Here is a 57,671-nt window from a genome sequence, read left to right as displayed (position 1 = left end):
GCTCTTGCGCCGCAATCTCCAACGGGTTCAGCGGCAACCAGCCCTGTAGCCGCAGGATCAGATAGCCCAGCAACATCATCGCCGCATTGCTCAGCACCAGGGCCACGGCATAGCGCTGCCAGCCCATGCGCTCTTGAGGATTGACGCCCAGGGCGCCATACGTCAGCCGTTCCAGCCAGGTGTGATGCTCGCTGGTAAAACAGCGTGCCAGCCATTGGCCCATGACCACGGCGAGCAGTGTCATGACCGTGAGGACCACGGCAAATTCCATCCAGGGTAACCACATGATGACGCCCCCTTCAGATACGCACCAAGGCGCGTACAAAGCCCAGCAGGGCCACGAAGCAGACAACCGTGAGGCTGACAAAGATCAGGTCTTGTAGTGCATGCATGACAGTCCCCTCAGAAGTTCTCGGGGCGCAGCAGCGCATAGCCCAAATAGGCAAACAGCCCCAGCGCCACAATGGCGGCCAGGGCTTCAATCCAGCTAGTAGTCATTTATTTCCTCCCGCAAGCCCTTTGCTGGGCTGAGTTGCGATGGAGAAAATGTAGAAATTAACCCGTCAAGAGCGGATAGAGATTGCCAGGCGCGGTATCAAGACCGCATCAAGATGCGGGGGGCTCCGGGACGGCCTGCTTGCCCAGCCATTGCAGGCGCAGCACCAGGGCGACCACCAGGGCCAGCACCAGCAGCGCCACCTGCCCCACGCCAGTCCAGCCCCAGCGCGACCAGAACCAGCCCGCGCCGGCACCCAGCACGCTGGAGCCCATGTAATAGCCCCAGAGATACAGCGAGGAAGCATGGCCTTTGGCCTGGGTGGCAAGACGCCCTACCCAGCTGCTGGCCACGGAGTGCGAGACAAAAAAACCGGCGGTGAGCAGCACAATGCCCAGCACGATGACGGCCAGAGGCTGGAACATGGTCAACACCACGCCGGCGGCCATGATCAGGGTGCCGGCAATCAGCACCGGGCCGCGCCCCAGCTTGTCGGCCAGTCCGCCCGCAATCGGCGATGCCACCATGCCGAACAGATAGGCATAGAACACATAGCTGATCTGCAGCTGGTTCAGGCCATAGGGTGGAGCACTGAGAAAAAAGCCGGCGTAGTTGTAAATGCTGACAAACACCCCCATCAGACCAAAAGCTATCAAAAACAGCAGCGGCAAGCCCTGGTGCTGCAGATGCCTGCCCCAGGCCTGCAGATGGTGGCGGGCTCCCAGACCGCTTTTTTTGACAAAGTTGCGCGAGTTGGGCAGCAGCAAGACAAAGCCCAGCGCCGCCAGCAGATCCAGCACCGAGAGCGCGGCGAGCGCATGGCGCCAGCCCCAGAACTCCGTCATGGCGCTCATGCCCACGCGGCCCAGCATGCCACCCAGCGCCGTGCCGCCCACATACAGGCCCATGGCAAAACCCAGGCCCTTGGGATCGATTTCCTCAGACAGATAAGCCATAGCCACGGCCGGCACGCCGCCCAGCAAGATGCCCTCCAGCGCGCGGGCCGCCAGCAGCGCATGCCAATGCGGCAGATAGGAGGCCACCAGATTGCACACGGCGGCCAGCGCCATGGAGATGAACATCAGCTTGCGCCGCCCCAGACCTTCGGACAGCGCACCGGCCAGCACGATAGAAACCGCCAGGCAGGCCGTGGAAACCGACAGCGCCAGCGCACTCTGGGCAGGGCTCACGGCAAAGGTCTGGGCCAGTGCCGGCAACAGAGGCTGCACGCAGTACAGCAGCGAGAAGGTGGCGAAACCCGCCAGGAACAAGGCCAGGCTGACGCGCAGATATTCGCGCGTTCCGCGCTCAATCCATACAGCAGCAGGCGCGGCCTGAAACTCTGGAGCGGAGGAAGGATTCACATCCTGCGTGGCGCGATTCATGGCGGGCAATACGATCCTGGAAATACGGTCTTGGGGTTTAGCGCTGCATTGTGCGCCGCATACCCGCTCTCTGCCCGTCACCGACGGTTCTGTACCGGGCACTAACCTGCCTGCGGCCAAAGAATTGGCTGGCCTATAAAATGGCGTCCTTCGAGGAATTCCATCACCGCCTGCGACCAGAGACAGCAGGCCTTGGCTGGCAAACCTTGCGCGGTCGGCCCCCTTGCCTGCCACCCCTCTTTCAGCATGACAGCCGCTGCCGCAGGCTGTCCACTTTGCATTCAATACCGTGTCATACGCCCCAGAAACCCGGCGCCGTCGTACGTTCGCCATCATCTCCCACCCGGATGCGGGTAAGACCACGCTGACCGAAAAGCTGCTGCTGTTCTCGGGCGCGATCCAGATTGCCGGCGCGGTGAAGGGGCGCAAGGCCAGCCGCCACGCCACCTCCGACTGGATGGAAATTGAAAAGCAACGTGGTATCTCGGTGGCCTCCTCGGTCATGCAGATGAGCTACCGCGACCATGTGATCAACCTGCTCGACACGCCCGGCCACAAGGACTTCTCGGAAGACACCTACCGCGTGCTGACGGCAGTGGATTCGGCACTGATGGTGATTGACGCGGCCAACGGCGTGGAATCGCAGACCCGCCGCCTGATCGAAGTTTGCCGCCAGCGCAACACGCCCATCATCACCTTCGTCAACAAGTTTGACCGTGAAGTGCGCGACCCGCTGGACATCATGGACGAAGTGGAGCGCGAGCTAGGCATGCCCTGCTGCCCCATCACCTGGCCTGTGGGCCAGGGCAAGAGCTTTGGCGGCATCATCAATCTGCGCACGCAGAGCATGACGGTGTTCACCCCCGGCAGCGACCGCGGCCCCAAGGACTTCGAAGTCATTCCTCTGAGCGAGGCCGACAAGCTGCGCGCGCGCTTCGGCCAGGCTTTTGACGATGCGCTGGAATCCATGGAGCTGGCCGTTGGCGCCTCGGCCGAGTGGGACCACGAAGCCTTTCTGGCCGGCAAGCTGACGCCCGTGTTCTTCGGCTCGGGTGTGAACAACTTCGGTGTGATGGAAGTGCTGGATGCCGTGGTCGACATGTCGCCCCCGCCCGGCCCGCGCGTGGCCTTCACGGAAGTGAACCGCAACCGCGAAGAGAAAATCGTTCGCCCCGAGGATAAGAGCTTCTCCGGCGTGGTGTTCAAGGTCCAGGCCAATATGGACAGCAACCACCGCGACCGTATCGCCTTTGTGCGCGTGGCCTCGGGCAAGTACACCCCGGGCATGAAGATGAAGGTGCAGCGCACCGGCAAGGAACTGCGTCCCACCTCGGTGGTGACCTTTATGTCCCAGCGCCGCGAGGCCGTGGACGAAGCTTACGCCGGCGACATCATCGGTTTCACCATCCACGGCGGCGTGCAGCTGGGCGACTCCATCACCGACGGCCCCAGCCTGCAGTTCACCGGACTGCCCTTCTTCGCACCCGAAATGTTCATGACCGTGGTGCTCAAGAACCCGCTGCGCACCAAGCAGCTGCAGCAAGGTCTGATGCAGCTGGGCGAAGAAGGTGCGATCCAGGTGTTCAAGCCCGATGTGGGCGGCAACATGTTGCTGGGCGCCGTGGGTCAGCTGCAGTTCGAAGTGGTGCAACACCGCCTGAAGACCGAGTACGACTGCGATGTGCGCCTGGAAGGCTGCCAGTACACAGGCGCACGCTGGATCACGGCCGACTCGCCCGCCGAACTGCGCGAGTTTGAAAACGCCTACCCCATGCGCCTGGCGCACGATGCGGCCGACACCCTGGCCTATCTGTGCACCAGCCCCTATGACGTGCGCCTGGCACAGGAGCGTTTCCCCAAGATTCACTTCCATCCGCTGCGCGAGCACGCTGGCCTGAGCTTAGGCTCAGCGAACTGAGCCTCTCCCCCTGAGGCGCTGCGCGCCTTCCCCCTCTCTCGATGCCTTGCAGCGGGAGGGGGACGACATCCTCGCTGCGGGGGCGGCCCTTGCTCGATGTCTCTGAGCAAGGGCCGCTCTGTTTCAGCAGCGTGAAACTGAGAAAGTTTTTTGTGAGCAACGAATTTCTGCGCCCCTTGTCTGAACTGACGGTTCCGTCGAACCTGCTGGGCGTGCTGACCGATATCGACGACACCCTGACCACCGACGGCGTGGTGCCCGAGCACGTGGTGGCCGCCATTGCACGCCTGAAGGCTGCGGGTCTCAAGGTCGTGCCCATCACCGGCCGTCCCGTGGGCTGGAGCGTGCCTTTTGCCAGCGCCTGGCCCGTGGATGCCATCGTGGCCGAAAACGGCGCCGTGGCCTTGCGCCCCAATGGCACAGGCGGACTGGACAAGCTCTACCAACAAGACAGCGAGGAACGCGCCAGCAACTTTACCAAGATGCAGCAAGTGCTGGAGCAGATCGAAGCCACGGTGCCCGGCGCCAGCCGCGCCACCGACTCGGCCGGCCGCGAATGCGATATTGCGGTGGACCACAGCGAGTTCACCCATATGCCCCAGGCCCAGATCGATGCCTGCGTGGCCATCATGAAGGCGGCAGGCATGAATGCCACTGTCAGCTCCATCCACATCAACGGCTGGTTTGGCGAGCACAACAAGCTCGAAGGCGCACGCTGGATTGTGGATGCGCTGTTCGGCATCAACCTCGACGCCACGCTGGACCAGTGGATCTACATCGGCGACTCCACCAATGACCAGCTGATGTTCCAGAGCATGCCCCTGTCCGTGGGCGTGGCCAATATCGAGCGCTTTGTGCCCCAGCTGCAGCATCTGCCACGCCATATGACCCAAGCCGAACGCGGCGAGGGCTTTGTGCAGCTGGCAGACCACATTCTGGCTACTCAAAAATAAGAGCTAATAGCGCTTGCAGATCATTGATTTCAGATATTTTTAATGCTGAAATCAATCAAATAAAAGCGCCCGCAGCTCTCAAATTAAAAAAGCCCGCAGCCATTGGCTAACGGGCTTTTGCTATGGGCGTGAAGAATCAAGCGCCGACGATGGCGGACACGTCCAGCACATACATCTGGCGCTGGTTCTCGTGTACCGAGTCTATGCACACCTGCTTGCCGTCGCGGCTCCAGCGCGGGTGCAAATCGCAGCGGTTTTCCTTGCTCAGACCGGGGCTGGCAAAGAAGCTGCCCAGATTGCGGCGCTCGCCAGTCTGCATGTCGAACAGGAACAGAAAGCGCTCATGCGTCTTGTCGTCAGGATAGGTGTCGCTGAGCATCCAGCGCGTGCTCACCGGCGAGAAGGTCATATGACCGTTTTCCACCAGCACGTCACGGCCTATCACCTGCACTTCGCCACCCTCTACATCGTGATAGAGGTGGTAGTGGATCTCACCGGCGTGCGGCCCCCAGACGATGATGTGCGCGTCGTCCTGCCACAGCGGGTGCGAGATCTGGTATTCGGACTTTTCATAGTCGAAAGTACCCACGGCAGCGGGATCGAAATCATCGGCCAGCTGCGGCAACGGATGGTCCGAGCACTCTAGCAGACGCATGTCCGAGCCGTCGGGATTCATGGTGATCAAACGGTGCAGAAAGCAGGTCTCGTCCTTGACACGCTCGGTCCAGCGGTGCAGGAACAGAATGCGCGAGGAGGCGGGATTGATCTCGATGTGGCTGACCCAGTGGATGGCCTTGTCCATCGACGCCTTGTGATGAAAAGCCTTGAGCTCGCCGTAGCTGACCAGCAACTGCGCTGCGCCGCTGGCGATGTCCATGCGCCAGATACCGTCGTCTGCAGGGGCCAGAGTCAGCTCGAACGGGCCGCCCGCTTCGCTGTAGCCAATGGTCTCGTGCGTCACATACAGGCGGCGATAGTTGACCGACAGTGCCCAGGCGCTGCTGGGCGCCACCACATACACGGGCATGGGCAGCACGCGGCGCTCCTGCGTATCCACATCCACCACCACGGCGCCAAAGCCGGGGTAGCGGGCACTCATGTCGCCGGTGCGGTCGTTGTAGATCAGCTTGCGGCCCTGGGCGCCATCCAGCCATTGCAGCTGACTGCCCATCTGCCAGTTCCAGGCGCCGGTTTCGCCCACGGCATGAAAGCGGTCGCCGTTCTCGGTATCGAAATAGCCGATCGTGGCCTTGACTTCGGGCGTCAGATACTGGTCCATCCAGGGCGTGCGCTGGCCAGTGATCAGGCGATTGGTCTTGTCCCAGTTGGACTTGTTGTAGTAGCCGAAAAAGTGGTGCTGGCTGCCGTCACCCACGCGGCGGCAGGGTACGAACTGGTCAGGGGCAGATGTCGTCATGGCAATGCTTGCAAGAATCAAAAATACGCAGCCGCAATCTCCAACAAATGGCTTGCGGCCGAAACACGCGGTTCATGCATGACGGTCGTGCTTGGTGCACGCCGTCAGCAGGAGGGCGCAAATCAGTTGGCCGTGATCTGGCCTTGGGCAATCACATGGTCCCAGCGCTTTTTTTCGCGGGCCACAAAGGCCTGGGCATCGGGCAAGGAGTTGGCAACGGCGCTCATGCCCTGATCCTGCAATCCCTTGCGGAACTCGGGCGTGTTGATCACCTTGCGCACATCGGCGCTGATTTTTTGCACCACCGCTTCCGGCACCTTGGAAGAGACCGCCACCGTGGTCCAGGAGGTGGCCACATAGTCCTTCATGCCGGCTTCGGGCGCGGTGGGTACATCCGGCAACGCGGCCAGGCGCTCCTTGCTGGTCACGGCCAGGGCCTTGAGCTTGCCGCCCTTGATATGGGCCAGCACCGTGGGCGGGTTCTCGAACATCAGCTGGATCTGACCGCCCAGCAAATCATTGAGCGCTGCCGAGCTGCCGCGATACGGCACGTGAACAATCGGTGCACCGGACTGCATCTTGTACAGCTCGCCCATCATGTGCACCGATGAGCCGACACCGGCCGAACCGAAGTTGATGCTGCCAGCCTCCTTCTTGGCCATGGCCGTCAGCTCCTGCAGATTCTTCACCGGCAGGCCGGGCGTGGCCACCACCACATGGGGCATCTCTGCCAGCACGGTGACCACGCGCAATTCCTTGGCCGGGTCGTAAGGCAGTTTTTTGTACACGCCGTAAGCCGCGTGCAGACCGATGGAACCCACCATCAGCGTATAGCCGTCAGCGGGCTGGTCGGCCACGTATTTGCCGCCCAGGTGGCCGCCGGCGCCCGGCTTGTTTTCCACCACCACCGGCTGGCCCCACATGCGACCCAGCTTGTCGGCCAGCATGCGTGCCTGCACATCGGAGCTGCCGCCGGCGGTAAAGGGCACGATGATGCGCACCTGGCGCGAGGGGTTGGGGTAGGCGCCGTCGTCTGCCCAGGCGGTTGCAGAGCCTGCCAGCAAGAGAGCGGCCACGGCAGCCAGGCCCAGTTGGCGGCGGCTTGTAGAGCGGTTCATAGTCAAACTCCTTGGATCGAGGTGCCTGTCTCGCGAAACCGATGACAAGCGCCTGCTTTTTTTGTGAATGAACTGCAGTGTAGAAATTCGCGCCTACTCGGAAAAATTCATTTTTAAGCGGCAGCTATACAAGATTGGTATACCTTTGAGCCGTGTGTTCTCCATGCAGCGGTAGCTGCCCCGCCTATGTCCCGTCCTTTGAACTTTCGTGAAATCGAAGCCTTTCGCGCCGTCATGCAAACCGGCACGACCACGGCTGCCGCTCAGCTGCTGCACACCACGCAACCCTCCATCAGCCGCCTGCTGACCCAGATGCAGGCCGGTGCCGGCCTGAAGCTGTTTGACATGCACAAAGGCCGCTTGCGCCCCACAGCCGAAGCCATAGAACTGTTTGCCACCGTGCAGCAACACTTTGTGGGCCTGGATCGCATAGAGCGCGACCTGCAAGGCCTGCGCCAGTCCGGTGCGGGCGCTCTGCGTATAGGCTGCACCCCGGCGCTAGGCCTGTCGGTATTGCCGGCCGTGGTCCACCGCTTTCTGCAGCGCTATCCCGGCACCCATGTGAGTCTGCAGACCCTGGGTACCACACATCTGCGCGAAGGCCTGCTGCTGGGACGATTCGATCTGGTGGTCAGCACCATGGCCATCGCCTCGCCGGAATTCAATGCCAGCGTTCTGCACGGCACGCAGGCGGTTTGCGTCATGCGCCCCGATCACCCTCTGGCCCAGCGCGAAAGCCTGCATGTCAAGGATCTGCATGACCAGCCGCTGCTGACCCTGAACGCCGACGACAACATCTTTTTGCAGCTGCAGCACACCATGCAGGCCCACGGTGTGCTGCCGCGCTCGACCATAGAGACCACCTACTCCGCCACCATCTGCTGCCTGGCCGCGCAGGGCGCCGGCCTGGGCGTGGTCAATCCCTATGTGGCGGCCACCTTTGCCCAGGGCCTGTGCATACGCCCTTTTCTGCCGCGCTGCACGGTGGACGTGGTGCTGGCCCTGCCCAATCATCAGGCGCCGTCGGAGCGCGCCGAGTATGTAATCGCACTGCTGCGCGAGCAATCGGCAGCCATGCTCAAGCCGGTCTGAAAGCCGGGCCGGACACCGCGACTGAGCGAGCTCCCATCGCCAACCGCGATGTCGCGCACCTTACATGACGCCCCCCTTGCAGGGGGGGGCCAAGGGCTTGGCCCTCACTACAATCTTTGGATTCATTTTGTCTAGAAGACACACAGGGAGAGAGCACTGCTATGCGCATGATTCGTCGCACTTTTGTTGCCACCGCCGTGGCTGCCACCGCAGCCATGTCCGCCGGTGCCGCTTTTGCCCAAGCCAAGGAAGTCAAGATCGGCTACGCCCTGGCAGTGAACTCCCACTACGGTGCAGCAGCCAACGCCTGGGCCGAAAGCGTGGAAAAAGGCACGAACGGCGCCTACAAGCTCAAGCAGTTCCCGGCCTCTGCACTGGGTGGCGAGCGCGAACTGATCGAAGGCCTGCAGCTGGGCACCGTGGAGGCGGCCATCGTCTCCACAGGCGCACTGAGCAACTTTGTGCCCGATGTGGGCGTGGTGGACATCCCCTTCCTGTTCCGCGACACCCAGCACGCCCGTGCGGTGATGGACGGCGCCTTCGGCCAGGACTTGCTGGCCAAATTCCAGAAGCGTGGCCTGGTGGCTCTGGCCTGGGGTGAGCAAGGCTTTCGCCACCTCTCCAACAACAAGCATGCCGTCAACGGCGTGCCCGACCTCAAGGGCCTGAAGATCCGCGTCACCGAGAACCCCGTGCACATCACGGCTTTCCGTACGCTGGGTGCATCGCCCACGCCCATGTCCTGGCCCGAAGTGATCGGCGCCTTGCAGCAAGGCACGATTGACGGTCAGGAGAACCCCATCTCGGTGCTGGTGTCCGCCAAGCTGTGGCAGGTGCAAAAGCATTTGACGCTGACTTCGCACGTCTACGCCCCCATGGCGCTGATCGTCTCGCCTTCGTTCTGGGGCTCGCTCAATGCGGCGCAGAAGACGGCCTTCACCGAAGGCGCCAAGAAGGGCGCGCTGGCCTCGCGCGGCTTTGTGGATGCCGTGGAAAAGAAGGGCGTTGAAGAAGCCAAGGCCAATGGCATGAAGGTGGTCGAGAAGGTCGATCAAACCGCCTTCCGCACGGCGCTGGAGCCCGCGTACAAGGAGTACGCCAAGAAGTTTGGCCAGAAGACTCTGGACTCGATTACCGCCACCAAGTAAGCGGGCCATGCAAAGCAAAGCCGGCACCATCGGTTGCCGGCTTTTTTGCTTGATGCCTGCCCTCCGCTGTTGCGGTCATTACGGATGGTTTTATTCAAGCCACGCCGCATGATGGCGCAGCCCTCATTTCCGTGACATTGGCCGGCACCTGCATGGCCAAACCATAGCCTCACGCACCCTCCTCCTATGCTTGATCGTATTGAACGCACGCTGGTGGCTTGCAACCGCTGGCTGCTGATTTTGCTGTTGCTGGCCATGGCCTGCATCGTGTTTGCCAACGTTATCTTGCGCTACACCACGGGCGACTCCATTGTCTGGGCCGAAGAAGTGGCCCGTCACATGATGATCTGGGTCACCTTCCTGGGCGCCGGCCTGGTGCTGCGATTTGGCGGCCATGTGGCGATTGACAATCTGCACCGCAGCGTGGGTACGCGCAGCGCGCAAATCATCCGCGCCATTGTGGTCGTGGGGCTGGGCGTGTTCTTCCTGGTGATGAGCGTGGCCTCGTCGCAGTACGTGTACGCCACACGCTTTCAGACCACGGCGGCAACCGACATCCCCATCTCCTATATCTACGCGGCCATGCCGGTGGGCTTTTTGCTGATGTTTGTCCATCTGCTCTTCATCGCCCGTGGCTATATCAAGGCAGGCGACTTTGCCGAGTCCGACGAAATGGACGCCGACGCAGCTGCCTCGATATGAAACACCCCCTGAGCAGCTTCGCCGCTTCCCCCTCTCTCGCTGCGCGGGACGGAGACGACACCTTCGGTGCGGGGCGGCCCTTCCTCGGTGTCTCTCGCCTGGAGCACGCCAGTTTCATGCAACACGTCATGAGCTATTGATCGACTGAAACATCATGGGTATCACTTTATTTGTAGCCATCATCGTCCTGCTGGTGCTGGGCTTTCCGGTGGCTTTTGCGCTGGCCATCTCGGCCGCACTGGCCGTGTTTGTCGGTGGGCGTTATCCACAGCTCATCGTCTTCAAGGAAATGTTCACCGGCATAGACAGCTTTCCGCTGATGGCCGTGCCCTTCTTCATCCTGGCCGCCGAGCTGATGTCGGGCGGTGCGCTCACCGCCGTGCTGCTGCGTTTTGCGGCCCAGTTCGTGGGCCATCTGCGTGGCGGCCTCGGCTATGCCAACGTCATGTCGCTGACGCTGTTTTCGGGCATCTCCGGCTCGGCCCTGGCCGATGCCGCCGGCCCCGGCTCCATGATGGTCAAGATGATGGACAAGGCCGGCTACAGCCGCCCCTATGCGGCAGCACTCACCGCCAGCACCGCCATCGTCGGCCCCATCATTCCTCCTTCCGTCAGCATGATCATCTATGCGCTGCAAGATGAGAATGTGTCGGTAGGCGGCCTGTTCATGGCCGGTTTCATTCCCGGCATCCTGATTGCGCTGGCCATGGCTGCCGTCAACTGGTGGGTGTGCAAAAAGCGCGACTACCGTTCGACCGATCCCCGCCCCTCGGCCCGTGAAATGTGGGTCAACAGCTTCAAGGCCATTCCGGCGCTGATGCTGATCGTGCTGATCGTGGTCGGCATCCGCTTTGGCATCTTCACGCCCACCGAAGCCTCGGTGGTTGCCGTGTTCTATGCGCTGATCTGCGGCAAATGGATTTACCGCACGCTGCAATGGTCGGCCCTGCCCGGCATTCTGGCGCGCTCGGCCATGCTCACGGCATCCGTGCTGCTGGTGATGGCCACCTCGGCCGCTTTCGCCTGGGTGCTGACGGTGGAAGGCATTCCCCAGTATCTGTCCGAGCTGATCGTCAGCTGGGAGCTTTCGCCCACCATGTTCCTGATCGCCGTGAACATCTTGCTGCTGGTCTTTGGCATCTTCATGGAGCCGCTGCCGGGCGTCATGATTCTGGTGCCGATACTGGCGCCCATTGCCTTCAACCTGGGCATAGATCCCACGCACTTTGCCATGGTGGTGATCGTCAACCTCACGCTGGGCATGATCACACCGCCCGTCGGCGGCCTGCTGTTCGTCACCTCGGTCGCCACCCGGGTTTCCATCACGGCGCTGACGCGCGAGATGCCGCTGTTCTTGCTGGCCCACTTCATCGTGCTGTGCCTGCTGACCTTTGTTCCAGCCCTGTCCACCTGGCTGCCGCACACGCTGGGCTTCCAGTAATCGCCGAACTCGTGCTTTTAAAGGCTGCCTCTGGCAGCCTTTATTTTTCATGAGGTGCGACGACAGCAGCCGACATGCAAATTTTCAAGCAAGGTCAGCCCTCCTGCTTGCCCATGGTTTGATGGTGAGCATCAAGCCTTTATGCCTGCAGGCTTGCGCCAGGCCACCGCCCCCGCATAGCCATGGGCCAACAACAGCGGCGCGCTGCCGATGCCTGCCAGCCGCATCTCCAGCGCCCCGCTCCACTCCACCAGGCCCAGGCCCGCGCATTTGAGGCGTGCTTCGTGCCGTGTCCAGGCATTCGCAAAAGCTTCTAAAAAATGAGCTTCTTGCGGAATATCGATCAAGGCTTGAGCCGCTTTCTGATCCAAGAACAGCCTGGCCACCGCAGCCAGCTCATGGCGCGGCGCGGTAGTGTTCAAGGCCTGAATATCCACACCGACCGGCCCCTGCCAATGCCTGGCCAGCAATGCCAGCCCCGGCGCATGGCTGATGGAACAATGCGGCAACGCCAAGGGCTTGCCGCGCCACAACAACTGCGGCGCCTGGTTGCGCAGATTGCTGATGCCCAGCTCGTCTTCGCTGCAATCGAGCTCCGGCACCAGGCAGGCGCACAGCGCGGCGCGGGCCTGCAGGCGGGCCTGCTCACGGTCGGCGGCATCCAGGCCCTGCGCCAGCCATACCCGTGGTGCATGGTCATCCGGTGCGCCAGCCAGGGCACAAGACTGGATCTGCATCAACCCTGCCCGGCTCGGTGCGGAACCGGTGCGGCGGGCGCACCCTCCCAGCGGGTGCGCGCGGGTAGGGTTTCGCCCTTCATCACCAGAGTCAGCGGGCCCAGTTGCACACCGTCGCCCACCCTGGCGCTATACAGCACGGTGCAGCGTGCGCCCATGGTCACACGGCTGCCGATGAGCACATGGTCGATCTTCATCACCCGGTCTTCGAAGAGATGGGTCTGCGGGCAGCAAAGCGCATTGAGCTCGCTGTGCGCGCCGACGGTGACGCAATCGTGCTCGGTGATATCGGTGGTGTCCAGCCAAGCGCTGGGGGCAATCTTGCTGCCCATCAGGTTCAGGGCCAGCGGCAGCCAGGGCGTTCCGCGCAGATAGCGCAGAAAGTTGGGCACGGCAATGCCCTCGTACATATTGGTCGTAGCCTCGGAGAGCCAGACAAAGGGCGTCCACATGGGCATGGCTTTTTTGCCGTAGCGCCCCACGAGCAGCCATTTGAACAGCGCCACCGCAAAGAAGGCGAGCATGCCAAAGATCACGCCAGCCACGGCCAGGTCCAGCACCACCGCACCCCAGCGCTCGTCTGACGCCAGCGGCATCGCGTCGAGCACGATGGCATAGCCTACGGCGATCACCAACGCGTGCGGCGCGGCGATGCGCACGGCCTCGACCAGACCTCGCCCCAGACGCCGCCAGGGCGAGGGCGCAAAGGTCAGGTAATCGGGGTAGCCCTGGGCCACTTCGCGCGCCGGCAGGTTGATGGCCGGTGCGCCCAGCCAGGTGTCGCCGCTTTGCATGTCGGCATTGCGCGGCACGGCGGTCATCACGCCTATGAGCACATTCTCGGGAATGGTCGAACCGTCGGGCACATAGGCGCCGTTGCCGATGAAGCTGCGGCGCGACACCACGGTGGGTTTGACCGTCATCCAGCCGCCATCGATGAGCTCGTCGCCCAGCATCACCGCGTCGGCCACAAAGCATTCGTCGCCCAGCGTCAACATATCGGGCACCACACCCAGCGCCGTGGAGAGTTCAGTCTGCTTGCCCACCTTGGCGCCCAGCAGCCGGTACCAGGTGGACGAGTACACCGTCGCGTAGATACCGTGCAGCGTGGCCAGACTGGCCTCCTGAATCTGGTTGACCAACCATTTGCCCAGGTAGCGGCCGCTGTGCACCGACCAGGTGCCGGCCCGGGTGCGTGGCAAAAACAGATAGCGCACCAGCGCCGCCACCAGCACCGTGCAAGCCACCAGCACCGCGCTGGCGGGAAGTGCCAGCCAGAAGAACTTGAAAAAGCGCAGGATAAAGGCGCCCAGCGCATTGACGGTGCCGTCCTCGATCAGCGGCCGCACCGAAATGGCGTCCACGTCGAGCACGTCGATCAACATGAAGGTGGGAAACACCGGCATGAAGAACAGCGTGGCAACCAGCAGAGTGCCCAGCAGAAAGACACACATCTCCCAGGCCCGGCGCACCCGGCCCACTGTCTTGCGCGGCTTCAGGCTGGCGGGATCGAACTCGCCCACAGCCCGCGCAGGCGAGCCGGCCCAGATGCTGCGCGCGGGCTGCACCATGCCGTCGGCCAGGGCCGACTGGCCTTCCAGGTGCGCCCAGTCGCCCAGACGGGTATTGCCCTCGATCACCACATACGAGCCTATGCAGGCCTCGTGACCGATCGCTATGTGCCCCAGCACCAGCTCGCCGCCTTCGACGCGGGCATTCTCCAGGCTGACGGCATTGCCGACGCTGACGCCATCGCCAATGCTCAGCAGCTCCGGCACACGCACCGTCATTGAGCCGAGGTTGGTTTCGCGCCCTACCTTCGCACCCAGCGCGCGCAGCCACAGCGGGTGCAGCGACGAGCCGCTGATCATGGAAACCGGCACCGCATCCACCAGCCGGTCGGCAAACCACCAACGGAAATACGTCAGCCCCCACAGCGGGTAACGCCCGGGCTTGAGGCGCCCGGCCACCAGCCATTTCCCAACCCAGGCAATGCCGAACTCAGCCAGCGTGGCGATCGCAAACGCCAGCACCGATATGGCCACGGCAAACGGCACCGAGTCGGTCTCGTCGCCGGTGAAGAAGTGGTAGGTGAAGAACGGCGCCAGCCACTGCGCCATCTTGATCAGCACCAGCAGCGGAATCGCCGCCGTCTGCGCCGCGCCACAGCGCCAGCGCCGCCATGCGGAATGGATGCGGAACGGCCGCTCCTGCACGGTGGCATCGCCAACCGACATGGCGGCTTGCAGTGCCTCGGCAATCGCGCCGATCTTGCGTTGCTGATAGATGGTGCTCACCGTGGCCTGGGCAAAACGCGCATCGGCGCGCAGCAGCGAGGTCAGCCGCGCGGCGAACAGCGAATGCCCGCCCAGGTCGCTGAAAAAATCCAGTGCCCGGCGCAGGGGCTGGCCCGGAAACAGCTGCGCCAGTGCGGCAAACAAGACTTCCTCGGCCGGGGTTTCGGGCGTTTCGGAGTCGCAGCTGTTCACCGCAGTGGACAGCTGCTGGGCCTTGAGCGCCTTGCGGTCGATCTTGCCCGAGGTCAGGCGCGGCATCTCGGCCAGCGCCTCGAAGCGCGCGGGCACCATATAGGGCGGCAAGCACTCGGCGAGGGCGCTGCGCAGCACAGCGTGGGCGGGCGGCGCCGCAAGCTCGACGGGCACGTAGAAAGCCACCAACTGGTCAATACCGTCATCCTTGCGCAGGAGCACGGCCGTGGTGCCCACGCCAGGCTGCTGCGCCAGCACGGCCTCGATCTCACCCAGTTCCACGCGAAAACCACGGATCTTGATCTGGTCGTCGGCCCGGCCCAGGCAGTGGATCTGGCCATGCTCGTCGATGCGCGCCAGATCGCCGGTACGGTACAAGCGCGTATCGTGCGGGCCGTTCGCCCAGGGATTGACCAAGAATTTTTCGGCCGTCAGCTCCGGGCGGCCCAAATAGCCGGCCGCCACGCCGGGGCCGGTGATGCACAGCTCACCGACCTCGCCCTGCGGCAGACCCACCAGCGTGGGCGCAGTGCCGGCGGGAAAGCTGTCGGCATCGATCACCTGCACCACCACCAGTGCGTAATTGGGCAGCGGCGTGCCTATGGTCACCGGCGCGCCGGCCTGGAGTTCGGCCAGGCTGGCCGATACCGTGGCCTCGGTGGGCCCGTAGGTGTTGAACATCTGACGCGAGCCGTTGGCCCAGCGCGCCACCAGCGATTCGGGGCACATCTCGCCACCGAGATTGATCAGGCGCAGATTCGGTACGTCCTGCGCGAACAGCGCCAGCAAGGTGGGCACGGCATGCAGCACCGTCACCTGCTGCGCTATCAGCGCGCGCGGCAGGGCCTCGGGGTCGCCGGCGATCTCGCGCGGCGCCAGCCACAGCGACGCGCCCACGAGGTAGCTGATCCAGATTTCCTCGAACGACATGTCGAAGGCCACCGAAAAGCCCTGGTAGACCTTGTCGCTCTGACGCACGCCCAGCCGCACATTCTCGCTGCGCAAAAAGTGGCAGATGCTGCCCTGGGTGACGGCAATGCCCTTGGGCTTGCCGGTGGAGCCGCTGGTGTAGATCACATAGGCCGGGTGACTGGGTAGCGCACCTTCGCGTCGGCGCGGCACAGTGCCTGTCGGCAACGGCGCCAGCAGAGCGGCGTCGATGAAAACCTGAGCCAAAATGCCTGCATGCGCTTGAATCGCATGCGATTGCCGCTCCGCTATCAATAGCGCCTTGGCCTGCGCATCCTCCAGGCAGGTGGCGATGCGTTCGGGAGGGGTTTCGGCATCGAAGGGGAGCCAGGCTGCCCCGGTCTTGGTGATCGCCAGCTGCAGGGTCAGCAGCTCAATACCGCGCGGCAGCCACAGACCAACCATGTCGCCGGGGCGCACGCCGGCCTGGATCAGCCGGTGCGCGGCACGGCTGGCATCGGCATCCAGCTGGGCATAGCTGCATTGCCGAAGCTGATCGCCCTGCCCCTCGATCAGAGCAATCTGCTCAGGATGAGCCGCAGCCGTTGCTTCAAAGATATCCGCCAGCACCTCGTGGCACAGCAGGTCTGGCCTTTCAGGCCCACGCAAGACAAGCGCTTCAGACATGGTCTCAGCGGTAACCCCCAGGTACAACCGTGCACCCGAACCTCATGGCACCGCTCTTTTCTGCCCTCCGATTATTCGGAGCAGCGTGGAGTTTCTGTGTAGCCGCTCAGTCACTCCACGCTATTTTTAACGTCATGACCGCGCCGGCACCTTGCCCGTGTGCGTGCCGGTCCTGCCCGGCATTCTGGCGCGTGCGGCCATGGTCACGGCATCCGCGCGCCGGTGACGGCCATCCCGGTCGCCACCCGCGTTTCCATCACTGCGCTGACGCGCGAGATGCCGCTGTTCTTGCTGGCCGCTTCATCGTGCTGTGCCTGCTGACCTTTGTTCCAGCCCTGTCCATCTGGCTGGCGCACATGCAGGGATTTCAGTAAGTTCCTCAATCAGCTTCTGAGTGGATCAGCCATGCAAAGGGCCGCCATCGAGGCGGCACTTTTTCTGCGCAAAGCGCTCCGTCCGGTCGGCGCTATGGCTAAAACAAAAGCTTGCCCATGCGCTGTGCAGCCGCCTGCAAGTGCGGCAAGCCGGTAAGCGCCTGTTCCAGAGACATGCGTGCCTGCGGTGCATGCACCGCCAGCGCAGCACGACACAGGCCTTTGTCATCCTTGATCGGCACGGCCACGGCAATCATTCCCAGCATAAACTCCTCGCGATCACAGGCATAGCCATGCTCTTGAATGTGCAGACACTGCTGGACCAGAGCGGCAGCCGACTGCAATGTGTGGGGCGTGCAAGGCGTCAGCACCAGGTTGTCCAACACCGCCATGCGGCGCTGGGGCTCCATATGTGCCAGGAAAAGCTTGCCACTGGCAGTCGCGTGCAAAGGCACCCGGGAGCCGGCTTCCAGCTGCATGCGCAGCGGCCAATGCGTCTCGACCCGGTCCAGATAGCGCACGCGCGTTCCATCCAGCACCGTGAGGTTGCAAGTTTCGCCAAGCGCCTGCACCAGCTGAGACAAGACCTCATGGCGCAAAGCATGGCGTGGATCGCATTGCAATGCTCTCACCGCCAGGCTGAGCAAACGCGGCCCAGGCGAAAAACTGCGGTCCCCCTCATGCCGCGTCAGCCACTGCCGCGACTCCAGAGCCGAGCACAAACGCGAAGCCGTGGCCTTGGGAAAGCTCAGCGCATTGGCAATCTCCATCAGCCCTGGAGGCTCGCTGCTTTGGGTCACGTAATCCAACACCGCAAGTGCACGGTCCGACATTGAACTGGGGTCTTCCAAAGATGTCGATGCGACATCAGAAGCACTTTGTGGAATAGCTACAGGCATGACGGGAATGATGGCACAGCTCGCGAATACGCCAGTTAAAGCCCAGGCGTCCTGGTACTTATACGAGCAAGGGAAAGCGCTGATTACAGCATTTGAGCTCACACATAGAGTTCCATCAAAAGGAACAAACAGTTCCTCTAGATAAAACAAAGGAGATCTTCTATGTCAAATGCAATCGAAAGCTATGACTACGTCATCGTCGGTGCCGGCTCTGCCGGCTGCGTTCTGGCTGCACGCCTGTCCGAAGATCCCCGCAACAAAGTCCTGCTGCTGGAAGCGGGGCCACCCGATCGCTCTCTCTGGATCCACCTGCCCATAGGCTATGGCAAGACCATGTGGAGCTCTCAATACAACTGGCGTTTCGAAACAGATCCCGACCCCAATATGAACGGACGGAAGATCTATTGGCCTCGAGGCAAGACCCTGGGCGGCAGCAGCTCCATCAACGGCCTAATCTATGTACGAGGCCAGGCGCAGGACTACGATCACTGGGCCGCCCTCGGCAACCCTGGCTGGTCTTATGAAGACGTGCTGCCCTACTTCATCAAATCCGAAGGCAATGAAAGAGGAGCGGTCGAGTCCCATGGCGGAACCGGTCCGCTCAAGGTCTCGGACATTGGCGCCAAGCATGAGCTGATTGAAGCCTTTATCGCTGGAGCCCAGCAGATCGGCGTGCCACGCACCAGCGACTTCAACGGGCGCCAGCAGGAAGGTGCCGGCTACTACCAGCTCACCACGAGCAAAGGCCTGCGCTGCAGCACTGCCAAGGGCTATCTGGGCCCGGCCCGCAACCGTCCCAATCTACATATTGAAACCGACGCCATGGCCACGGGCCTGGTCATGCGCGGCAAACGGGCCATAGGCGTGAACTTTCGCCAGAACGGCAATATGCGCAAGGCCCTGGCCAATGCCGAAGTCATATTGTCCGCAGGCGCCATACAGTCGCCCCAGCTCTTGCAGCTGTCAGGCATAGGGCCTCGCGCCCTGCTGCAAAGCCTGGACATTCCTGTCGTGCACGACCTGCCGGGCGTGGGTGAAAACCTGCAAGATCATTTGCAGATCCGTCTGAGCTACGAGTGCAGCAAACCTATCACAACCAACGATCAGCTGAACTCGTGGATAGGCACGACCAAGCTGGGGCTAGAGTGGCTTTTTCATCGCTCAGGCCCGCTGGCCGTCGGCATCAACCAGGGCGGCTGCTTCATGCGCGCCCTCAAGAATGCCGACGGGAGCGCTGCCGCCAGCACACCAGACATACAGTTTCATGTGTCCACACTTTCTGCGGACATGGCCGGCGGCAAGGTCCACCCTTACTCGGGCTTCACCATGTCGGTGTGTCAGCTGCGCCCAGAATCACGCGGCCATGTGCGTATCCGCTCCAGAGATCCTTTTGCACCGCCATCGATGCAGCCCAATTACTTGAGCACGGAACTCGATCAGCGTACCAATGTGGCGGCCATTCGAGCGGCCAGAGAGATCGCACAGTCGGCGGCCATGTCGCCTTATGTCAAGCGCGAAGTCAAGCCAGGCTCCCCTACGCAAAGCGATGAGGAATTGCTGGAGTTTTGCCGTAACAACGGCGCCACCATCTTTCACCCCAGCGGCACCTGCAGCATGGGGCCGAATCACGACCCCATGTCCGTAGTCGATGCCCGCTTGCGCGTGCACGGCATTCAAGGTTTGCGCGTGGTCGACTGCTCGGTCATGCCCACGCTGGTCTCCGGCAACACCAATGCACCCGTCGTCATGATTGCCGAAAAAGCCGCCGATCTGATCCAGGAAGACGCAAAGCAGTTTCAAGTCGCATGACTGCTCAAAGTTCAAACCACGCGACAAGACACCAGGAGACATCATGGCAAAAGACAGTGATCCCAAGGTAGTTCGTAAGGTAGTCACCTCAGCACTGATCGGGGCCACCATCGAGTGGTACGACTTCTTTCTTTACGGCGTGGTCGCCGGCATCGTTTTCAGCAAGCTCTACTTTCCAGGAGAAGACCCGCTGATTTCCGCCCTCCTGGCCTACACCACATTTGCGGTCGGCTTTGTGACCCGCCCGCTGGGCGGCATCATCTTTGGCCACTTTGGTGACAAAGTCGGTCGCAAAAGCATGCTGGTGATCACGCTCATGATCATGGGCGTTTCCACCTTCCTCATAGGCCTGACTCCGACCTTTGATCAAATCGGCATTGCCGCCCCCATCTTGCTGTTGCTGCTCAGAATTGCTCAAGGCATTGGCCTCGGCGGTGAATGGGGTGGCGCAGTGCTGATGGCCTATGAGTACGCACCCAAAAACAAGCGCGGCTTTTACGCTTCCCTGCCGCAAATTGGCCTGGCCATAGGCTTGTTTCTGGCTTCCGGCGTCGTGGCCCTGCTGTCTTGGTTGTGCACCGATGAACAATTCATGGCCTGGGGCTGGCGCATTGCCTTCCTGATTTCCGGCGTGATGGTGCTGGTTGGAATGTACATACGCATGCATGTACAGGAAACGCCTGAATTTGCGGCCGTCAAGGAACGCAATGCGGAAACCGCCATTCCCTTCCTGGACATGATGCGCCGCTACCCCGGCAACGTCTTGAAAGGCATGGGCGCGCGTTACATCGACGGTGTTTTCTTCAACATCTTCGGCGTTTTCTCCATCAGCTATCTGAATGACACGGTGAAGATATCCCGAACGGATGCATTGATAGGTGTGATGATGGCCGCCGTGGTCATGTGTTTCACCATCCCGTTCTTTGGCCGGGTTTCAGACCGCTTCGGGCGTCCTCGCATCTTCATGTGGGGGTCCATCGTCACCGCGATCTCAGCTTTTCCGGCCTTCTGGATCATGACTCATGCTGGCAGCAGCCCACTGCTTATCTGGGCCTCAGTCGTCATCCCGCTCGGCGTGCTCTATGCCGCCATCTATGGTCCGGAAGCCGCTCTGTTTTGCGACCTGTTTGACGCCAAGGTACGGTACACCGGCATCTCCTTCGTCTATCAATTCTCGGGGATCTTTGCCTCTGGCATCACTCCCATCATTGCAACCAGCCTGATCAAGGTCGGCGGCGGATCTCCCTGGCTCGTCTGCTTCTATGTGCTGTTTGCAGGTCTGGTATCGGCCCTGTGCGCCCGGTCGATAGGCAACAGCCCACAAGTGCATGAGCAGATTCAGGAAGAGACTGCATCGGGCTCCCGCCCCTCCAGAAAACTGAGCAATGCCTGAATCGCTTCACACAGGAGTCTGGAGATCCAATGCAAGCTGCCCATGGCTAAAAGAGTGCAGCGCACTGTTTGTAAGGTGGTTGCAGCCGGCATCCTCAGGCAAGCCTGACCATGCCGGCCTCACTTCCCACTGAGCGCCACCACCAAGCCCGATACGCCATGACGCCTGTCGCAACACCGTGCGGCAAACGTCATGGCAGCGGCCTCAGGTACGCGCCAGCACCGGCGCCAGCGCCTTGCCCGTGTGCGTACCGGCACGGACCAGATCTTCCGGCGTGCCTTCGGCCACGATGCGTCCGCCCTCCTTGCCGCCTTCGGGGCCCAGATCGATGATCCAGTCGGCCTCGGCAATCACGTCCAGATCGTGCTCGATGACGATCACGCTGTGGCCGCCGTCCACCAGGCGGTGCAGCACCTTGATCAGCTTGTCCACATCGGCCATGTGCAGGCCCACCGTGGGCTCGTCCAGCACATACAGCGTATGCGGTGCCTTCTGCCCCCGGCGGCCGATTTCGTCGCGCACCTTGGTCAGTTCGGTCACCAGCTTGATGCGCTGGGCTTCGCCGCCGCTCAGTGTGGGCGATGGCTGGCCCAGGGTCAGATAGCCCAGACCCACATCCTGCAAAAGCTGCAGCGGATGGGCAATGCTGGGCATGGAGGCAAAGAACTCCACCGCCTCGTCTACCTCCATCTGCAGCACATCGCCAATGCTCTTGCCGCGCCAGGTCACAGCCAGGGTTTCCGGGTTGAAGCGCGCACCATGGCAGACCTCGCAAGGCACTTTCACATCGGGCAGAAAGCTCATCTCTATGGTGCGCACGCCCTGGCCTTCGCAAGATGGGCAGCGCCCTTCGCCCGTATTGAACGAGAAGCGACCCGCCGCATAGCCGCGCGCCTTGGCTTCCAGCGTCTCGGCAAACAGCTTGCGAATCGTGTCCCAGAAACCGATATAGGTTGCGGGGCAGGAGCGCGGTGTCTTGCCAATCGGCGTCTGGTCCACTTCCAGCACCCGGTCGATGACTTCAAAACCCTTCAAGCCTTTGCAACCGATCAGCGCCGGAGACTTGCCTTCATCCATGGCATCGCGCCCGGCCTTCGTGGAGCGCTGCTGTACCCAGGCCGCCACATTGCTCAGCAGCACATCGCGCGCCAGCGTGGATTTGCCAGAGCCCGACACCCCCGTCACCGCCACCAGCCGCTCCAGCGGAACCCGCACATCCACGCTTTGCAGATTGTGCATATGCGCGCCCAACAGACTCAGCCAATGCAGAGCAAAAGACTGTGTGCCAACTTCAACTTCCGTAGCAGCTTGCGCTTTTGCTTTCTTGGACTTGGCTCGTTTTGGCTCTGCAAGTTTTACTTCTTCAGCGCTGGCAGCACGCAATTCGATAGCAGGCTTCGCCGCAGGCTGGGGCGGCTCGCCCTCGCCAATCCAGCGGCGCGGCTTGAACGGATGGCGCATGGCATGCAGCAGATAACGGCCGGTGACCGAATCCTTGGCGTCCATGATGTCCTGCACCGAGCCTTCGGCCACCAGGCGTCCACCGCGTATGCCGGCACTGGGGCCGATATCGATGATGTGATCGGCGCGGCGAATCGTGTCTTCGTCATGCTCCACAACCACCAGCGTGTTGCCCTTGTCGCCCAGCTTGTGCAAGGCGTTGAGCAGGATCTGGTTGTCGCGCGCATGCAGGCCAATCGTGGGCTCGTCCAGCACATAGCAAACGCCTTGCAAATTGCTGCCCAGCTGCGCTGCCAGACGTATGCGCTGGGCTTCGCCGCCGCTCAAGGTGGGCGCGCCGCGATCCAGCGTCAGATAGCCCAGACCCACTTCTTCGAGAAATTCCAGCCGGCTTTGAATCTCGGGAATCAGGTCGCGCGCAATATCGGCTTCACGACCCGACAGCGCCAGTGTTTGCGCCCAGGCGCGCACATCGCTCACCGAAAGCTCGGCAATATCCGTAATGCCCACGCCATGAAATTGCACGGCACGCGCCGTGGGGTTCAGACGCGTGCCATGGCATTTGCTGCACTCCACCTCGGCCAGGTCTTCGACCTCCTGGCCTTCGAACTTGACCTCACGGCCCCGGTTGTCTTCGGCCAGCAAGGTGTCGTCATACACCTTGCGCTGGTCCTTGGTCAACTTCACGCCCGTACCCACGCAATCCGGGCACCAGCCATGCTTGCTGTTGTAGGAGAACAGACGCGGGTCCAGTTCCGCATAGCTGGTGGCGCAGACCGGGCAGGCACGCTGGGTGGAGAACACCTGGAGCGCGCCTATGCCCGCCGTGCTCTGCCCACCGGCCATGGCTTCGGCCAGGTTCTCTATGCCGGAAAGCACATGCAGCACGCCCTTGCCTATCTCCAGCGTCTGCTTGAGATGACTGCGCAGCTCGGCCTCGTTGGCCGCCGTCACCGTCACGCTGGCGACAGGCAGCTCTATGGTGTGCTCCTTGAATCTATCGATGCGCGGGAAACCCGTGGTGGGCAAGAACTCGCCATCAACCCGCAAATGCGTATAGCCCTTGGGTCGTGCCCAATCGGCCAGCTCGGTATAGACGCCCTTGCGGTTGACCACCAGCGGGGCCAGCAAACCAATGGTCTGGCCGCGGAAGTTCGTCATCAGCTGTGCGGCAATGCTTTCCTCGGTCTGCGGCTGCACGACCGCATGGTCGTGAACGCAATGCTGCACCCCCAGCTTCACATACAACAGGCGCAGAAAGTGCCAGACCTCGGTGGTGGTTCCCACCGTGGATTTTCGCCCGCCGCGCGAGAGGCGCTGCTCGATGGCCACCGTGGGCGGAATGCCATAGACGGCATCGACCTCGGGCCGCCCTGCCGGCTGCACGATGGAGCGCGCATAGGCATTCAGCGATTCGAGATAACGGCGCTGGCCTTCGTTGAACAGAATGTCAAAGGCCAGCGTGGATTTGCCCGAGCCGGAAACACCGGTCACCACATTGAATTTTCCGCGCGGCACGTTCACGCTCAGGCTCTTCAAGTTGTGCTCCTTGGCATTGACGATTTCAATCGCGTCCTTGCCCGGAGTGGCTTGCACCGCCTTCGCCTTGCGCTCTGCTTTGTAGAGCATGGGGGCCACCTCGTGCACGGCTTCACCGCCCACGCCCATGGCCAGATCGTATTCGCGCAGCGCCTGTGCGGTGTGCGATCCGCTGACCTTGCGTACATCTTCGGGCGTGCCTTCGGCTACCACCAGGCCGCCGCCGTCGCCACCTTCCGGCCCCAGATCGATCAACCAGTCGCTGGCGCGAATCACATCCAGATTGTGCTCGATCACGATCAGCGAATGCCCGGCCTCCAGCAGCTTGCGCAGGGCGCGCATCAGCTTGGCAATGTCTTCGAAGTGCAAGCCTGTCGTAGGCTCGTCGAACATGAACAGCGTGCCCTTCTTGGCCAAAGACTGCTTGGATTTGGACTGGGCCTTGGCCGCCTCGGCCAGAAAGCCGGCCAGCTTCAGGCGCTGGGCCTCTCCCCCCGACAGCGTGGGCACGGGCTGGCCCAGCTTCACGTATTCCAGCCCGACATCCACGATGGGCTGCAGGGCGCGAATCACATCGCGATCCTGCGAGAACAGCAAGGCGGCCTCGGCCACCGTCAGCTCTAGCACGTCGGCCACGTTCAAAGGCTTGCCGCCACGTTCGATCTTGACTTCCAGAATCTCGGGGCGATAGCGCGAACCATTGCAATCGGGGCAGCGCAGATAGACGTCGGAGAGGAACTGCATCTCCACATGCTCAAAGCCCGAACCGCCGCAGGTGGGGCAGCGCCCATCCCCGCTGTTGAAGCTGAACTTGGACGCGGTATAGCCGCGATGACGCGACAGCGGCGCCACGGCAAACAGCTCGCGCAGCGTATCCCAGGCCCCCACATAGCTGACCGGATTGGAGCGCGCGGTCTTGCCTATGGGCGACTGATCGACAAACATCACATCAGCCAGATGATCGGCTCCCATCAGACGCTCAAACGCACCTGCGGCATCGGTCGGCTTGCCAAAGTGGCGCATCAAGGCGGGTACCAGCACATCCTGAATCAGCGTGGACTTGCCCGAGCCTGAAACACCGGTAATGGTCACCAGCCGCTGCAGCGGTAAATCCACGGTGACATCCCGCAGATTGTGTTCACGCGCGCCTTCCAGAATCAGGCGCGGCGTGGCTTCAGTCACCATGCGCTTGAGGCCGAAACCCACTTGCTTGCGTCCGCCCAGATAGGCACCGGTCAGCGTATCGGCCTTGCGCAGATCTTCGGGCGTGCCGTCAAACACGATCTGGCCACCGCGCGCACCCGGGCCCGGCCCCATGTCAATCATGCGATCGGCGGCAAACATCACGGCCGGGTCGTGCTCGACCACCACCAGCGTGTTGCCCGCATCGCGCAAGCGGTGCATGGCTTCGGTGATGCGCTCCATATCGCGCGGGTGCAGACCGATCGAGGGCTCGTCCAGCACAAACAAGGTGTTGACCAAGGAGGTGCCCAGGGCTGTGGTCAGGTTGATACGCTGCACCTCGCCGCCGCTGAGCGTGCGGCTCTGTCTATCCAGCGTCAGATAGCCAATGCCTACATCGCACAGATACTGCAGACGCGTCATGATTTCCTCATGCAGCATCTTGAGCGCCTGGAGTTCGCCATCGTTCTTGTCTGCATTGGCAGCCGGTGCCAGCTGCGCAAAAAAGTCCCGCAAACGCGTGATGGGCAAGCGCATCAGATCGTGCAGACACAGACCCGGCAAGCCATCGAGCTGCTCGCGGCTCCAGCCCACGCCCTGGGGAAGAAAACGCTGGTATTTGCCACCAGCATCGTGGGCCGGCAAGACCGCATCGGCGGCTTGCTTGCTGCCCACGCGCCACAGCAGGCTTTCGGTCTTCAGGCGCGCGCCGCCGCAAGTCGGACATTCGGTGTAGCTGCGGTACTTGGACAGCAGCACCCGGATATGCATTTTGTAGGCCTTGCTTTCCAGGTACTCGAAGTAGCGGCGTATGCCGTACCAGGTCTGCGTCCACTTGCCGTTCCAGTTCGGCGAACCTTCGATCACCCAGTCTTTTTGCGCCTGGGTCAGCTTGGCCCAGGAGGTATCGCGCGGAATGCCTTCGGCTTCCGAGTGGCGCATCAAGTCATCCTGGATTTCTTTCCAGGCAGGCGTTTGAATCGGTTTGATGGCCCCCGTGCGCAGCGTGAGCTTGTCGTTCGGTATCACCAGGCCCCAGTCCACGCCAATCACTCGGCCAAAGCCGCGGCAGGCCTCGCAGGCACCCACGGCGGAGTTGAAGGAGAACAGCGAAGGAATCGGCTCCTGGTAGGACAGATTGCTCTCCGGGCAATGCAGTCCCTGGGAAAATTTCCACAGCTCGGGCTCTGCACCTTCCACACCGCTTTCCGGCAGCAGATAGACCGTCAGCCGGCCGCTGCCGCGCTTGAGCCCGACTTCAATCGCCTCCATGACCCGCACACGCTCGGCCTTGCTGAGGCGAAAGCGGTCGGCAATTACATCCAGCACCTTGACCTTTTCAGGCACGGCCTGGGCCTTCTTTTTGCCCTTGTCTGCGTCCTTGCTGGCCTGCTGCGCGCGCTCCACTTCGCGCTCGGCCTGCACCTTGGTAAAACCGCTGGCAGACAGCCATTGCTCCACCTCCTCGGCCGAGGTATTGGCCGGCAGCTCCACCGGGAAGGTGATGGCGATGCGCGGATCGCCTGCGGCTTCGCAACGCTGGGCCAGTTCGGCGTAAATCGTGTCCGGCGTATCGTGGCGCACAGCCATGCCGGTTTCGCGGTCATACAGCTGGGAGGCTCGGGCGAACAGCAGTTTCAGATGATCGTTGATTTCGGTCATCGTGCCCACGGTAGAGCGCGAATTGCGCACCGGGTTGGTCTGATCGATGGCGATGGCCGGCGGCACGCCCTCGACCTTGTCTACCGCAGGCTTGTCCATGCGATCCAGAAACTGGCGCGCATAGGCAGAGAAGGTCTCCACATACCGACGCTGGCCTTCGGCATACAAGGTATCAAACACCAGACTGGACTTGCCCGAGCCGCTGGGGCCCGTCACCACGGTCAACTCACCCGTGCGGATGTCGATGTCCAGATTGCGAAGATTGTGCTGGCGAGCACCACGAATACGGATCAGGCCCTGCGTCATGTTCTGCTGTCTTTCCTATGGAGGCCAAACATTCTAGGCAGTCTGAGCATGCACTTGTGCCGGCTGGCCCTTTACGCCAGCGCAGCTAATCACCATCAACTAACAGCAAAGCCCCGACAAGCGGGGCTTTGCACGCAAACTCAGCAGCGCTGCTGCTTATTTTGATTCAGGCGCCGGAACGGTGACGGCATCGGCGCCGTGCTTTTCGCCACTCATATCCACGCTGTCGCCCGCCTTCATGATGGCGAAAAGCGATATCGCGGCAAACACCACAAAACCCACAGCCAATTTCCACATCGTTGTCTCCTGAGTCCTTGATTGAATGAAGCAGGCCGCTTGCAGCCATTCCCCAGCATGCTCGACACGCCTACCAAAGCATTGAAACCGCCTTGCATTGCATGCGGCTTACGTTGAAACGTTTCACCAAAGAAAAAAGCCCTGTGCTTTAGGCACAGGGCTAGAACTTGGAGTAATGGTCTGCATTATCAGCTGCAGCTGCTGTAGACACCGCTTACGCGGTGCACCAATTAGAAGTTGTGGCGAACGCCAACGGCAATAGAGCTGAAATCTTTGCCTGCAGGTGCGTTGTATGCAGCACCGCTGTCGTTGTTCACGCGGGTGTAGTAACCGTACACCTTGGAGCGCTTGCTCAAGTTGTAGTTGTAGCCCAGAGTCCACTGCGTGGCAGCGGAGTCGGCAACCTTGCTCCACTTGTTGGCGTGACCAACGTTTACGTGGAATTCGGAAGCGCCCAGAGCGTACATGCCCGACAGGCGGAAGTTGTTACGCGTACCGATCAGATCCTGGTCGCTGCGCTGATAGTAGGCGCCAACCGTGAATTGACCAAAGGTGTACAGACCGCGCAGAGCAGCTTGCCAGTTGTCGCCAACCTTGCTGTAGCCAGCGCCCAGGTGCAAAGGACCTGTGGCGTAGTTTGCGGCCAGATCGTAGCCGTTCTTGCGAGGACCCACAGTAGGATCCTTCTCATGCATGGACACCGAAGCATCCACCGTCAGGCCACCGATGCTGGGAGTGCGATAGCCGACCTTGTTCTTGGTGCTCAGACCACCAAACCAGACGGGATCGTAGTACAAGGCATCCGAAGACGAACCGGTGTCGTGGTTGTGCATGCTGATGTAGTCAGCCGTTGCATAGTAGGACTCGGGCACGAAGTTACCCAAGCGCACCATACCGAAACCGCCAGACAGATTCACTTCGCTCTGACGAGCAAACGACATGCCGGTGGTGGGGTGGGTCCAGGCGGAACCGGTGCCGGTATCGGAATTGAAGCCGGACTCCAGTGCGAAGCCAGCCTTCAGGCCGCCACCCAGATCTTCGGTACCGCGAATGCCCCAGCGAGAAGCATTGTTCTGCATGCCAGTGACAGTTTGATCACCAGTCTTTTGGCGTTCAACCGTGGTGTTGATACGACCATACAGCGTCACGCTGCTTTGAGCCATTGCGGTGGTTGCGCCCATCACTGCCAGTGCGGCCAGAGCGATGCGAGTCATCTTGGTCATGTGTTGCTCCTAAGGTTCCGTTTTCTGTTTTTCACCGCATCAGCTGAGGGATTTCATGAATCCCCTGGCGGCTGGTTTCAGATTCTAGGTGGGGGCTGGTAAAAAAATGTGTGACCCATCCCAAAAATATGCGCGGTGATGCATAAGTGCCACACTTGCGTCACATTCTTTAGACCTCAACGTTTTCCTCAATTGAAAAAGCCTGCGCCATACGAGAGGCACAGGCCTTGGAAAAGTTGATTCGCGCACCGTTCAGATGCGCGAATGCGTCCGTCAGTCTTCCGCGTAAATATCGCGATCCTTGGTTTCAGGCACGAACAAGGTACCGATCACGGCCGTCACACCGGCAATGATGATGGGATACCACAGGCCGTTATACATATTGCCGGTCTGCGCCACGATGGCAAAAGACATGGTGGGCAGCAAGCCGCCGAACCAGCCATTGCCGATGTGATAGGGCAAGCTCATCGAGGTATAGCGGATGCGGGTGGGGAACAGTTCCACCAGCATGGCGGCAATAGGGCCGTAGACCATGGTCACCAGCAAAACCAGGTACGCAAGGATGACGATCATCATGACCTTGTTCATCTTCGCGGGGTCTGCCTTGTCTGGATAGCCATCTTGCTTGAGCGTCGCAGTGACGGTCTTGTTGAAATCCGCAGCCTTGGCTTTCAGCTCATCCGGGCTCAAGCCAGCCATGGCGAAGCTGGGAATGGAGTGCTCGCCAATCTTGATGACGGCTGGCGTACCCGCTGGAGCGGTTTCGCTTTCGTAGCTTACCGAACGATTGGCCAGGGCCTGCTTGGCTACGTCACAAGAGCTGGTGAACTTCGCTGTGCCGGTAGGGTTGAACTGGAAGGAACATTCATTGGGATCCGCAATGATCACCACCTTGTTCTTGGCTTGTGCTGCGGCCAGATCAGGATTGGCGGCTTCGGTCAAGGCCTTGAAGGCAGGGAAGTAGGTGAGCACGGCCAGAACACAACCCAGCATGATGATGGGCTTGCGGCCGATCTTGTCGGACAAGGTTCCGAAGATCACAAAGAAAGGCGTGCCGATCAGCAGCGCGGCAGCAATCATCAGATTGGCCGTGACCGCATCAACCTTGAGCTGCTGCGTCAGGAAGAACAAGGCATAGAACTGACCCGTGTACCAGACCACGGCCTGACCGGCCGTCAAACCCACCAGCGCCAGGATCACGATCTTCAGGTTCTTCCACTGACCAAAGGATTCCGTCAGCGGTGCCTTGGACACCTTGCCTTCGGCCTTCATCTTCTGGAAGGCAGGCGACTCGGACAAAGTCATGCGAATCCATACCGAGATGGCCAGCAGCAGGATGGATACCAGGAAGGGAATACGCCAGCCCCAGTCGGCAAAAGCTTCTTCACCCACGGATGTGCGCACCCCCAGAATCACCAGCAGCGAGAGGAACAAACCCAGCGTGGCCGTGGTTTGAATCCAGGAGGTATAGGCACCTCGCTTGCCGTGCGGCGCATGCTCTGCCACATAGGTTGCAGCACCGCCGTACTCGCCGCCCAGGGCCAGGCCTTGCAGCATGCGCAGAACGATCAGGATGATGGGAGCTGCCACACCGATGCTGGCGTAGTTGGGCAAGATACCCACGATGAACGTGGACAGACCCATGAGCAAAATCGTCACCAGAAAGGTGTATTTTCGGCCGATCATGTCCCCCAGGCGGCCAAACACCAGCGCACCGAACGGACGCACGATAAAGCCGGCAGCAAAGGCCAGCAGCGCAAAGATGAAAGCCGATCCCGAGTCCAGCCCGCTGAAAAACTGCTTGGCAATGATGGCTGCCAAAGATCCGTATAGATAAAAGTCGTACCACTCGAAAACCGTCCCGAGTGAAGAAGCAAAAATCACTTTTCGCTCCTCGGGGCTCATGGGCCTGTCGGCCGGCTTCGCCCCCATATTGCTTGCTGCATTGATGGCCATGCTTGTCTCCTTGATTTTGAAAGATCAGGCGCAGCCAAAACGCCTGTATTTCCAATATCAAATCGGCAACTGACCGTTAACTTACAAAAATTCACTTTCAGAAAATTCCCGACAAGGCTTTACCCGACCCTCTAAGCGCAAACCCTTGGCTCGATTTTTTCGATATGAAAAACCAAGTGAAAACACTGATAACGTAAGTAAGGACGGGGTCAGACGGGCTTTCGAGAATGCAAGCGCCTGCAGGAGTTACGCGCCACAGCGGCCACTTCAAGCAGGCATGCATTCATAGGAGACAAGACTGTGAGAGACCCGGTGATTGAAAGAATCCAGAGCAATCCTGAATATCAGGCTTTGCGCAAAAAACGTAATCGACTGGGTCTGATGCTGACCTTGTTGATGTTGGCCGTCTATTACGGCTATATCGCACTCATTGCCTTTGACAAGGAATTCCTGGCCACGCCCCTGGGTGCTGGTGTCACCACACTCGGTATTCCCATCGGCATGGGCGTCATCATTTTTTCCGTGCTTATCACCGGCCTCTATGTACGTCGCGCCAATGGTGAATTCGACAAGCTGACCCGCGACATCCTCAAGGACGCCAAGCCATGAAGCAGCGCACATTCAATCAATGCCTGGCCGCGGCACTGGCGATCTGCGCCGTCGCTCCGGTGATGGCCGCCGGTGGCGACGTGGGCGTAGCCGCCAAACAGGCCACCAACTGGACGGCCATCATCCTGTTCACCAGCTTTGTGGTGGCCACACTCTGGATCACCAAATGGGCGGCCGGCCGCACCAAGTCGGCCGCAGATTTCTATACCGCAGGTGGCGGCATCACCGGCTTTCAAAACGGTCTGGCGATTGCGGGCGACTACATGTCTGCCGCCTCGTTCCTGGGCATTTCCGCCTCCGTCATGGCCAGCGGCTATGACGGTCTGATCTACTCCATCGGTTTTCTGGTCGGCTGGCCCATCCTGACCTTCCTGCTGGCCGAGCGCCTGCGCAATCTGGGCCGTTTCACTTTTGCCGACGTGGCCGGCTACCGTTTCGAGCAAAAGCCGTTCCGGATTTTTGCCTCCTGCGGCACGCTGGTGGTGGTGGCCTTTTATCTGATTGCCCAGATGGTGGGTGCCGGTCAGCTGATCAAGCTGCTGTTCGGCCTGGATTACTGGATTGCCGTGGTGCTGGTCGGCGGCCTGATGATGGTTTACGTGCTGTTTGGCGGCATGACGGCCACCACCTGGGTGCAGATCATCAAGGCCTGTCTGCTGCTGGCAGGCGTCACCTTCATGGGCTTCATGGTCTTGTCCAAGTACGGCTTCAGCCCCGAAGCCCTGTTTGCCGATGGCGTGCGCGTTCGCACCCAGATCGCAGCCAACGGCGGCGCCGAGCCGGCACTGGCTGAAAAGCTAGGCCTGGCCATCATGGGCCCTGGTGGCTTCATCAAGGACCCCATCTCCGCCATCAGCTTCGGCATGGCGCTGATGTTCGGCACGCTGGGCCTGCCCCACATCCTGATGCGCTTCTTCACGGTGCCTGACGCCAAGGAAGCGCGTAAAAGCGTGTTCTGGGCCACGACCTGGATCGGCTACTTTTATGTGCTGATCTTCATCATCGGCTTTGGCGCCATCACCCTGGTGCTGACCAATCCTGAAATGGCCGATACCGCCAAGGGCATCATTCATGGCGGTGCGGGCACGGCCAATATGGCGGCCGTGCTGGTGGCCAAGAGCGTGGGCGGCGATGTGTTCTACGGCTTTATCTCGGCCGTGGCCTTTGCCACCATCCTGGCCGTGGTGGCCGGTCTGACGCTGTCCGGCGCCTCCGCCGTCTCGCACGATCTGTACGCCACCGTCATCAAGAAGGGCAAGGCCGACAGCGCCTCCGAACTGCGGGTCTCGCGCATCACCACGCTGTGCCTGGGCTTTGTCGCCGTGATGCTGGGCATTGTGTTCGAGAAGCAAAACATTGCCTTCATGGTCTCGCTGGCCTTTGCGGTGGCGGCTTCGGCCAACTTCCCGCCCCTGCTGCTGTCCGTGCTGTGGAAAGACTGCACCACCAAGGGAGCCGTGATCGGCGGCTTCCTGGGCCTGGTTTCCTCCGTGGGTCTGACCATTGTGTCGCCCTCGGTTTGGGAAGGCACGCTGGGCAATCCAGCCGGCTCGGCATGGTTCCCATATGCCTCGCCGGCACTGTTCTCCATGGCCATCGGTTTCGGCGGCGTGTGGCTGTTCTCCGTGCTCGACAAGAGCGGACAAGCTGCCAAGGAACGTGCGGCCTTCGCTGCCCAGCAAGTACGCTCCGAAACCGGCCTGGGCGCCGCCGGCGCATCGGGTCACTGATGAGGGATGGCCCGACGCAATGCCGGGCCTCGCTACCGCAGCGCTGAGAACGTGTTGACGATTGCCTCGACTGGCCCGCATGAAACACGGCTGTTTCTGCGGGCTATTTTCATAGCGCGGCCAGCGCGTCGGCCTGCGCCAACTCGAACAGCAGCTCCCGCGCCCACTGGTGGCCTGGCGAGCGATGGGTGCGCTCATGCCAGGCCGCCGTCTTGGTGAAGCCGGGGATCTCCAACGGCGGCTCCAGCACCACCAGACCCGAATCCGGCCTGACCAGACGCCGCGGCACGACGGCAATCAGATCGCTGCTGCGCAGTATCTCGGGCAACACCAGAAAGCTGGTGACCGACACCGCCACGCGCCGCTGCCGCCCCAGGCGCTCCAGCGCCTCATCCGTCACGCCGCGAAAGCTGCCGCCGCCATAGGAAACCAGGGCATGGTCCAGGGCGCAAAAGCGCGCCAGCGACAAGCTGCGCCTGCGTGCATCGGGATGATCGGCCCGCATCACGCAGACATAGTGCTCATCGAACAGACGGCGTGCGTGCAGATCCGGCGCGGTGTTCTCCGGCGTGATCAGCGCCAGATCGATATCGCCGCGCTCCAGCCGCTCGTGCAGCGGCAGATGCTGGGCCGGCACCACAGCCACGCACAGACCGGGCGCACGCTGACGCAGCACGGCCAGAAACGGCAGCACCACGGCCTGCAACGCGTAATCGGTGGCAGCGATGCGCAGCGTCATCTTTGCCGTGGCCGGATCAAAAGCCTGGGGGCGCAGCAGCGCCTCGGCATTGCACAACAGCTCCTTGAGCGGCCCGGCCAGCGCCTGGGCGCGCAAGGTGGGGGCGATGCCGCGCTGCGTGCGCACAAACAGCGGATCGCCGAAGCTCTCACGCAGCCGCGTCAACATGCCGCTGACCGCAGGCTGGGTCAGCGACAAACGCTCGGCAGCGCGCGTCACGCTGCGCTCGTCCAGCAGCGCGTCAAGCGCTTTGAGCAGGTTCAGGTCCAGATTCTTGATATCAGACGGCACGATGTCATAAATCACAAATATCGATTGGATTTATTTCAACACAGCCCCGATGATTCATGCCTTCCCCGCACACAGAACCCCTGCATGCATTGCATTCATTGGCCCGCCGACCATGTGCGGGGCACGACAGAAAATTTCGCCTCCAACCAGACCGTCGCCCAGAGCCTGCGCATCTCAGCCGTTTCGGTCTGATTTTGGCCTTTCATTTTTTGATAGCAGCTACCGCTTGAAACACATCGTTTCAAGATGCATTTCATTCCACAAGCCAGGAATGACAAGCGCCAATCGCTATCAAGTTCTTAAACATGTCCGGCGACAACGCCAGGCCATTCCCCTCCCCCACCCGCAGCATTTTTCCATGTCCGCACTCTTTACTCCTTTCACTCTCAAAAGCCTGACCCTGCGCAACCGCATCGCCATCCCGCCCATGTGCCAGTACAGCGCCGTCGACGGCCTCAGCAATGACTGGCATCAGGTTCACTACGCATCCATGGCGCGCGGCGGTGCCGGACTGGTGATCGTCGAAGCCACCGGCGTCTCGCCCGAAGGCCGCATTTCGCCGGACTGCACCGGGCTGTGGAACGACGGCCAGATCGAAGGCATGTCCCGCATTGCCGCCGGCATCAAGGCCGCAGGCGCCGTGCCCGGCATCCAGATCGGCCATGCCGGACGCAAGGCCAGCGCCAACAATCCCTGGGAAGGCGACGATCACATTGCCGAAGGGGATGCGCGTGGCTGGCAGCCCATCGCGCCATCGGCCATTGCTTTTGGCGGCGGACTGCCGCGCGTGCCGCGCGCCATGACGCTGGAAGATATCGCCCGCGTGCAGGCCGACTTTGTAGCCGCAGCCCGTCGTGCGCTGGAGGCAGGCTTTGAATGGCTGGAGTTGCACTTTGCCCACGGCTATCTGGCGCAGAGCTTTTTCTCCGCTCACAGCAACCAGCGCAGCGATGCCTATGGCGGCAGCTATGACAACCGCGCCCGCTTTCTGCTGGAAACCGTGGCTGCCGTACGCCAAGTCTGGCCCGAACACCTGCCGCTGACGGCACGTTTCGGCGTCATCGAGTACGACGGCCGCGACGAGCAAACCCTGGAAGAATCCATCGCCGTCACCCGACAGATGCGCGAGCGCGGCCTGGACCTGCTCAACGTCAGCGTCAACTTCGTGATTCCCGATGTGAAGATTCCCTGGGGCACACCCGCTTTCCTGGCCCCCATCGCCCAGCGCGTGAGCCGCGAGGCCGGCCTGCCCGTGGCATCGAGCTGGGGCATGGATGATGCCCGCATTGCCGAGCGCGTGGTGGCCGACGGCCAGATCGATCTGGTCATGATAGGCCGCGCCCATCTGGCCAACCCGCATTACGTCTATCAGCTGGCCCAGACCCTGAGCACCGAGCGCCCCGACTGGACGCTGCCCGCCCCCTACGCCCACTGGCTGGAGCGCTATCGCGGCGCAGGCAAGCTGGCGGCCGCGCAGTAAGGCTGAGGCGGCTGGACTGGCCTTAGCTCAGGCCGGATTCCACTTCGGCCTCCGCCTGCCAATGCCCATCAAACCAGCTGTCGCCTTGCAGATAGCTGCGCAGCATGGGCAGGGCATCCAGCCCCCAGAAGACATGACCGTCGACCTCCCAGGCCGGCACGCCGAACACGCCGGCCTGCTGCGCCTGATCGGTATTGGCACGCAAGCACTGCTTGACCTCGTCACCGCCCTCGTTGTGATGCTTCTGATCCTGTAGCAGGGTTCGCAACTGTTGCATGCGCTGGAGATCATTGGCATCTTGGCCGCCCACCCAGACATGCTGCATCACGGACTGGGCCACAAAGCGGTTGATGCAGCCATCGCGCCCATGGGCCAGCGCCAGCCGCAGCAAGGCAATCGGCTTGAACGGATGCTGGGCCGGCATCTGCAACTCCACGCCCAGGGAATGGCCCAGCCAGCTCACATGTCGGTAAGTCCAGGCGCGCTTGGCCGGTATGCCGGCCGGGCCGGGGTTGCTGTTGTTCTGCAGCAAGGCCCCCAGCAGCACCGGGCGGTATTCCACGTGATAGCTCAGGCCCTGCAAGGCCTTGGGCATTTGCTGCAAGGCCAGCCAGGCATAGGGCGAGACAAAATCCAGATAGAACCTGATGTGTTTCATACCAGCTCGCCTTTGGTTGTGCTTGGGTTTGCGCTTAGATCTGTGCTTCCCGCGGGTCCTTCAGGCCGGCACGCTGCAACAGCGTGCTCCAGGTCTGCAGGCGCAGCTCGTTATCGCCCTTGGACCAGGCTCGAATTTCGTCAATCGTTCTGAAGCAGCCCTGGCAGTGGCTGCGGTCTTGCGTCATACGGCAGACATTAATACAGGGCGAGGCCACGGGTTGATCGGCCTCGGCCCAGACCAGCGCCACCTCGGCCTTGTTGGCCAGTTGCACCAGTTGTTGCGCTTGCTGTTCTTGAAGAATTTCTGTACTCATGCCTGTACCACCACATCCGACCAGGGAGCGTCCGTCAGCTGCTGCAGCTGCACCGGCGACGCGGGAAAAACACCAAAAGGGTGACCGGCTGCGGCCCACACCGTATCAAAGCGCTGCAACTCCATATCCATCAGAGTCACCACCTTGCTGGCGTGCGCCACAGGGCTCACGCCACCAATCGAAAAGCCGGTGCTGCTTTTGACAAACTCGGCATCGGCACGGCCAATCGGTCCGACCAGGGCGGCCACTTTTTTCTCATCCACGCGCTTGTCGCCCGAAGTCACGACCAGCACGGCCACGCCATCCATGCGGCGCTTGAAAATGATGCTCTTGGCCACCTGCCCCACCAGAATGCTGAGCTGGTCGGCCGCCTCTTGCGCGGTACGCGCCGCTCCGTCGAGCATCTGCGGCGCATGAGGATGACCGGCATCCTGCAAAAAGCGGCTGACGCGCTGCACACCTTCGGGCAGCGCATGAAGTTCTGATCCACACATCATTGTTTTCCTGAGACGCACTGCGGCAACGCAGCGCCTTGATTCCTACTGCGCCAGCCTGAGTTTGAGCTGCACCAGCTCCAGCTGCAAATCGCGCAAGTCCTTTTGCACATAGGCAATATGGCCAGCGCTGTTCTTGGCGTTGCGCGCCTCGCGCAACTCTTTTTTCTTGGCCTCTATGCGCCGTTCCAGCTCCAGCGCGGACTGCTGGGCATCGTAGCGCTCACGCGCAGGACTGTAACCGTCCAAAAATGCCGCCTCCAGCTGCGCCGGGCAATAGCCGGGCTGAAAGCGCAGGCCTTGCTCCGCATAGGCCTTGCCGCTTTGCGGGGTGCAAAAGTCCCGCAAGCCGCGCATCCAGCCTTGCTGATAAGCGCGCGCATCCATCTGCACGCCCTGGTCCTTGCAGGTTCTGAAATGGCGTTGGGCGCGGGTTTTCAGATCCTGTTTGCCTTCCATGGCATCCAGCTGCCCCAGATAGGCCCAGTCCGTATCCCGGCATTCCTGCGCATCCATGGTGCTGCAGCCCCACAGCATGGCCGAGGCGGCCACCACCACGGCCCGTGAAAAACATGATCTCGCTTGCATGGGCGTGATGGTACCAACGCCCATGCACCGCCGTCATGCCAGGGCGATATCAGGCCCCACGTTTGGCCAGCAAAGCCTTGGCCACCCGCGATTGCGTGGGGCGACCCAGATGCTCGCTGATGAACTGGCCGGCATCGATTAACTTGTCGAGGTCGATGCCGGTTTCAATGCCCAGCCCCTGCAGCAGATAGACCACATCCTCGGTCGCCACATTGCCCGTGGCGCCCTTGGCATACGGGCAGCCGCCCAGGCCTGCCACCGAGGACTGAAAGTTCCACACCCCCAGCTGCAGCGCCGCCAGCGTGTTGCTCAAAGCCTGACCATAGGTATCGTGAAAATGCCCGGAAATCGCGTCGATAGGGAAATGCGCCAGCGTGGCTTCCAGCGCTTTTTGCACCTTGAGAGGCGTGCCCACGCCAATGGTGTCGGCCACATCCACGCGCTGCACGCCAATGCCCTTCATCAGGCCTGCCAGATAGGACACACGCTCGGGCGCAATCTCCCCTTCGTAAGGGCAGCCCACGGTGCAGCTCATGGCTCCACGCACGGCAATGCCTTGGGCCAGCGCGGCTTCGACCACGGGGGCAAAGCGATCGATGCTCTCGGCAATGCTGCAGTTGATGTTCTTCTGGCTGAAGGCCTCGCTGGCCGCGCCAAACACCACGATCTCGTCGGGCCTGGAAGCAACCGCCGCCTCAAAACCCTTCAGATTGGGCGTGAGCACCGAATAAAGCACCCCGCTGGCGCGCGTGATGCCGGCCATGACCTCGGCGTTGTCCGCCATCTGCGGCACCCATTTGGGCGAGACATAGCTGGTGACCTCGATCTCCTTGAGACCGGCCTCCTGCAGCTTGTGCACCAGTGCAATCTTGACGGCCGCAGGCACAGGCTGCTTTTCGTTCTGCAGCCCGTCGCGCGGGCCTACGTCGATGATTTTCACGCGTGCGGGATAGTTCATTCAGTGCTCCTGATTAATGCTCAATAGCCACGTCCAAGGTCTACGCGCCCTGTGACCGGCTCGCCCCGGCTCATGGCCGCCACCTTGCCGGTGATCTGGGCAATGCTGTCGGCCGCCAGCGTGCGGGCCGAGGTATGGGGGGTGAGAATGATTTTTTCGTGCGCCCAGAAAGGGTGATCTGCGGGCAGCGGCTCTTCACGGAAGACATCCAGCATGGCGCCGCTGACATGACCGGCGTCGATCTGCGCGATCAGGTCTGCATCGACCAGATGGCCGCCACGGCCCACGTTGATGACATAGGCGCCGGGCTGCAGCAGCGCCAGGCTGCGGGCATTGATGATGTCGCGCGTCTCGTCATGCAAAGGCAGCAGATTGACCAGAACACGGGTTTCGGACAGGAAGGCATCGAGGTTTTCGGTGCCGCTAAAGCACTTCACACCGTCCAGCTCGCGCGGCGAGCGGCTCCAGCCATTGACCGGGAAGTCAAACACCGTCAGCGCCTTGGCCACACGCTCGCCCATCTTGCCCAGGCCCATCACGCCCACGGGATAGTCGGCACGTCGAGGGTTGCGCTGGTGCTGCCAGATGCCTTGCGCCATATCGGCTTCGTACCGATCCAGCCCTCTGAAGAAGCGGATCACGGCCTGCGCCACATATTCGGCCATCTGCACCGACATGCCAGCATCTTCCAGACGGTAAACCGGCAGCGCAGCGGGCACTTCCAGGCGCAGCAAGGCGTCCACGCCAGCGCCTATGTTGAACATGGCTTTGAGGCCTGCCGCCTGCTCGTCGATGAACTGCTGGGGCGGAGCCCAGACCAACGCATAGTCGGCCTGGGCGGCGCCCGGCTCCCAGATACTTACCTCGGCGTCGGGCAAGGCATCGAACAAGCCCTTGAGCCAAGGCTCGGGCCGCGTATCGTCACAGCAAAATAGAACTTTCATAGATGCGAAGCCTAACGGTTTGGCGCCGGTGCTGCAGACGTGGATGGCAATTGGCCCGCTATCAAAAAAGAAGCTTCCTGCGCTTTATTTCATTGAATTTCAGCATCAGACATGGCTGAAATCATTGACCAACCAGCGCAAGCCGCTCTTTTTGTAAAACAGTTCAACCCGGCCGCCCTACGCCTTATCAGGCCGTCACTTCAATGCGCAGCAGCTCGGCGCCTTCCGTCACCTGGTCGCCAGGCACATAGAGCAGCTCCACCACCGTGCCATCGCTGGGCGCCGCAATGGTGTGCTCCATCTTCATGGCTTCCATCACCGCCAGCGGCTGGCCCTTGCTGACCTTCTCACCGGCCTTGACCGCAAACGAGACCACCTTGCCGGGCATGGGCGCAGTCAGTCGTCCGCCTTCATGGCCGCCACCTGCCGCATGGGCCAGCTGGTCCACCTCGGTGATCTGGGTGCTGCCGGCAGCTGTAAAGATCGAGAGCATCTCGCCCAGTGCATGGACCACGACCACGGTGCGCACGCCACCCCAGTTCAGCTCCAGATGGTCGTCAGACAGAGCGCGCCACTGCAGCGCGAATTCGCTGCGGCTCTCGCCCTCGCCCACGCCCACTTGATACGTCTGGCCGTCATGTCCGTAGGCCAGGCCGGCATTGAATTCCTCGCCACGATAGGCGAAGCTGAACTGGCGCTCGTAGCGACCGGAGACGCGCCAGCCGTCGCGGCGGCTGAAGGGATCGGCGCCCTGCAGTGACTGTTCGTGCTGCAGCTCATGCACCATGGCGGCAGCCACGGCCAGATCGCGGCCCACCAGATCCTTGCCGAACAAAGCCTCGCGTTCGCGCTCGATCAGCGCCGTGTCCAGCAAGGCGTTGGAGAACGCCTGGCTCTTGGCCACCTGGCGCAGAAACTGCACATTGGTGGTCAGGCCCACGATATGGGTTTGGGCCAGAGCCGCATCGAGGCGTGCCAGCGCCTGGGCGCGGTCGTCGCCATGGACGATGAGCTTGGCGATCATGCTGTCGTAGAAGGGGCTGATGGCATCGCCTTCGCGCACGCCGTCATCCACGCGCACATTGCTGATCTCAAAGCTGGAACACGCCGGCTTGCGGTACACGGCCAGCGTGCCGGTGGCGGGCAGGAAGTTGTTTTCGGGGTTCTCGGCACAGATACGCGCTTCGATGGCGTGGCCGATGATCTTCAGCTCGCTTTGCTGCTTGGGCAAAGGCTTGCCACTGGCCACCAGCAGCTGCCACTGCACCAGGTCTTCGCCGGTGATGGCTTCGGTCACCGGGTGCTCCACCTGCAAGCGGGTATTCATTTCCATGAAGTAGAACTTCATGGCCTCGGGCTGGTCGTAGCCGCCAGGCTGCTCAACGATGAATTCCACCGTGCCCGCGCCCACATAGTTCACGGCCTTGGCGGCGGCCACGGCGGCTTCGCCCATCTTCTGGCGCAGCGCAGGCGTCATGCCGGGCGCCGGAGCTTCTTCCAGCACCTTCTGGTGGCGGCGCTGCACCGAGCAATCGCGCTCGAACAGGTAAACGCAGTTGCCCAGTTTGTCGCCGAAGACCTGGATTTCGATATGGCGCGGGCGCAGCACATATTTCTCGATCAGCACCGCATCGTTGCCAAAGCTGTTGATGGCTTCGCGCTTGCAGGAATCCAGCGAGGCTGCAAAGTCCTCGCTTGTCTCGACCAGACGCATGCCCTTGCCGCCGCCGCCGGCACTAGCCTTGATCAGCACCGGATAGCCGATGCGGTCGGCTTCCTGGTGCAGCATGGCCGGGTCCTGACCCGCGCCGTGGTAGCCGGGCACCAGGGGCACGCTGGCTTTTTCCATCAGCTGCTTGGATTCGGCCTTCAAACCCATGGCGCGAATCGCACTGGCAGGCGGGCCGATGAAGACCAGACCGGCCGCTGCGCAGGCATTGGCAAAGTCTTCGTTCTCGGAGAGGAAGCCATAGCCGGGGTGAATCGCCTCCGCACCGGTTTGCTTGGCGGCTTCCAGAATGCGTTCCCAGCGCAGATAGCTGTCCTTGGGGGCGCTGCCGCCAATGTGCACGGCCTCGTCGCAGGCCGCCACATGCTTGGCACCGGCATCGGCGTCCGAGTACACGGCCACGGTCTGGACTCCCATGCGACGTGCAGTAGCGGCCACACGGCAAGCGATTTCACCGCGATTGGCAATCAAGATTTTTTTAAACATTCTGTCTCCAATAATTCAGGTCAAATTGCCCGCCAGCGCTTTTTCAATCAGCGCAAGCAGCTATGTTTTTTGCAAAGGCTCGGCATCTACACCGCCCAGCCAGCCGCGCAGGCGGCGCATCGCTGCCTTCAAAAAGCGCCACAGCGCCCAGATCACCAGCCACATCAAAATCACCACCACGACCAGCACGCTGCCAAACACCAGCGGGTTGGCCAGCGCCAGCCAGATGGCACCCACCGCCACCGTGTCCTCGGCCAGGCTGGCGCCCACGTTGGAGAAAGGCTCGGGCGAGGTATTGATCAAGGCGCGCGTCGTGGTCTTGGCCGCCTGGCTGGTGGCCGCCAGCGTGCCGCCCATCAGGGCTGCCACCATGGCCATGGTGCTGTTGTCGGCACCAAACACCGCAGCCGCCAGCGCTGCACCGGCGGGAATGCGCAGCACGCTCTGAAACAGATCCCACACCGAATCAACCAGGGGAATCTTGTCGGCGAAAAACTCCACAAACAGCAAGCTGCCGCTGAGGATCAGCACCATGGGGTGCTGAAGCACGCCCAGACCGCCGGGCAGCGGCATCAAGCCGGTGGCGCCCAGCAAGCCCACGAGAAACACCACGGCATACAGCCTGAAACCGCTGGCCCAGCCCAGAGCGGCCGCCAACGCCAGCAGCGCGCCCATGTCCATCTGAGCCACGGCATGGCCGGCCCTGGCCGCCACGTCGCCCACCTGGCCGGCAGCCTCGCCTACGGCCTGGGCCGTATCGGGGTCCACATGCAGACCGGCGCCGTGCAGCCAGTGGATGATGGTTTGCCAGATGTCCATGGTGTTTCAGCTCAATGGCGAGGGATTCAGAAGCCGCTCTTCATCCCGGCAGCCAGTTGGGCTTGCGCTTGTTGAGGAAGGCCTGCACGCCTTCCTTGCCTTCGCTGCTGGCGCGGATATTGGCAATGCCTTCCACGGTCACGGCAATCAGCTGCTCGTTGATTTCACGCTCTGCCACATCGATGACCAAGCGCTTGCAGGCACGCACGGCTTCGGGGCCGGCGCTGAGCAGATGCTTGATCCAGCCGTCCACCACGGAGTCCAGCTGCTCGGCTTCGGTGACTTCATGCACAAAGCCGATGCGATGTGCCTCCTGTGCCGAAAAGCGCTCGCCGCTGAGAAAGTAGCGGTGCGCGGCCCGTGCGCCCATGGCACGCACCACATAAGGGCTGATGGTGGCGGGAATCAGGCCGATCTTCACTTCCGACAGGCAAAAACCTGCCGTATCGGCGGCCACTGCCATATCGCAGCAGGCCACCAGCCCCATGCCGCCGGCATAGACATCGCCCTGCACCCGCGCAATCGTGGGCTTGGGGCAGTGGTAGATGACGTTGAGCATCTGGGCCAGCAGGTCGGCATCCACGCGGTTTTCATCGCGCGAATACTCGGCCATGCGGCGCATCCAGTTCAGGTCGGCACCCGCGCAGAAGGCCGGGCCTTCGGCGGCCAGCACCACGGCCCGTACATCGGCTCGCTCGCCTGCGGTCAGGAAAGCCTGGGTAATTTCGGCAATCGTTTCATCGCTGAAAGCGTTGCGGATTTCGGGCCGGGCCAGCGTGATGGTGGCGATACCGGAGTTCACTACCAGGGTCAGGGCTTTTGTCGTCATTGGCTTGGCTCCAGTCATCAAGGTGCAGGCGGGGCAGCCTGGCGCTGCAAAAATTGTTGTACCAAAGGCAGGCACTGCGCAAGGTTCCGGACTGTGGTGCTCAGGGTGCGCTGTGCTTGCATGGCAACGGGCTTTTCGGCGTTCTGGCGCTTACATGCGGAACACGCCGAAACGCGTGTCCTCAATCGGCGCGTTGCGCGTGGCGGCCAGGCCCAGCGCCAGCACGCGGCGGGTGTCGGCGGGGTCGATCACGCCGTCATCCCACAGCCGTGCCGTGGCGTAGTAAGGATGGCCCTGGTCTTCGTATTGCTGGCGAATCGGTGCCTTGAAATCTTCCTCTTGCTCGGCGCTCCAGCTGCCGCCCCTGGCTTCGATGCCGTCACGCTTGACGGTGGCCAGCACGCTGGCTGCCTGCTCGCCGCCCATGACCGAAATGCGGGCGTTGGGCCACATCCAGAGGAAACGTGGCGAGTAGGCGCGGCCGCACATGCCGTAGTTGCCCGCGCCAAAGCTGCCGCCGATGATGATGGTGAACTTGGGCACGGCCGCCGTGGCCACGGCCGTCACCAGCTTGGCGCCATGGCGGGCAATGCCTTCGTTCTCGTACTTGCGGCCGACCATGAAGCCGGTGATGTTCTGTAGAAACACCAGCGGCACCTTGCGCTGGCAGCACAGCTCGATGAAGTGCGCGCCCTTGACCGCCGATTCGCTGAACAGAATGCCGTTGTTGGCGATGATGCCAACCTGCATGCCTTCGATGCGCGCAAAGCCGCAAACCAGGGTGCTGCCAAAGCGGGCCTTGAACTCGTCGAACTGGCTGCCGTCCACCACGCGGGCAATGATCTCGCGCACGTCAAAAGGCTTGCGCGTATCCACGGGGATCACGCCATACAGCTCGCCACCCTCGAAAAGCGGCGCCTGCGGCGCAAGATCCGCCTTGTTCTCGGCTTTGTTCTTGTTCAAATTGGCCACGGCCTGGCGGGCCAGTGCAATGGCATGCAAATCGTTTTCCGCCAGGTGGTCGGCCACGCCCGACAGGCGGGTGTGCACGTCGCCGCCGCCCAGATCTTCGGCGCTCACCACCTCGCCGGTGGCGGCCTTGACCAGGGGCGGGCCGCCCAGAAAAATCGTGCCCTGGTTCTTGACGATGATGGACTCATCGCTCATGGCCGGCACATAGGCGCCGCCGGCCGTGCACGAGCCCATGACTACGGCAATCTGCGCAATGCCTTGCGCACTCATATTGGCCTGGTTGAAGAAGATGCGACCGAAGTGCTCGCGATCCGGAAACACGTCGTCCTGATTGGGCAGATTGGCACCGCCGGAGTCCACCAGATAGATGCAGGGCAGGCGGTTTTGCGCAGCGATTTCCTGGGCGCGCAAATGCTTTTTCACCGTCATGGGGTAGTAGGTGCCGCCCTTTACCGTCGCATCGTTGCAGACGATCATGCAGTCCACGCCGCTGACGCGGCCCACGCCGGCAATCACGCCCGCGCCCGGCGCATCGTTGTTGTACATATTGAGCGCAGCCAGCGGCGACAGCTCCAGAAACGGCGTGCCCGCATCCAGCAGGCGCTGCACGCGCTCGCGCGGCAGCAACTTGCCGCGGGCCACATGCTTGGCACGGGCGGCTTCGTTGCCGCCCAGCGCCATTTCGTCGCAGCGCGCATGCAAGTCATTGACCACGGCCTGCATGGCAGCGGCGTTGGCCAGAAAATCCGCAGAACGCGGGTTGATTTTTGTCCCCAGAATGCTCATTGCTTGCCTCTTGAATGCTTGGCTCTCAGAACGTATTCACGCCACTGGAGCGGGTTTGTACTTTTCCTGCTGCCCGCTCAGGCGGTCTTGACCACGCGCAGATCCAGCAGCTCTATCATCTCGTCGCGAATCTTGAATTTCTGAATCTTGCCCGTGACCGTCATGGGAAAGGCCTGCACAAAACGGATGTAGCGCGGCACCTTGTAGTGGGCGATCTGGCCCTTGCAGAAATCGCGCACGCCCTCCTCGCTCAGCTCCTGGCCCGGCTTGACGATGATCCAGGCGCACAGCTCCTCGCCATAGCGCACATCGGGCACACCGACCACCTGCACGTCCTGCACCTGGGGGTGGCGGTAGAGGAATTCCTCGATCTCGCGCGGATAGATGTTTTCGCCACCGCGAATCACCATGTCCTTGATGCGGCCCACGATGTTGACGAAGCCTTCCGCATCCATGGTGGCCAGATCGCCGGTATGCATCCAGTGCTCGTCGTCAATGGCTTCGCGGGTCCTGGCCTCGTCATCCCAGTAGCCGTGCATGACCGAGTAGCCGCGCGTGCACAGCTCGCCCGAGACGCCGGGCGCCACGATCTCGCCCGTGTTCGGGTCCACCACCTTCACTTCCAGATGCGGCTGCACCTTGCCCACGGTGGCCACGCGCTTTTCGAGCGGCGTGTCGGCATCGCTCTGGCAGCTCACGGGGCTGGTCTCGGTCATGCCGTAGGCAATGGTGATTTCCGACAGATGCATGTCGCGCACCACGCGCTTCATCACCTCGATGGGGCAGGGCGATCCGGCCATGATGCCGGTGCGCAAGGTGGACAGATCGAACTGCGCAAAGCTGGGGTGATCTAGCTCGGAGATGAACATGGTGGGCACGCCGTGCAGACCCGTGCATTTCTCGGCCTGCACCGCTTCCAGCACCGAGACGGGGTCAAAACCGTCATTGGGATAGACAATGGCCGAGCCATGGGTGAAGCAGGCCAGATTGCCCAGCACCATGCCAAAGCAGTGGTACAGCGGCACGGGAATGCACAACCGGTCCTCGGGCGTGAGGCGCATGCATTCGCCGATGAAGAAACCGTTGTTCAGGATGTTGCGATGTGTCAGCGTCGCGCCCTTGGGAAAGCCGGTGGTGCCGCTGGTGAACTGGATGTTGATGGGGTCGGTGTTGCTGAGCGTGGCGGCAATGGCGTCTATGCGCGCATCGCCGGATGTGCCTTGCGCCATCAGCTGCGAAAAACGCAGCATGCCGGGCTGCTCGTCCCCTTGGCCGGGCGCATCGATCCAGGCCACGGAGCGTAGCTCGGGCAAGCGCTTGGCCTGCAGCTGGCCCGGCGCACAGCTCGCCAGTTCCGGAGCCAGCTCGCGCAGCATGCCCAAATAGTCGCTGCTCTTGAACTGGGGCATGGCGACCAGCGCCTTGCAGCCCACTTTGTTGAGCGCGTATTCCACTTCCGAAGTGCGGTAGGCCGGGTTGATGTTCACCAGCACCACGCCCACCTGGGCCGTGGCCAGCTGCAGCAGCACCCACTCGGCATTGTTGTGGCTCCAGATGCCTACGCGATCGCCCTTGACCAGACCCAGGCCCAGCAAGGAACTGGCCAGCTGGCGCGCGGCCTGGTGCAGCTGCGCATAATCAAAGCGCAGACCCTGGTGACGGCTGATCAGCGCATCGCTGTGGGGCTGGCGAGCCGCCATGTCGGCAAAGAAATCACCAATGGTCTGCTCGATCAGCGGCACATCGGTGCGGCCTTTGGCATAGCTGGTGGTGAGCAACTGCATGGGCGATGACATGACTGAGACTCCTTGAATTCCTGTTTTCCCCGGCAACGCCAGCGAGAATTGATTGCCGCAGCATAAGGGCTAGCCCTGTTCAGATGAAGTCACAAAGGTTGCAATAATTGCCACATGCTTACCCCCTCACTGGTCAAGACGCCGCTGCCACACAATGCCAGCATTGCGACCAAATCTCACCCGGCAATTACCCCCATGGCCTTTGTGTTGGCCGTTGTAAAGGCTTATGAGCAAAGGCAGCTATCGCCGCTGGAAGCTTTGAACAAGGCACAAATCCCGCCAGAGCTGCTCAACGATGAAACACAGTGCATCACGGCCTTGCAGATGGAAGCCCTGTGCGATGCCGCCATGCGCGAACTTGACGACGAGACCCTGGGCTGGTTCGAGCGCCGCCTGCCCTGGGGCAGCTACGGCATGCTGGCCCGCGCCAGCATCAGCGCCCCGCATCTGGGCCTGGCCCTGGCCCGCTGGTGCCGCCACCACGGCCTGATTGCCGCCGATATACGCCTGACCCTGACCGAGGAACACGGCATCGCCACCCTGACCCTGCAGGAATGCCGGCCGCTGGGCGCCATGCGCGAGTTCTGCCTGGTCTCGGTGCTGCGCAACATCCACGGCTTTGCCAGCTGGCTGATCAACGACGCCATTGCCTTGCAAAAAGCCAGTTTTCCGTTTGCGGCGCCGGCACATGCCGCGGTTTATGGCGTGCTGTTCCCGCCGGGCGAGCTGGAATTCGATGCCGCCGAGGCCAGCCTGCAGTTTGATGCCCGGCTGCTGCAAGCCCCGCTGGCCCGCGACGAGGCCGCGCTCAACCGCATGCTGCAGCGTGCCCTGCCGCTGCAGGTGCGCCCCTACCAGCGCGAGCGCACCCTGGTGCAACGCGTACGCCAGCTGCTGACGGCCAACAGCGAAGGCCAGCAGACGGCCGAGACCCTGTCGCGCCAGCTCCATGTCTCGCAGCGCAGCCTGCACCGCCAGCTCAAGGAGGAAGGCGCTTCGCTGCAAGCCCTGAAGGACGAGATCCGCCGCGAACGGGCGATTGCCCTGCTGCTGCGCACCAGCCGCCCCATCAAGCGCATTGCCCAGGCCTGCGGCTTTCTGAACGACAAAAGCTTTATCCGCGCCTTCAGACTGTGGACCGGTCTGTCGCCTTCGGAATTTCGCCGCTCCGCCAGCCACCGCCCCGACTGAAAACACAGGCCATGTACCACCTCTACCACTGCGTCAGCGCGCGCTCGTTTCGGCCTCTGTGGCTGCTTGAAGAGCTGCAACAGCCCTACACCCTGCATCTGCTGCCCTTCCCACCCCGGGCGCTGCAGCGCAGCTATCTGGAGCTGAACCCGCTGGGTACAATCCCGCTGCTGCTGCATGAGCAGGTGAAGCTGACGGAGTCGGCGGCCATCTGCGAATATCTGGCCGCTCTTCACCCCGAGCCGCAACTGTCGGTTTCGCCCCACGAAAGCGGCTTTGCCGCCTATCTGAACTGGCTGCATATGAGCGATGCCACGCTCACCTTTCCCCAGACGCTGGTGCTGCGCTACCAGCATTTCGAGCCGCCCGAACGCCGCCATGACGATGTAGCGCAGGACTATGCGCGCTGGTTTCTGGCCCGGCTGCGGGCGGTGGAAGCGGCGGTGAGCACATCGGACTGGCTGTGCGCCGGCCGCTTCACCGCTGCAGATGTGGCCGTGGGCTATGCGCTGATGCTGGCCGACTTTCTGGGTCTGCTGCCGCAGGCCGGCCCCGCCACCCAGGCCTACTGGCAACGCCTGCAACAGCGCCCGGCCTTTGCACGCGCCCGCCAGGCCGAACAGGCTGCGGCGATGGCACAGGGCGTGGACAGCACGCCCTCACCTCTGCTTCGCCCGTTTGGATGATTTGACCATGCATGAAATACAAGAAAAATGGCGCTCAATCGCTGACAACATATACGCTCTTAGCTATCAATTCAGCAATATGGGCCTCCAGGTCAGCACCCGCATGACGGTGGTGAAGCTGAGCGATGGCAGCCTGCTCTCGCACTCAGCCGTGCCGCTGACGCCCACGCAAAAGCAGCAGCTGGACTCCATGGGGCCGCTGCGCCACATCGTGGCGCCCAGCGCCATGCACCATTTGTTTGTCGGCGATCTGGCCGCACAGTATCCCAAGGCCAGGATTTACGGCACCAAGGGCGTGCGGCGCAAACGGCCCGATCTGATGACCATGGAACTCTTGCCGACGATTGAGGCGGAACCCTGGGCCGGCGATCTGGAGTATCTGCGCTTTGGCGGCATTCCCATGCTCGATGAAACCGTCTGGTTCCACCCGGCCTCAGGCTCGCTGATAGCCACCGACATATTGCAATGCTGGAAGGGGCCGCTCAGCCTGCCGGTGCGCCTGTACCTGGGGCTGACGGGCGGCCATGAACGGCTGACCGTGCCGCGCAGCGTGCGCTTGCTGGTCAAGGACAGGGCGGCGGTGAAGGCCAGCGCGGCCCAGATGCAGCAATGGCCGGTGCAGCGCGTCATCCTGCTGCACAACAGCGTGATTGAAGACCAGGCCAGCCTGCGCCTGGCCGAAGCCCTGTCGGTCTGGAACTGAAGACCCGGGCCTACTGGATTTCGTGCTCGTAACCGTCGCCGCCAGTCATAGAAGAAGCAGCCTTGCGCACGGCGTCGAACATGGCGGGCAAATCGCCCATATGGCCGAACACGCAGGCCGCGCCGGCATCCAGCAGTTGCTCTGACGATGCATGGCCCTGATCGGATGGGAAATAGCCCCAGACCGTGGCACCGGCAGCCACGCCGGCCTGCACGCCGGTGACCGTGTCCTCGATCACCAGGCATTGGGCCGGGTCTGCAGCCAGCGCTTGCGCGGCCGCCAGATACACATCGGGAAAAGGCTTGCTGCGCGGCATCTCATGGCCGCTGAAGACCAGGCCCTCAAAGTAGGCAGCCATGCCCACCTGCTCCAGCTGCATCTCCACCTTGGCGCGGTCGGCTCCCGAAGCGCAGGCAATACGGCCCCCGCACAGCTCGTGGATTTGCTTGACGGCTTCCAGCGCCCCGTCAATGGCCACCAGCTCGGCACGCAAGGCCGTGTTGCGGCGCTCATAGAACTCGGCCATCCATGCGTCGGTCAACGGCTTGCCGGTGTGCGACTCGATGACGGCAGCCTGGCTGCGCACCGTCTTGCCTATGAAGTCGCGCGTGCACTCCTCCTGGCTGATGGCCCAGCCGGATTCATTGAGCATGGTGCACAGCACGCGGTTGGTGATGGATTCGCTGTCCACCAGCACACCATCACAGTCAAAGAGCACAGCGTCAAAAGCAGTCATAAAGCATTGCCCGCATCGGCACAAAGCGATGCAAAAAGGCGCCTGTAGCGCCTTTGGTCATAGAAAAATGGATGGCGCGATTATGCGTGCATGCGGTATTTCATGCTTGCGGCCAGAAAACGCCGGCCGGCGCCGGGGTCACGGGCACTGTGTTGGACTCGTTCAGAACTGCTCGCCATCCACGTAATACCAGCGCCCCTCTTCGCGCACAAAACGGCTGCGCTCATGCAGACGCACGGCGCGGCCCGCATGCCGGTAGCGGGCGACAAACTCTACCTCGGCCGTGCTCTCGCCCGTGGCTTGGAAGTCCTTGACCTCCAGGCCCAGCCATTTGCTGGCCGGATCAAACTCCAGACTCTGGGGTCGCTGGCTGGCATGCCAGCTGGCTTGCAGATAGGCGGCGTTCTCACGCACAAAAGCCGTGTAGCGCGAGCGCATCAGCGCCTGGGCATCTGGGGCGGGCTGGCTGTCCCAGTGGTCCAGATAGCGGCCACAGCATGCGGCATAGGCCAGCGCCTTGCCCTTGGCTGTCGTGTTTCCGCAGGGGCAGGCGGCGGTCTGACTCTTGTCGCTCACGGTGCAATCTTTCTCTGGCAAGCCACGGGCTTGCATCAATATTCATAGCTTGATGCGCTTGAAGGACAAGCGTTAGCCGCCATTTTTATCACAAGACTGCGCCTCCGGCCCCGTGCGCCAGAGTCAATGCAGGCCCGCCAGGAACTCTTCCATGGCCGCGTTCACCGGCTCCGGGTGGGTGAGGTTGGAAGCATGGCCGGCCCCCACCACATCCACCCAGCGTGCCTGGGGCAGGCCTTTGAACATGGCGCGGGCGCGCTCGGGGGCGATGGCCTCGTCCTTGCTGCCATGAATGACCAGGGCCGGCATGCGGATCTCGGCCAGGCGCGGGCTGATGTCGTCGCGCAGCGCCAGCGTGGCAAAGCTCTGTCCCAGATTGACGGGTGTGGCCTGCTTCCATTTGTGGCGCCACTGGGCCGCGCCGCCCCAACCCTGGCCCAGGATGATGTGCTCCACCATGGTCGCCATATCGTCAGACAGGCCGTGCTCCATCCAGGCCTTGAGCAGGGCTTCGTGATGGGGCATTTGCTCCGGGTCTTCCAGCAAGGCCTGGGTATCGATCAGCACCAGCGCCCCCACCACCTCGGGGTGAATCAGGGCACAGCGCAGCGAGAGATAGCCGCCTTGCGACATGCCGACCAGCACCGCCTTGTCTACACCCAGGTATTTGAGCAGCGCGGCCAGATCGTCGGCGCTGTCGTAGTAGGTAAAAGGCGCGCAATGCTCGGGGTCTGCCGTCTGCCCATGGCCGCGTTCATCCCAGCTGATGCAGCGAAAACGGCTTTGCAAGGCCTGAACCTGGGGCGCGAACATGGTGTGATCCATGAGCAGCCCATGCGAGAACACGATGACGGGACCACGCCCGCCCGTATCTTCGTAGAAGAGGTTCTGACCGTTGACCGGGGCAAAAGGCATGCTGGAGACTCCTGTGCAATAGGTTGATCGCTGCAGGGCGCTGCGTGCACCCTCTCCTGCGTTCATCCTAGGCAGGCGCCATCACCAGGGCAAGCGGCATGGCCCTTACTGCACCACACCCGGTTGACAAGCCCTAGATTTTTCGCGCAGGCACGCGGTGCCTCAGGCGCTGCAGCCAGCCCAACAGCAAGCCATAGCCGCTGACCAGCACGATCCCGGCCAGCACCAGGGCGGCGCCGATGGCGAAATTGGGCTCCACCGGCTCATCGAGCAGCCAGGCCCCAAGGATCACGCCAAGAATGGGCGTGAGAAAGGAAAACACGCCCAGACGGGAGGCCAGGTATTTGCGCAGCAAGCTGAACCAGACCAGAAAGCTGAAAAAGCAGACGAGCACGGCATTGAAAGCCAGCGCCGCCCATACCGGCAAGCTGGAGCGGAAAACCGTCTCATCCAGGGCCCAGGCCGCCGCCATCAGCAGCACAAAGCCCACCACCAGCTGATAGAACAGGGTTTGCGTGGCCGGCAGGCCGGACAGCGGCGAGACGCGGATGGCCACCGTGGTCAGGCCCCAGGCCAAGGCCGCCCCCAGCGCCAGCGCATCGCCCAGCAGGGTGGAGGACAGACGGCCCTGACCGCCATCTCCCAGAAAAGCCACGGCAATGCCGCCAAAGGCCAGGGCAATGCCCAGCCATTGCAGGGTTGCCAGCCGCTCGGCCGGAAGCTTAAGGTGCAGGCCCAGGGCCGCAAACACCGGGGCCGAGTACAAAAACACCACCACATGGCCTGCCGTGGTCAGGCGCACGGCCTGGCCCAGCAGCACGAACTCCAGCGCAAACAGGGCGCCCACCAGCAGACCTGCCCGCCAGACCCCTGTTTGCAGATTGAGCCGCTCACCCTTGAAGCGCATGTACAGCCACACCAGCAGCGCCGCAATGCCGGAGCGCAGCGCCAGCTGCAAGGTGGGCGAGAAATCAGGCGCTGTGGCCTTGAGCACGATCTGCTGCAGGCTCCAGATCAGGCACAGCAGCAGCATCAGGGCCACCGCCTGGGCATCCAGCGGACGCCGGATGTCCTGCCCGCTCATGCCAGGGCGCGCTGGATGATGATTTTCTGCACGTCGCTCGTGCCTTCATAGATCTGGCACACCCGCACATCGCGGTAGATGCGCTCCACCGGGAAATCGTTGACCACGCCGTAGCCGCCCAGCGTCTGAATCGCCATGCTGCACACGCGTTCGGCCATTTCGCTGGCAAACAGCTTGGCCATGGCCGCTTCCTTCAAGCAGGGCAGACCGGCATCGCGCAGGCTGGCCGCATGCCAGATCAGCTGGCGCGCCGCTTCGATCTGCGTGGCGCAGTCCGCCAGCCTGAAACCCACGGCCTGGTGATTGAAGATGGGCTGGCCGAAGCTCTCGCGCTCCTTGCTGTAGGCCAGCGCGGCTTCGAAGGCCGCACGTGCCATGCCCACGCTCTGGGCGGCAATGCCTATGCGCCCGCCTTCCAGCGCCGACAGGGCAATCTTGTAGCCCTCGCCTTCTGCACCGATCAGGTTGGCGGCCGGAATGCGGCAGTTGTCGAAATTGATCTGCGCCGTATCGCTGCTGTGCTGGCCCAGCTTTTCCTCCAGCCGCGCCACCTGATAGCCGGGGTTGCCGGTGGGGACCAGAAAAGCGCTCATGCCCTTCTTGCCCGCGGCCTTGTCGGTGACGGCAATCACAATCGCCACATCGCCGTTCTTGCCGCTGGTGATGAACTGCTTGACGCCGTTGATCACATAGTCATCGCCCTCGCGGACGGCCGTGGTGCGCAACGCACTGGCATCTGAGCCCACATGAGGCTCGGTCAGGCAGAAGGCACCCAGCATGGCGCCTTGGGCCAGCGGGCGCAGCCACTGCTCTTGCTGCTGGGCATTGCCGTAGCGCATCAAGATGGCGTTGACCGGGCAGTTGGTCACGCTGATCACGGTGCTCGTGCCGCCATCGCCGGCAGCAATCTCTTCCAGCACCAGGGCCAGGCTGATGTAGTTCAGCCCTGCGCCGCCCAACTCCTCGGGCACGCAGATGCCGTAGGCGCCGAGCTGGGCCAGGCCTTGGTGCACATCCTTGGGAAAGTGGTGCTCCTTGTCCCAGCGCGCGGCATGGGGCGTGATTTGCTCGCGCACGAAATCGCGCACGGCATCGCGGATCATTTCCTGGTCAGAGGTCAAAAGCATGGATGTCTCCTATAATTTTTTAATACATTTTTGATAGCGCAAAGCCTGGATAAAAACTAGGCCTGCCCTTGGTTCAACCGTGTTCTCAAGCCATCGTGGCGCAGCAGACAGCCCCGGTCTTCAGGCCTCACCGTGGCCAGGGCCTGCATCAGGCCCTGCACGCTTTGCTGCAGAGTCAGCGGCGCCTGTGCACCGCCCATCTCGGTCTGTACCCAGCCCGGGTCCAGCGCCAGCAGCGTCATGCCCGGCCATTGCTGGCAGGCCGACACCACAGCCATATTCAGAGCGGCCTTGCTGACACGGTATAACCAGGCATAGGCATCGGCCTGCGCCAGCAGCGACATCTCGCTGGAAAACGCCCCCATCACGCCGCCAGCGGCCTGGACCATGGGCGCGATCTGCGGCAGCACCTGCATGAAACCCAGTACATTGCTGTGCATGACGGCATCGAACTGAGGCTGCGAGGGCGGAACGCCGGCGTCCTTACTATCCCAGACGCCAGCCACATACAGGGCCAGATCGATGCTCTCGCCGTCCAGCCGCCAGGCCAGGCCGCTGACGCTGGCCGGGTCGGCCAGATCCATCTGCAGCACCTCGGCACCCAGGGCCTGCACGCCCGCCATGTCCTCGGCCTTGCGCACCGTGGCGATGACGCGGTGGCCTTGCTGTACGTAAGCCTCGGTCAAGGCACGGCCCAGACCGCGCGACGCGCCCAGAATCAGTATCAAAGCCATAGCTGCTTGCGCCTATCTTTCATTGAATTCAAGCCAAAAAACACTTCAATCCCTTTCAGTTCAAGCGCCAGCAGCTATCAATTACTTTTTGCCCTGCTCGGCAGCGATTTGCGCGTTGTAGCGGTTGACCATCAACTCCTGCGATTCAGGCGCCGTGGTCATGCCCATTTGCGCCTGAATCATCTGGTTGAGCGTGGGCATCACATTGCGCTGCACCTGGGCTTCGGCACTCCACAGCCTGGAGCGCATCAAGGCCTTGGCACAGTGCAGATAGGCTTCCTGCACCTCGATCTCGATCACCAGCTTGGGCCTGAAGTGCTCGGACGCAAACAGCGCCGTGTAATGCGCCTCGTCGCGCAGCCTGGCCTTGCCGTTGACGCGCAGTGTCTCGTCAAAGCCGGGCACGAAAAACAGCAGACCCACACGCGGGTCTTGCAGCAGATTGCTCAGGCTGTCGAGCCGGTTGTTGCCGCCGGCATCGGGAATCAGCAGCGTGTTTGCATCGGGGGCTTTGACAAAGCCCGGCTTGCCGCCACGCGGCGAGGCATCGAGCAGCGTACCGCTGGCACCGCCCGTGGCCATGACCAGCAGCGGAGACAGGGCAATAAAGCGCAGGCAATAGCGGTCCAGCTCCAGCTGCTGCTTGAGCAAGGCCCGCTCTGCCGGCGGTGCGTACAGCTGCTGCAGTTGCTCAAGCGAGGTGATCACGACGCATCCTCCTGCCCATGCGTATCCTGGCGGTGGATAGCGGCATACAGGGACAGGTATTCGTTCCACGCGGGATCGAAGCTCAGGTCCAGCTCGGCCTCAAGCCCTGGCGCATGTTGGGCTGCCAGTTGCTTGGCCAGCTGCGCGGCGTAGACCGGTTCGTCCACATAGAAAGCGGCCACGCGCGAGCTCATGCTCTCCACCCGCGTGAAGGCCAGAATGCCACGCTGCTGGCGGGCCAGCTCCGCCTCCAGGCCGTCCTGTGCATCGCGCACGGCATCGAGTTCCTGCTGACTGGAAAACGGCAAGCGCCACAGCATGAAGTGCGAAAGATCGGCGCGCGTGGCCACGGCATTGGCCGAATCGTGGAAAGACAGAATGTCCGGCGCATCGTCCTCGGCCGCATCCCGGGCACGCACCTCCAGCGACAGCCAGCGGCTGTCCTGCTCCTGCGGAAACTGGAAGCTGCGGCCCAGCACCTCGCGCTGAAACGCATCAAAGACGGGAGCAAAATCCCGCAGCGGCACCGGCCCTGAGCTGCCATGCGACAGCTGCTGCACAAATTCCACTGGCCCTACACGCACGGAAAAATCCCACTCGCCCAGCACATGGTCGAGCATGATGAAAGCCATGTGCTGCGCATGCGCCGCCATGTCTTCGGGAATGGCTTTGCCAAACGACAGCTCCAGGCCGATGATGCCGCCGGCGTCGTAATAGCCCACCAGCACCTCGGCGCTGGACAGCTCGAAATCTTCCATGCGCATGGCGAAATCGCCGCCGGCGGTGCGACTGCGAAAGGCCTGCACGCCGTAGTTCTCGAAGCGCGGTGCATGACGCACCAGGGCTTGCACATTCTCAAACTGCGCCGTGTTGCCATGGGCGGAAATCACCAGCCTGGAACCGGCCTGCCGGAGCTGGCCTTCCAGCTCCACGGCCAGACCCGGCGCATGGCGCTGCAGCAGCTCGTTGGCGCGCTCCACGAAGTCCGGGCCATCCAGGGTTTCCAGCGAACTCAGCTGCTCGGAAAAATCGCTCCAGAACGCCTCGATCTGCGGCATGCCAATCGGCAGCACGTGAGGGGTGTCGTCTTCTTGAATGTCTGCGCTCATGAATGGTTTTCGCTAAATGCCTGTGCACACCTTGGCAGGTGCGCACAGGCCGTTGAACATCCGTTCAATGTAGTGCACGCAGGCGGGGCTTGAGCCTCACACCAGCTCGATCGCCATGGCCGTGCCTTCGCCGCCGCCTATGCACAGCGTGGCCAGGCCTTTTTTCTTGCCGTGGGTCTTGAGTGCGTGGATCAGCGTGACGATGATGCGTGCACCGCTGGCGCCAATCGGGTGACCCAGGGCGCAAGCGCCGCCGTGCACATTGACCTTGTCGTGCGAGATGCCCAGCTCGGCCATCAAGGCCATGGGAACGACGGCAAAAGCCTCGTTGATTTCCCACAGGTCCACATCCTCCACCTTCCAGCCGGCCTTCTTGAGCGCCTTCTCGGTTGCGCCCACGGGTGCGGTGGAGAACCACTCGGGTGCCTGGGCATGGCTGGCGTGGGCCACGATGCGAGCCAGCGGCTTGCAGCCCATGGCTTGGGCGGTGGATTCGCGCATCAACACCATGGCGGCGGCGCCGTCATTGATGCTGGAGCTGGATGCGGCCGTGATCGTGCCGTCCTTCTTGAAGGCGGGCTTCAAGCTGCCAATCTTGTCGAGCTTGGCCTTGGCCGGGCCTTCATCCACGCTCACCGTCACATCGCCCTTGCGGGTCTTGACGGTGACGGGCGTGATTTCCGCGTCGAAGGCGCCGCTTTGCGCCGCGGCTTGCGCACGCTGCACGCTGGCAATCGCAAACGCGTCCTGCTGCTCTCGGGTGAAGCTGTATTTGGCAGCGCAGTCTTCGCCGAAAGTGCCCATGGAGCGGCCTGGCTCGTAAGCATCTTCCAGACCGTCCAGCATCATGTGGTCAAAAATCTTGTCATGGCCCATGCGATAGCCGCCACGGCCCTTCTTGAGCAGATAGGGCGCATTGGTCATGCTTTCCATGCCGCCTGCCACCATCACATCGCGGCTGCCGGCCACCAGCTGGTCGTGTGCCAGCATCGTGGCTTCCATGCCAGCGCCGCACATCTTGGACAGGGTGACCGCCCCCGTGCTTTGCGGCAGGCCGCCCTTAAAACCGGCCTGGCGTGCCGGTGCCTGGCCTTGACCGGCCATCAGACAGTTGCCGAACAGCACTTCCTCGACCTTGTCGGCCGCAATGCCTGCGCGCTCCACGGCGGCCTTGATGGCGGCGCCACCCAGATCATGGGCGGCCAGATCGGAAAAATCGCCCTGGAATGCGCCCATGGGCGTGCGGGCGGCGCTGACGATGACGATGGGGTCGTGTTGCATGGTA

The 57,671-nt window shown here is 62.1% G+C and carries 48 protein-coding genes (1 of these 48 running past the window's edge); 14 read left to right on the top strand and 34 right to left on the bottom strand.

Annotated features, from left to right (window positions below; all coding sequences use genetic code 11):
* From kdpA to EAO39_RS03605, 3 genes are all read right to left on the bottom strand, one after another.
* A protein-coding gene (gene kdpA, locus EAO39_RS03615; RefSeq protein ID WP_120966194.1) for a potassium-transporting ATPase subunit KdpA crosses the window boundary here: on the bottom strand, positions 1 to 286 show its start. 1,421 nt of this gene lie to the left of the window's left edge; the window shows 286 of its 1,707 coding nt (coding positions 1-286); the start codon lies at positions 284 to 286; its stop codon lies beyond the left edge, outside the window.
* Between the two features lie 116 nt (positions 287 to 402).
* Positions 403 to 498 carry a K(+)-transporting ATPase subunit F gene (gene kdpF, locus EAO39_RS03610; RefSeq protein WP_120966193.1) on the bottom strand — a complete coding sequence of 32 codons (96 nt, stop codon included), beginning with the start codon at positions 496 to 498 and terminating at the stop codon, positions 403 to 405.
* A gap of 108 nt (positions 499 to 606) precedes the next feature.
* Positions 607 to 1,881, bottom strand: coding sequence for an MFS transporter (locus EAO39_RS03605; RefSeq protein WP_120966192.1), 1,275 nt, complete (start codon positions 1,879 to 1,881; stop codon positions 607 to 609).
* A gap of 289 nt (positions 1,882 to 2,170) precedes the next feature.
* Here EAO39_RS03605 and EAO39_RS03600 point away from each other — a divergent pair, with 289 nt between their 5' ends.
* Both EAO39_RS03600 and EAO39_RS03595 read left to right on the top strand, forming a co-directional pair.
* Positions 2,171 to 3,799: a peptide chain release factor 3 gene (locus EAO39_RS03600; protein ID WP_120966191.1), complete on the top strand. Its 1,629-nt coding sequence runs from the start codon at positions 2,171 to 2,173 to the stop codon at positions 3,797 to 3,799.
* A gap of 152 nt (positions 3,800 to 3,951) precedes the next feature.
* On the top strand, positions 3,952 to 4,752 hold the full coding sequence (locus tag EAO39_RS03595; protein ID WP_120970639.1) for an HAD-IIB family hydrolase: 801 nt from the start codon (positions 3,952 to 3,954) through the stop codon (positions 4,750 to 4,752).
* A 136-nt stretch (positions 4,753 to 4,888) separates the two neighbouring features.
* Here the strand turns inward: EAO39_RS03595 and EAO39_RS03590 are convergent, their stop codons facing one another.
* The gene (locus EAO39_RS03590) at positions 4,889 to 6,169 is read right to left on the bottom strand and encodes a hypothetical protein (protein WP_120970637.1); all 1,281 of its coding nucleotides are present in this window, start codon (positions 6,167 to 6,169) and stop codon (positions 4,889 to 4,891) included.
* Positions 6,170 to 6,291: 122 nt separating this feature from the next.
* Entirely contained in the window at positions 6,292 to 7,287 is a 996-nt protein-coding gene (locus EAO39_RS03585) for a tripartite tricarboxylate transporter substrate binding protein (protein ID WP_120966190.1), read from the bottom strand.
* Between the two features lie 186 nt (positions 7,288 to 7,473).
* On the opposite strand from EAO39_RS03585, the gene EAO39_RS03580 reads away from it, so the two are divergent.
* The 4 genes from EAO39_RS03580 to EAO39_RS03560 all read left to right on the top strand — a co-directional run bounded on the left by EAO39_RS03580 (position 7,474) and on the right by EAO39_RS03560 (position 11,670).
* Positions 7,474 to 8,379, top strand: a complete 906-nt coding sequence (locus tag EAO39_RS03580; RefSeq protein ID WP_120966189.1) for a LysR substrate-binding domain-containing protein — start codon at positions 7,474 to 7,476, stop codon at positions 8,377 to 8,379.
* A 161-nt stretch (positions 8,380 to 8,540) separates the two neighbouring features.
* Complete coding sequence (locus tag EAO39_RS03575; protein ID WP_120966188.1) at positions 8,541 to 9,527, top strand: TRAP transporter substrate-binding protein; 987 nt, start codon at positions 8,541 to 8,543, stop codon at positions 9,525 to 9,527.
* Between the two features lie 186 nt (positions 9,528 to 9,713).
* Entirely contained in the window at positions 9,714 to 10,229 is a 516-nt protein-coding gene (locus EAO39_RS03570) for a TRAP transporter small permease (RefSeq protein ID WP_120966187.1), read from the top strand.
* 154 nt (positions 10,230 to 10,383) lie between these two features.
* Entirely contained in the window at positions 10,384 to 11,670 is a 1,287-nt protein-coding gene (locus tag EAO39_RS03560) for a TRAP transporter large permease (RefSeq protein WP_120966185.1), read from the top strand.
* Between the two features lie 131 nt (positions 11,671 to 11,801).
* Here EAO39_RS03560 and EAO39_RS03555 read toward each other — a convergent pair whose 3' ends face one another.
* The 4 genes from EAO39_RS03555 to EAO39_RS03545 form a co-directional block, all read right to left on the bottom strand.
* Positions 11,802 to 12,407, bottom strand: a complete 606-nt coding sequence (locus tag EAO39_RS03555; RefSeq protein WP_120966184.1) for a 4'-phosphopantetheinyl transferase superfamily protein — start codon at positions 12,405 to 12,407, stop codon at positions 11,802 to 11,804.
* On the bottom strand, positions 12,407 to 16,492 hold the full coding sequence (locus EAO39_RS03550) for a Pls/PosA family non-ribosomal peptide synthetase (protein ID WP_120966183.1): 4,086 nt from the start codon (positions 16,490 to 16,492) through the stop codon (positions 12,407 to 12,409). Before EAO39_RS03550 ends, EAO39_RS03555 begins: the two co-directional genes overlap by 1 nt.
* Positions 16,493 to 16,695: 203 nt before the next feature.
* Positions 16,696 to 16,875 carry a hypothetical protein gene (locus tag EAO39_RS22440; RefSeq protein WP_162989476.1) on the bottom strand — a complete coding sequence of 60 codons (180 nt, stop codon included), beginning with the start codon at positions 16,873 to 16,875 and terminating at the stop codon, positions 16,696 to 16,698.
* A gap of 89 nt (positions 16,876 to 16,964) precedes the next feature.
* Positions 16,965 to 17,699: an IclR family transcriptional regulator gene (locus EAO39_RS03545; RefSeq protein WP_240466887.1), complete on the bottom strand. Its 735-nt coding sequence runs from the start codon at positions 17,697 to 17,699 to the stop codon at positions 16,965 to 16,967.
* A gap of 228 nt (positions 17,700 to 17,927) precedes the next feature.
* Between EAO39_RS03545 and EAO39_RS03540 the strand changes: the two genes are divergently transcribed.
* Positions 17,928 to 19,574: a choline dehydrogenase gene (locus tag EAO39_RS03540; protein ID WP_120966181.1), complete on the top strand. Its 1,647-nt coding sequence runs from the start codon at positions 17,928 to 17,930 to the stop codon at positions 19,572 to 19,574.
* A gap of 43 nt (positions 19,575 to 19,617) precedes the next feature.
* Positions 19,618 to 20,967, top strand: coding sequence for an MFS transporter (locus tag EAO39_RS03535; protein WP_120966180.1), 1,350 nt, complete (start codon positions 19,618 to 19,620; stop codon positions 20,965 to 20,967).
* Positions 20,968 to 21,171: 204 nt separating this feature from the next.
* Here the strand turns inward: EAO39_RS03535 and uvrA are convergent, their stop codons facing one another.
* The 4 genes from uvrA to EAO39_RS03520 all read right to left on the bottom strand — a co-directional run bounded on the left by uvrA (position 21,172) and on the right by EAO39_RS03520 (position 30,593).
* Entirely contained in the window at positions 21,172 to 27,117 is a 5,946-nt protein-coding gene (gene uvrA, locus EAO39_RS03530) for an excinuclease ABC subunit UvrA (protein WP_120966179.1), read from the bottom strand.
* Positions 27,118 to 27,273: 156 nt separating this feature from the next.
* Positions 27,274 to 27,414, bottom strand: coding sequence for a hypothetical protein (locus EAO39_RS22435; RefSeq protein WP_162989475.1), 141 nt, complete (start codon positions 27,412 to 27,414; stop codon positions 27,274 to 27,276).
* 230 nt (positions 27,415 to 27,644) lie between these two features.
* Entirely contained in the window at positions 27,645 to 28,637 is a 993-nt protein-coding gene (locus EAO39_RS03525) for a porin (RefSeq protein WP_120966178.1), read from the bottom strand.
* Positions 28,638 to 28,910: 273 nt separating this feature from the next.
* Positions 28,911 to 30,593, bottom strand: coding sequence for an MFS transporter (locus EAO39_RS03520; RefSeq protein WP_120966177.1), 1,683 nt, complete (start codon positions 30,591 to 30,593; stop codon positions 28,911 to 28,913).
* 300 nt (positions 30,594 to 30,893) lie between these two features.
* Here EAO39_RS03520 and EAO39_RS03515 point away from each other — a divergent pair, with 300 nt between their 5' ends.
* Entirely contained in the window at positions 30,894 to 31,202 is a 309-nt protein-coding gene (locus tag EAO39_RS03515; RefSeq protein WP_120966176.1) for a DUF485 domain-containing protein, read from the top strand.
* The gene (locus EAO39_RS03510) at positions 31,199 to 32,932 is read left to right on the top strand and encodes a cation acetate symporter (protein WP_120966175.1); all 1,734 of its coding nucleotides are present in this window, start codon (positions 31,199 to 31,201) and stop codon (positions 32,930 to 32,932) included. The genes EAO39_RS03515 and EAO39_RS03510 overlap by 4 nt, the downstream gene beginning before the upstream one ends.
* 109 nt (positions 32,933 to 33,041) lie before the next feature.
* Here EAO39_RS03510 and EAO39_RS03505 read toward each other — a convergent pair whose 3' ends face one another.
* A complete protein-coding gene (locus EAO39_RS03505) occupies positions 33,042 to 33,962 on the bottom strand; it encodes a LysR family transcriptional regulator (protein WP_120970635.1) in 921 nt (306 codons plus the stop codon).
* 358 nt (positions 33,963 to 34,320) lie between these two features.
* Between EAO39_RS03505 and EAO39_RS03500 the strand changes: the two genes are divergently transcribed.
* Positions 34,321 to 35,442 (top strand): NADH:flavin oxidoreductase/NADH oxidase, encoded by a 1,122-nt coding sequence (locus EAO39_RS03500; RefSeq protein ID WP_120966174.1) that lies wholly within the window; start codon positions 34,321 to 34,323, stop codon positions 35,440 to 35,442.
* Positions 35,443 to 35,464: 22 nt separating this feature from the next.
* On the opposite strand, the gene EAO39_RS03495 is transcribed toward EAO39_RS03500, so the two are convergent.
* From EAO39_RS03495 to EAO39_RS03445, 11 genes are all read right to left on the bottom strand, one after another.
* Positions 35,465 to 36,100: a 2-hydroxychromene-2-carboxylate isomerase gene (locus EAO39_RS03495; protein WP_120966173.1), complete on the bottom strand. Its 636-nt coding sequence runs from the start codon at positions 36,098 to 36,100 to the stop codon at positions 35,465 to 35,467.
* A 34-nt stretch (positions 36,101 to 36,134) separates the two neighbouring features.
* Positions 36,135 to 36,416 carry a DUF1289 domain-containing protein gene (locus tag EAO39_RS22875; protein WP_240466886.1) on the bottom strand — a complete coding sequence of 94 codons (282 nt, stop codon included), beginning with the start codon at positions 36,414 to 36,416 and terminating at the stop codon, positions 36,135 to 36,137.
* The gene (locus EAO39_RS03485; protein ID WP_120966172.1) at positions 36,413 to 36,910 is read right to left on the bottom strand and encodes a YbaK/EbsC family protein; all 498 of its coding nucleotides are present in this window, start codon (positions 36,908 to 36,910) and stop codon (positions 36,413 to 36,415) included. Before EAO39_RS03485 ends, EAO39_RS22875 begins: the two co-directional genes overlap by 4 nt.
* 45 nt (positions 36,911 to 36,955) lie before the next feature.
* The gene (locus EAO39_RS03480; protein WP_205589341.1) at positions 36,956 to 37,522 is read right to left on the bottom strand and encodes a DUF2799 domain-containing protein; all 567 of its coding nucleotides are present in this window, start codon (positions 37,520 to 37,522) and stop codon (positions 36,956 to 36,958) included.
* A 25-nt stretch (positions 37,523 to 37,547) separates the two neighbouring features.
* Positions 37,548 to 38,456 carry a hydroxymethylglutaryl-CoA lyase gene (locus EAO39_RS03475; RefSeq protein WP_120966171.1) on the bottom strand — a complete coding sequence of 303 codons (909 nt, stop codon included), beginning with the start codon at positions 38,454 to 38,456 and terminating at the stop codon, positions 37,548 to 37,550.
* Positions 38,457 to 38,476: 20 nt separating this feature from the next.
* Positions 38,477 to 39,400 carry a glyoxylate/hydroxypyruvate reductase A gene (locus EAO39_RS03470; protein WP_120966170.1) on the bottom strand — a complete coding sequence of 308 codons (924 nt, stop codon included), beginning with the start codon at positions 39,398 to 39,400 and terminating at the stop codon, positions 38,477 to 38,479.
* Positions 39,401 to 39,587: 187 nt separating this feature from the next.
* Positions 39,588 to 41,615 carry an acetyl/propionyl/methylcrotonyl-CoA carboxylase subunit alpha gene (locus tag EAO39_RS03465; protein WP_120966169.1) on the bottom strand — a complete coding sequence of 676 codons (2,028 nt, stop codon included), beginning with the start codon at positions 41,613 to 41,615 and terminating at the stop codon, positions 39,588 to 39,590.
* Between the two features lie 60 nt (positions 41,616 to 41,675).
* Positions 41,676 to 42,434, bottom strand: a complete 759-nt coding sequence (locus tag EAO39_RS03460) for a DUF4126 domain-containing protein (RefSeq protein ID WP_120966168.1) — start codon at positions 42,432 to 42,434, stop codon at positions 41,676 to 41,678.
* Between the two features lie 40 nt (positions 42,435 to 42,474).
* On the bottom strand, positions 42,475 to 43,263 hold the full coding sequence (locus EAO39_RS03455) for an enoyl-CoA hydratase/isomerase family protein (protein ID WP_120966167.1): 789 nt from the start codon (positions 43,261 to 43,263) through the stop codon (positions 42,475 to 42,477).
* Positions 43,264 to 43,413: 150 nt separating this feature from the next.
* Positions 43,414 to 45,021, bottom strand: coding sequence for a carboxyl transferase domain-containing protein (locus EAO39_RS03450; protein ID WP_120966166.1), 1,608 nt, complete (start codon positions 45,019 to 45,021; stop codon positions 43,414 to 43,416).
* A gap of 77 nt (positions 45,022 to 45,098) precedes the next feature.
* Entirely contained in the window at positions 45,099 to 46,817 is a 1,719-nt protein-coding gene (locus EAO39_RS03445; protein ID WP_120966165.1) for an AMP-binding protein, read from the bottom strand.
* A gap of 114 nt (positions 46,818 to 46,931) precedes the next feature.
* On the opposite strand from EAO39_RS03445, the gene EAO39_RS03440 reads away from it, so the two are divergent.
* From EAO39_RS03440 to EAO39_RS03430, 3 genes are read left to right on the top strand one after another with little or no spacing between them, the layout of a single operon-like run.
* Positions 46,932 to 48,008 (top strand): AraC family transcriptional regulator, encoded by a 1,077-nt coding sequence (locus EAO39_RS03440; protein WP_120966164.1) that lies wholly within the window; start codon positions 46,932 to 46,934, stop codon positions 48,006 to 48,008.
* Positions 48,009 to 48,019: 11 nt separating this feature from the next.
* Positions 48,020 to 48,694, top strand: a complete 675-nt coding sequence (locus EAO39_RS03435; RefSeq protein WP_120966163.1) for a glutathione S-transferase family protein — start codon at positions 48,020 to 48,022, stop codon at positions 48,692 to 48,694.
* A gap of 7 nt (positions 48,695 to 48,701) precedes the next feature.
* On the top strand, positions 48,702 to 49,397 hold the full coding sequence (locus tag EAO39_RS03430; protein ID WP_120970629.1) for a DUF4336 domain-containing protein: 696 nt from the start codon (positions 48,702 to 48,704) through the stop codon (positions 49,395 to 49,397).
* 10 nt (positions 49,398 to 49,407) lie between these two features.
* Here the strand turns inward: EAO39_RS03430 and EAO39_RS03425 are convergent, their stop codons facing one another.
* The 9 genes from EAO39_RS03425 to EAO39_RS03385 all read right to left on the bottom strand — a co-directional run bounded on the left by EAO39_RS03425 (position 49,408) and on the right by EAO39_RS03385 (position 57,667).
* On the bottom strand, positions 49,408 to 50,133 hold the full coding sequence (locus EAO39_RS03425; protein WP_120966162.1) for an HAD family phosphatase: 726 nt from the start codon (positions 50,131 to 50,133) through the stop codon (positions 49,408 to 49,410).
* A gap of 162 nt (positions 50,134 to 50,295) precedes the next feature.
* Entirely contained in the window at positions 50,296 to 50,709 is a 414-nt protein-coding gene (locus EAO39_RS03420; RefSeq protein WP_120970627.1) for a YchJ family metal-binding protein, read from the bottom strand.
* 123 nt (positions 50,710 to 50,832) lie between these two features.
* Entirely contained in the window at positions 50,833 to 51,624 is a 792-nt protein-coding gene (locus EAO39_RS03415) for an alpha/beta hydrolase (protein ID WP_120966161.1), read from the bottom strand.
* A gap of 133 nt (positions 51,625 to 51,757) precedes the next feature.
* On the bottom strand, positions 51,758 to 52,708 hold the full coding sequence (locus EAO39_RS03410) for a DMT family transporter (protein WP_120966160.1): 951 nt from the start codon (positions 52,706 to 52,708) through the stop codon (positions 51,758 to 51,760).
* Positions 52,705 to 53,835 carry an acyl-CoA dehydrogenase family protein gene (locus tag EAO39_RS03405; RefSeq protein WP_120966159.1) on the bottom strand — a complete coding sequence of 377 codons (1,131 nt, stop codon included), beginning with the start codon at positions 53,833 to 53,835 and terminating at the stop codon, positions 52,705 to 52,707. Before EAO39_RS03405 ends, EAO39_RS03410 begins: the two co-directional genes overlap by 4 nt.
* Before the next feature lie 56 nt (positions 53,836 to 53,891).
* Positions 53,892 to 54,569 (bottom strand): SDR family oxidoreductase, encoded by a 678-nt coding sequence (locus EAO39_RS03400; protein ID WP_120966158.1) that lies wholly within the window; start codon positions 54,567 to 54,569, stop codon positions 53,892 to 53,894.
* An 81-nt stretch (positions 54,570 to 54,650) separates the two neighbouring features.
* Complete coding sequence (locus EAO39_RS03395) at positions 54,651 to 55,277, bottom strand: MSMEG_1061 family FMN-dependent PPOX-type flavoprotein (protein ID WP_120966157.1); 627 nt, start codon at positions 55,275 to 55,277, stop codon at positions 54,651 to 54,653.
* Entirely contained in the window at positions 55,274 to 56,386 is a 1,113-nt protein-coding gene (locus EAO39_RS03390; protein ID WP_120966156.1) for a hypothetical protein, read from the bottom strand. Before EAO39_RS03390 ends, EAO39_RS03395 begins: the two co-directional genes overlap by 4 nt.
* A 96-nt stretch (positions 56,387 to 56,482) precedes the next feature.
* On the bottom strand, positions 56,483 to 57,667 hold the full coding sequence (locus EAO39_RS03385) for an acetyl-CoA C-acyltransferase (RefSeq protein WP_120966155.1): 1,185 nt from the start codon (positions 57,665 to 57,667) through the stop codon (positions 56,483 to 56,485).
* Between the last annotated feature and the right edge of the window lie 4 nt (positions 57,668 to 57,671).

Origin of the sequence: Comamonas sp. lk (assembly GCF_900564145.1) — a bacterium.
GTDB lineage: Bacteria > Pseudomonadota > Gammaproteobacteria > Burkholderiales > Burkholderiaceae_C > Comamonas.
The sequence above is the reverse complement of the archived record's forward strand: the minus strand, read 5'-3'. Positions and strand labels throughout refer to the sequence as shown.

Bases quoted from the DNA above. Each gene is read 5' to 3' on its own strand.
- EAO39_RS22875 (WP_240466886.1), bottom strand. From the start codon at position 36,416: ATGAGTACAGAAATTCTTCAAGAACAGCAAGCGCAACAACTGGTGCAA.
- EAO39_RS03510 (WP_120966175.1), top strand. From the start codon at position 31,199: ATGAAGCAGCGCACATTCAATCAATGCCTGGCCGCGGCACTGGCGATC.
- EAO39_RS03570 (WP_120966187.1), top strand. From the start codon at position 9,714: ATGCTTGATCGTATTGAACGCACGCTGGTGGCTTGCAACCGCTGGCTG.
- EAO39_RS03405 (WP_120966159.1), bottom strand. From the start codon at position 53,835: ATGCTTTTGACCTCTGACCAGGAAATGATCCGCGATGCCGTGCGCGAT.
- EAO39_RS22435 (WP_162989475.1), bottom strand. From the start codon at position 27,414: ATGTGGAAATTGGCTGTGGGTTTTGTGGTGTTTGCCGCGATATCGCTT.
- EAO39_RS03400 (WP_120966158.1), bottom strand. From the start codon at position 54,569: ATGGCTTTGATACTGATTCTGGGCGCGTCGCGCGGTCTGGGCCGTGCC.
- EAO39_RS03560 (WP_120966185.1), top strand. From the start codon at position 10,384: ATGGGTATCACTTTATTTGTAGCCATCATCGTCCTGCTGGTGCTGGGC.
- EAO39_RS03435 (WP_120966163.1), top strand. From the start codon at position 48,020: ATGTACCACCTCTACCACTGCGTCAGCGCGCGCTCGTTTCGGCCTCTG.
- EAO39_RS03460 (WP_120966168.1), bottom strand. From the start codon at position 42,434: ATGGACATCTGGCAAACCATCATCCACTGGCTGCACGGCGCCGGTCTG.
- EAO39_RS03410 (WP_120966160.1), bottom strand. From the start codon at position 52,708: ATGAGCGGGCAGGACATCCGGCGTCCGCTGGATGCCCAGGCGGTGGCC.
- EAO39_RS03465 (WP_120966169.1), bottom strand. From the start codon at position 41,615: ATGTTTAAAAAAATCTTGATTGCCAATCGCGGTGAAATCGCTTGCCGT.
- EAO39_RS03500 (WP_120966174.1), top strand. From the start codon at position 34,321: ATGTCCGCACTCTTTACTCCTTTCACTCTCAAAAGCCTGACCCTGCGC.
- uvrA (WP_120966179.1), bottom strand. From the start codon at position 27,117: ATGACGCAGGGCCTGATCCGTATTCGTGGTGCTCGCCAGCACAATCTT.
- EAO39_RS03475 (WP_120966171.1), bottom strand. From the start codon at position 38,456: ATGAACTATCCCGCACGCGTGAAAATCATCGACGTAGGCCCGCGCGAC.
- EAO39_RS03470 (WP_120966170.1), bottom strand. From the start codon at position 39,400: ATGAAAGTTCTATTTTGCTGTGACGATACGCGGCCCGAGCCTTGGCTC.
- EAO39_RS03585 (WP_120966190.1), bottom strand. From the start codon at position 7,287: ATGAACCGCTCTACAAGCCGCCGCCAACTGGGCCTGGCTGCCGTGGCC.
- EAO39_RS03535 (WP_120966180.1), top strand. From the start codon at position 19,618: ATGGCAAAAGACAGTGATCCCAAGGTAGTTCGTAAGGTAGTCACCTCA.
- EAO39_RS03430 (WP_120970629.1), top strand. From the start codon at position 48,702: ATGCATGAAATACAAGAAAAATGGCGCTCAATCGCTGACAACATATAC.
- EAO39_RS03605 (WP_120966192.1), bottom strand. From the start codon at position 1,881: ATGAATCGCGCCACGCAGGATGTGAATCCTTCCTCCGCTCCAGAGTTT.
- EAO39_RS03525 (WP_120966178.1), bottom strand. From the start codon at position 28,637: ATGACCAAGATGACTCGCATCGCTCTGGCCGCACTGGCAGTGATGGGC.
- EAO39_RS03485 (WP_120966172.1), bottom strand. From the start codon at position 36,910: ATGTGTGGATCAGAACTTCATGCGCTGCCCGAAGGTGTGCAGCGCGTC.
- EAO39_RS03580 (WP_120966189.1), top strand. From the start codon at position 7,474: ATGTCCCGTCCTTTGAACTTTCGTGAAATCGAAGCCTTTCGCGCCGTC.
- EAO39_RS03415 (WP_120966161.1), bottom strand. From the start codon at position 51,624: ATGCCTTTTGCCCCGGTCAACGGTCAGAACCTCTTCTACGAAGATACG.
- EAO39_RS03590 (WP_120970637.1), bottom strand. From the start codon at position 6,169: ATGACGACATCTGCCCCTGACCAGTTCGTACCCTGCCGCCGCGTGGGT.
- EAO39_RS03480 (WP_205589341.1), bottom strand. From the start codon at position 37,522: ATGGGCGTTGGTACCATCACGCCCATGCAAGCGAGATCATGTTTTTCA.
- EAO39_RS03425 (WP_120966162.1), bottom strand. From the start codon at position 50,133: ATGACTGCTTTTGACGCTGTGCTCTTTGACTGTGATGGTGTGCTGGTG.
- kdpF (WP_120966193.1), bottom strand. From the start codon at position 498: ATGACTACTAGCTGGATTGAAGCCCTGGCCGCCATTGTGGCGCTGGGG.
- EAO39_RS03455 (WP_120966167.1), bottom strand. From the start codon at position 43,263: ATGACGACAAAAGCCCTGACCCTGGTAGTGAACTCCGGTATCGCCACC.
- EAO39_RS03390 (WP_120966156.1), bottom strand. From the start codon at position 56,386: ATGAGCGCAGACATTCAAGAAGACGACACCCCTCACGTGCTGCCGATT.
- EAO39_RS03540 (WP_120966181.1), top strand. From the start codon at position 17,928: ATGTCAAATGCAATCGAAAGCTATGACTACGTCATCGTCGGTGCCGGC.
- EAO39_RS03450 (WP_120966166.1), bottom strand. From the start codon at position 45,021: ATGAGCATTCTGGGGACAAAAATCAACCCGCGTTCTGCGGATTTTCTG.
- EAO39_RS03575 (WP_120966188.1), top strand. From the start codon at position 8,541: ATGCGCATGATTCGTCGCACTTTTGTTGCCACCGCCGTGGCTGCCACC.
- EAO39_RS03550 (WP_120966183.1), bottom strand. From the start codon at position 16,492: ATGTCTGAAGCGCTTGTCTTGCGTGGGCCTGAAAGGCCAGACCTGCTG.
- EAO39_RS03520 (WP_120966177.1), bottom strand. From the start codon at position 30,593: ATGGCCATCAATGCAGCAAGCAATATGGGGGCGAAGCCGGCCGACAGG.
- EAO39_RS03440 (WP_120966164.1), top strand. From the start codon at position 46,932: ATGCTTACCCCCTCACTGGTCAAGACGCCGCTGCCACACAATGCCAGC.
- EAO39_RS03385 (WP_120966155.1), bottom strand. From the start codon at position 57,667: ATGCAACACGACCCCATCGTCATCGTCAGCGCCGCCCGCACGCCCATG.
- EAO39_RS03555 (WP_120966184.1), bottom strand. From the start codon at position 12,407: ATGCAGATCCAGTCTTGTGCCCTGGCTGGCGCACCGGATGACCATGCA.
- EAO39_RS03445 (WP_120966165.1), bottom strand. From the start codon at position 46,817: ATGTCATCGCCCATGCAGTTGCTCACCACCAGCTATGCCAAAGGCCGC.
- EAO39_RS03545 (WP_240466887.1), bottom strand. From the start codon at position 17,699: ATGTCGGACCGTGCACTTGCGGTGTTGGATTACGTGACCCAAAGCAGC.
- EAO39_RS03495 (WP_120966173.1), bottom strand. From the start codon at position 36,100: ATGAAACACATCAGGTTCTATCTGGATTTTGTCTCGCCCTATGCCTGG.